Here is a 57,671-nt window from a genome sequence, read left to right as displayed (position 1 = left end):
AACTGCTTTTTTTATATTTGTTAACTTACCATGGGGGATTGCAATTCCATTGCCAATGCCTGTACTACCTAGTCTTTCTCTGCTCATTAAGCTCTCTAAAATATCATTAAATGAATGATCAGGGAGTTGTTCACTGGCTAATAGGGCAATTTTTTCGAGCACTTTCTTTTTACTAGCACAGTCGGTTAATCGTTTTGTGCTTTCTGGTTGAAGAATAAACTTTAAATTCATTTACTTTTTACTACATTTTCTTTTGATGTGTGCTCAAAAGTTAAGGTTAAGAAACACCATCCTTGGTATTTCTATAGTTATAATTTAATTAATGTTTAGTTAATTTTTCTTTATGTTTAATTACTTGTCTGTCTAACTTATCAATTAAGCCGTCTATAGCCGCGTACATATCATTATGTTCCGAGGTCGCAAACAACTCACCACCATTAACGTGTAAAGTTGCTTCGGCTTTTTGAGCTAACTTTTCAACGTCTAAGATCACATGGACGTTGTTAATATGATCGAAATGTCGTTCTAATTTAGAGAATTTTGAATCGACGTATTCTCTCAAAGAGTCTGTAGTTTCAATATGTCTACATGTTAGGTTTATTTGCATAAGTAATTCCTTCTGTATTAACTTTAACTTGGATTTTATACCAAGCGTTTTCTTTGGTTTGAAGGGGGAATATTTAACGATTCCCGGTATTTTGCAATGGTTCTTCTGGCGACTTGTATACCTTGGTCTGCCAGAATCTCTGCAATCTTACTATCACTTAACGGTTTAGCTTGGTTTTCTGCAGCCACCAGTTTTCTAATTAAAGCTCTAATGGCAGTAGAAGAACATTCTCCACCATTTTCAGTGCTTACATGGCTAGAGAAGAAATATTTTAGTTCGAAAATACCTCTAGGGGTATGCATATATTTATGTGTAGTCACCCTAGAAATAGTTGATTCATGCATATCTACCATTTCAGCAACATCGTTAAGTACCATTGGCTTCATCGCTTCTGGACCGTATTCAAAGAATGCTTGTTGCTGTTGTACTATACAATTAGACACTTTTAATAAGGTGTCGTTTCTGCTTTCCAAACTCTTAATAAACCACTTTGCTTCTTGTAAGTGAGAGCGAACAAATTGTGTATCGGTAGAGTTTTTCGATGTTTTACTCAGCGACGCATATTGTTCATTGATCTTAAGTTTAGGCATAGAATTGGGATTTAGCTCAACAATCCAACGACCTTTTTTCTTCACCACACTTACATCAGGAATGACGTAATCAATTTCGTCTTTAATAACAATGCTGGCAGGGTTTGGATTAAGTTGCTGGATAAGCTCTAGGATGTCTTTTAATTCTGGTTCTTTTAATTTGGCTTTACGTAATAAGGTGCGATAGTCGCGATTTGCCAGCAGGTCGATGTAATTGTCGATGACATCAATGGCTTCATTTTTCCAAGGAGTTTCATCTGAGAAACGTTTCAATTGAATTGATAAACACTCTTGTAAGTTACGAGCTGCGACACCAACAGGGTCAAAATGCTGAATGCGTTTTAATACGGCTTCAACTTCTTCAATCTCGACTTCTTCGTTATCTATACTTTCAACTATATCTTCAGCCGATATGGTTAAGAAGCCTTTTTCATCAACCGCATCAATAATAGCAGTTGCTATAGCTAAATCTTCGTCGGTAAATGGAGATAAATTAAGTTGCCATAATAAATGGTCTTGGATGTTTTCGGTGGTTTCACCTTGATAGACTGTATCTTCACCTTCATAAGCGGGACCTGAGCTAGCTGGCGCTGCACTCATGTAGTCATCCCATGTGGTGTCGGTAGCTAGTTCATCAGAAATAGTGTTGCTTTCAAGTGCTTCGTTGGACGCTACTTCTTCTTGAGACCACTCAGTGTCGTCGTCAGAAGATAGCTCTAAAGTCCCTTCTTGCAGAGATTTTAAATCACCATCATATTCAGCATCAAGCTCTTGTGATTGCTGTTCATCTTCGCCATCTAACAATGGATTACTATCAAGAGCTTCTTGAATTTCTTGTTGTAATTCCAATGAGGATAACTGCAATAAACGAATCGCTTGTTGCAATTGAGGGGTCATTGTTAATTGCTGACCCATTCTGAGTTGTAATGTAGGTCTCATTTAATTCCGATACTTAAACGCGTTTAACTGATTACTCATAAGTGACAGTTACTATAACTTGAACTGATCGCCTAGGTACACTTGTTTTACAATTTCACTTGCTAAAACTTGTTCTGGAGTTCCCTCAGCAATGAGTTCTCCATGACTTACGATATACGCTTTTTCACAGACATCAAGTGTTTCTCGCACATTATGATCGGTTATTAGTACTCCGATGCCTTTTGCGGTAAGTTGTTGAATTATCTTTTTAATGTCTATAACTGAAATAGGGTCGACGCCAGCAAATGGTTCATCTAATAAAATAATTTTTGGATCAGCGGCTAATGCACGCGCTATCTCTACTCTGCGGCGCTCTCCACCGGATAAAGCCATGCCATCGCTATCTCTTATATGCTCAATATGAAACTCGGAAATAAGATCATCTAACTTATCTGCTTTTTCATGCGCACTAAGATCTTTACGCATTTCTAAAACGGCCATAATATTTTGTGACACAGATAATTTACGAAAAATTGAGGTTTCTTGTGGTAAATAACCAATACCTTGTCTAGCTCTGACATGCATAGGTTCATGACTTAGGTCGACGCCATTTAAGGTGATACTGCCTTTATCATTTGGCACTAAGCCAACGATCATATAAAAAGTAGTGGTTTTCCCCGCGCCATTTGGCCCTAACAAACCAACAACTTCTCCAGCATTTACAGTTAAACTAACATCTTTTACAACTTTACGTTTGCTGTACGACTTAGCTAAATTTTTGGCGACTAAACTTGACATAAAATTACTCTAATTTGCTGATGTTAATATCAATCTTTTTTGGTTTTTAAACGAGTGGTTACTCGTCCATTATTACTTTCATCACCTTCAGCTTTTACTCGCTGGGCTTTTAAATCAAATTCAATTTTGGCACTTTCAACCACTGAGCCGCCTTGTTGGAATTTGGCATTACCTGAAAGTTGTAGTACTTGAGTTTCAACTAAATAGATAATTTCCATAGATTGTGCTGATAATTCATCTTTCCCTTCTTCTTGTTGGGAAAATACGGCTGGCTTTCCTGTGGCAATTAGTTTTTCGCTGTTTCCATCTTTGGTGATCACAAATAATTCATCTGCTTTAATAGTGACATTACTCTGTTGAACCACCACATTACCTGAAAAGTGTAATGTATTATTTTTATAGTCCAAGTCTTGATTGTCAGCATTAATAATTAAATCATCAGACGCTGAGGCTAATGTAGAAAATAAGATGAAAATAGTAGAGATAACTGCAAATGTTTTATTTAAGTTCATGATCATGAGCCTTTAATTATTGTTTGAACGTGGTTAACTAAAGATAGTGTCTTGCGTTCTAAGTCTGCCGTTAGGCCTTTACCTACAATGGTCGTGTTTTTACCTTGAATCGTAATTTCGTTATCGGTACTAACTATATTAGTGTTTAAGTTTATTTCTAAATACTCAGTAGTAACTGAATTAACTAATACGTTGTCGGATATTTGTAACATAGATACAGAGTCCTCTAATAACAATAGTCCGTCTTGCATATTACCTATCTGAGCTGAAATACGCCAAAAGGGCTCACCGTCTTGATAAATTGTGAACTCTGGCTGTTTAAAGTGAGTTAGCGACAAATCAGCGTAGTGTTCCATTTTATGTGAGAATACTTGTTGCTCTAAATTACCATCACTGTCGAATAATTCTTGGTGTAAAAATTTAGCGGTAAATTCAGGTATTAAATCGCTTACTGTTTCACTGTCGGTTGATTGCTCAGAGTCTAACGTTGGTAACCACCAAAGAAAACTTATAACCAAAAAGGCTAAAAATATGAACAGTTTAATATTCATTAAGCGCTAGTTCCCTCAAAATAATTAAGTAGGTATTCTTCACCTTTTTGCATCATAATGATGAAATCAGTGAGCTCTCGCACTGCACCGCGACCGCCATTTGTTACTGTTACTAAATCGGCGATACTTTTTACATACGGGTGACCGTCATTAACTGAAACCGCTAAATTAACTAATTTCATAACAGGCACATCAGGAACATCATCACCAATATATGCCACTTGCTCATGGGTTAAATTAAGATTTTTAAGTAATTCGTTATAACCGATGATTTTATTTTCCATGCCTTGATAGATATGATTAACACCTAGGCCTTTCATGCGGTTTTCTAATAAAGTGGATTTTCGACCTGTTATTACAGCTACTTCAATACCTGCAGCCATTAACGCTTTTATACCGAAGCCATCTTTGGTGTTAAAGGCTTTCATTTCTTCACCACTATTACCTAGAATGACAGAGCCGTCTGAAAATACACCATCGATATCACAAATTAATAATTTAATGGCTTTTGCTTTTTGTTGAACTACAGATTCAACTGTTTGATACCATTGACTATATAAATCCATTAAATCACACCAGCTCTTAATAAGTCGTGCATGTTTAATGCCCCGATAGGTTTGTTTGCATCATCTAGTACAAATAAGCTATTAATTTTTTTCGCTTCCATAATATTTAACGTCTGTGCTGCTAATATGTTTGCTTGTGTGGTTACTGAGTTTTTAGTCATCATATCAGTAATGTTAATTTCATTAATTGGTTTGTCTTGATCAAGACAACGGCGTAAATCACCGTCGGTAAATATTCCGGTTAGCTGACCTTCATTATTTATTATTCCAGTCATGCCTAAGCCTTTTTTAGACATTTCTAAAATAGCTTGTTTGAGCGAGGCTTCCTCGGTTACCAAAGGAATTCGCTCACCTGTATGCATAATATCTTTAGTGGTTAGTAATAATTTGCGACCTAATGAACCGCCTGGGTGACTTAACGCAAAATCTTCAGCGGTAAAGCCTCTGGCTTCTAATAAAGTAACTGCAAGCGCATCACCTAAAACTAAAGCTGCTGTCGTTGATGCTGTCGGTGCTAGTCCTAAAGGGCAGGCTTCTTCATTTACCGCAGCATTTAAATGAAAATCACTATTTACAGCAAGTGTCGATTTAGCATTGCCTGTCATCGCAATAATAATACAACCTAACCGCTTAAGCAGTGGTAATAAAGATAATATTTCTGCAGTTTCACCACTGTTTGATAAAGCTAGTACAATATCGCCTTTAGTGAACATGCCTAAGTCACCATGATTGGCTTCACCTGGATGTACATAAAATGAAGGCGTGCCTGTGCTAGCTAAAGTTGCGGCTATTTTATTAGCTATATGGCCAGACTTGCCCATTCCTGTGACTATTACTCTACCCGAACCTGATAGAATAGTTTGGCAGGCTAGCTCAAATTGTTCATCGATTGAGTGTGTTAGGTTTGTTACTGCTTGCAGTTCAATATTGATGACTTGTAAAGCAGACTTTGAAAATTGAGAAATACTCATACCTAGAGATTTACCTTTATATATTTTAAATAAACAGAGCTATTTGATAAACCAAGAAACCAGTGAGTAATATTCCACCGTCTATCCTGTTTATTTTTCTGATTTTACCAAAACTCATTGCCATAAATAATAATGCTAAAGTAGCACCAATCATAACCATAGTGTCACGTGTCGCCGCTTGCGGATCAATAACGCTAGGATTGATTAATGCCCCAACGCCTAATACTGCCAATATATTGAATATGTTCGAACCTATAATATTGCCAATAGCTAAATCATCCTCACCTTTTAACACACCTGAAACACTCGCGGCGAGTTCAGGCAAGCTAGTGCCAAGAGCTATGATGGTTAAACCAATAACTAGCTCACTTAATCCAAAGTAGGTTGCTATTGTTACTGCCGATTCGACTAAAAAATGAGAGCTTAAAGGTAATAAGATTAAACCAAATACCACCCAGCCTAATGCAATAGGTGTAGGTAAGTCACTTGGAATTTCATCTTGGGTTTCCATAAGTAACGGATCATTTGCATCATTTGATGATTTAGCTAAGTAAATTAAAAAGCCAATAAAACCAAAAAAACTAGCGGTTAAAAATAAACCTTCATTAAATGATAAATAATTATCATGCAATATCCACCAAGCCAGTAAGGTGAAGCCTAACAAAATAGGCATTTCTCTATATATAGTTGTGGACGATACAATAAGCGGTCGAACAAGTGTTGTTACACCTAATACCAGTAAAATATTGGTAATGTTTGAACCAATCGCATTTCCTACGGATGTGTCAGTCGCACCTGCAAGTGCGGCATTAGCTGAAACCATAATCTCGGGTGCAGAGGAGCCCATAGCAACGATTGTTAATCCTATGATCATTGGAGATATACCTAAGTTTTTGGCAAAACCAGATGCACCATAAACAAATTTATCGGCACTCCAAACTAATGCAGCAAAAGAAAGTATTAAAATAATAATTGCACTTAACATGTAATAAAGATCGTCTTATCAATAAATAGTGGCTTATTGTGGCTATACTCGTTTGATAAATCAAAATATAAATAACGAAACCGCCAGATAATAGTAAATCTTTACCTATTTATATATTATTCTGCTTCTGTTTACATTTATTAACGTTTTAGTCGTAGCAATGATTAGCTTAAATCAATACAATAGTTGAACTATTAGGGAAGTCATCAGCCATAGGGTTTTTGGTAAAAATATAAAAACTATTATGAATATAAATAAAACTGATTTTGAATCACCACATGTTGAATTAAAAAACGTCACATTTTCACGCGGTGAACGTGTTATTTATGATGATATCTCAATGGTTTTTCCAAAAGGCAAAATCACTGCGATTATGGGGCCTAGTGGGATTGGTAAAACAACTTTACTACGCTTGATTGGCGGGCAATTATATCCTGACTCTGGTGATATTATTGTTTCAGGTCAAAATATTCCTAAATTAAGTCGTAAAGAATTATATGCCGTGCGTGAAAAAATGAGCATGTTATTTCAAAGTGGCGCACTTTTCACTGAAATGAATGTATTCGACAATGTAGCATTTCCAATTAGAGAACATACTAAATTACCAGAAGATATTATTCGAACTATGGTTCTAATGAAATTAGAAGCTGTTGGTTTACGTGGTGCTTATGAACTTATGCCAAATGAATTATCTGGAGGTATGGCAAGAAGAGCTGCATTAGCTCGTTCTATTGCTTTAGATCCAGAACTAATCATGTATGACGAACCGTTTGTTGGTCAAGACCCTATTTCTATGGGAGTATTGGTTCGATTGATCAGAAATCTAAACACATCATTGAACTTAACAAGTATTGTGGTATCTCATGATGTGAAAGAAGTAATGGGCATTGCTGATTATATTTACATAATGGCCGATAAACGTGTAATCGGCTATGGAACAAAAGAACAGTTACTCGAAAGTGATTCGCCGTTAGTGCAGCAGTTTTTGAAAGGGTTAGCCGATGGTCCTGTACCATTTCATTATCCTGCACCATCAATATCTCAAGATTTAATGCAGGGCTAATATGGATTGGATTCAAAATTTAGGTAAAAACACAATAGAGCGCTTTTCGGCCATTGGTCGTGCCTCTTTTATGCTATTTGGTGCTATTGTTGCAAAACCAAACTTGGCAAAAGGTTTTCCGCTATTTGTTAAACAAGTTTATGTAATAGGCGTTTTATCTCTTGTTATTATTTTAGTATCTGGCTTATTTATAGGCATGGTATTAGCTTTGCAAGGTTATACAGTTCTTGTTGATTATGGTGCAGAAGATAGTTTAGGACAAATGGTCTCTTTATCTTTATTAAGAGAGTTGGGCCCAGTTGTTACTGCATTGTTGTTTGCTGGTCGTGCTGGATCTGCTTTAACGGCTGAAATTGGTCTAATGAAAGCAACGGAGCAATTAACTAGTCTCGAAATGATGGCTGTCGATCCATTGAGACGAGTAATAGCTCCTCGATTTTGGGCTGGCGTATTTAGTATGCCTATATTAGCTATGTTGTTTTCATCTGTTGGTATAATAGGTGGACATTTAGTTGGTGTTGAATGGTTAGGCGTTGACCAAGGAAGTTTTTGGTCAATTATGCAGGCAAGTGTGCAATTTGAGGGTGACATACTCAACGGTATTATTAAAAGTATTGTATTTGCAATCGTAGTGACATGGATTGCGATATTTAGAGGATATGATGCGATACCAACTTCAGAAGGTATTAGTCGGGCAACAACACAAACTGTGGTTCAATCATCATTAGCCGTTTTAGGATTAGATTTTGTACTAACCGCCCTTATGTTTGGCAGTTAGGTAGGAGAGAAAATGATATCAAAAAAAATAGAATTACTTGTAGGTTTCTTTGTCGCATTAGGTATTGCGGCTCTTATGTTTTTAGCTCTGAATATTGCTAGTTCAGGTATGTCAGGATCAGGAGAAACGTATAACCTATACGCAAAATTTGACAATATTGGAGGACTAAAAGTTCGTTCTTCCATTAAAGTTGGTGGCGTTGTAGTGGGCCGTGTTGAAGAAATTAAACTAGACACCGAAGACTATGCACCAGTAGCAAAATTAGCCATTGATACTAGATATAATAACTTTCCTGATACGAGTTCTTTATCGATCTTAACTTCAGGCTTACTTGGTGAGCAGTATTTAGGATTAGAACCTGGTTTTATTGATGAAACCGTTGGTATTTTGGGTGAAGGTGATTTTATCGAAGATACTAAATCTGCGTTAGTATTAGAGGAATTGATTGGTCAGTTTTTATTTAGTCAGGGAAGTGAATAATAAAATGTTGAAATTTGGATTGTTAATAGTAACGCTAATATTAAGTACTAATGCAATTAGTGCAGAAGCTGGAAAAAAAGACCCATTTAAGCTCGTTCAAGTTGTCGCTCAAGATCTTTTTGATCGTATAGCTAAAGAGCAAGAGACTATTCAAAAAGATCCTGAACAACTAAGAGTTGTTGTTGAAGAAGAGCTAGCTCCATCTATAAATCATAAATATGCAGCTGCTATGGTATTGGGTCCTTATTATAAAAAGTCGACTAAAGCACAAAGAGAGTTGTTTTATGCTGCATTTCGTCAATACCTAATTGCGACATACGCTGGTATTTTAACCTTATATAAAGATCAACAAGTTGTATTTGAACCCGCGGTTAACATTGAAGGCAAACGTCGTGTTCAAGTTAAAGTTCGAGTGTTAGACGAAGGTAAGCCTGATATTAGAATTGAATTTATTTTAAGAAAAAATAAAGCTGGTGAATGGGCTGCTTACGATATGGTTGCTGAAGGTATTAGTGTATTAAGTAGTAAAACTAAAGAACTGCAAGGTTTAATTCGCCAACAGGGTATTGAGTCAGTGACTGAGTTGTTATTAGAAAAATCAACTAAACCTATCGTAACTAAGTCTATCGGTTAATTGATTATGAAGTTAAAATTAGCTAATAATATAATAGATATCATTGGTGATGTTGATAGATTTAATCTCAATGATAATAAAGTTTTTGATTTCCCAACGAGAACAACGGATGTATTCATTGAGTTAGCAAATATGACCTCTGTAGATACAGCGGGCCTTGCCTTTCTATTAAAAATGATCGCTTTTTATCAAAATAAAAGTTTAACTGTGACCTTACTGAGTCCATCAAAGCAATTAATAGCTTTGGCTGAGATCAGCAATGTGCTAGGATTATTGCCCTTAAAAGAATAGTAATTAGTAATCATTGGGTAAATAATGGAACTAAAAGACATTGAAGAAAGACTCGCATCTGAGCTTCAACTTGATGAGGTCTCTGTTAAATCAGACGGCTCTCATTTTCAAATAATTGCTGTTGGGACTTGTTTTGAAGAGCTATCTCGCGTAAAACAACAGCAACTTGTGTTAAAACCACTTTCGGGTTACATCGCCGATGGCAGCATGCATGCTGTCAGTATTAAGGCGTATACCCCGAAAGCTTGGGCTAGAGACAAAAAACTACAACAACTTTCTTAAAGAAAAAATAATAAATTATGGAAAAATTGCTCATAGAAGGCGGCCAAGCATTATCTGGCTCGGTTACTATATCTGGCGCTAAAAATGCGGCGCTACCTATTTTAATTAGTTCGATTCTAACTGCAGAACAATGTACTTATACTAATGTTCCTAAATTACAAGATATTGGTATTACGTGCCAACTTCTTGAGCAATTTGGTACTAAAGTTTCCGTTAATGGAAATGAAGTCGTTATTAATGCTGGAACAATTAATTCTACCGTTGCACCGTACGAGCTAGTTAATCGTATGCGAGCGTCTATTTTAGTATTAGGCGCTTTATTAGCTCGCTTTGGTCATGCAGAAGTGTCCTTGCCTGGTGGTTGTGCTATTGGGGCTCGTCCTGTTGATTTACATATCGAAGGTTTGAAAAAACTTGGCGCAGAAATTACTGTAGAAGCTGGATATGTTAATGCAAAAGTTGATGGGCGCTTAAAAGGTAATCGTATTTATATGAGCACCGTAAGTGTTGGTGCTACCGAAAACTTAATGATGGCTGCAGCATTAGCTGACGGTATAACTGTTATTGAAAATGCGGCTCGTGAACCTGAAATTGTTGATTTAGCAAACTGTTTGAATAAAATGGGTGCAAAAGTCACTGGAGCTGGTAGTAACAATATTGAAATTGAAGGTGTTGAAACGTTACACGGTTGTGAACATTCAATTATGCCTGACCGTATTGAAACTGGAACTTTCTTAGTCGCAGCTGCGGTAACGGGTGGAGAAATTACCTGTTTGAATACGGATTATCATTTAGTTGAACCAGTTGTTGAAAAATTACGTGATGCTAATGCATTAGTGACATGGGATGAAAATTCTATCCACTTAGATATGCGCGGTAGAGAGTTAAAAGCTGTCAATATCAAAACATTACCTCATCCTGGTTTTCCTACTGATATGCAAGCCCAGTTTACTATGCTAAATGTAGTTGCTGAAGGTGTTGGCACAATTACAGAAACTATTTTTGAAAATCGTTTTATGCATGTCCCTGAACTTCGTCGTATGGGTGCAACTATACAGCTTGAAGGTAATACAGCTATTTGTCCTACTAAGAATAAATTGATGGGAGCTCAGGTTGTCTCAACAGACCTTAGAGCATCAGCTAGCTTAGTTATTGCTGGATTAGTTGCCGAAGGTACAACGCAACTTGATGAGGTATATCATATTGATCGTGGATATGAAGATATCGAACAAAAATTTACTGGCCTTGGTGCTAAAATCACAAGAATAAAAGATTAGACATTTTTAAGTTTCTAATCTTATTTAAGAAATCGGCAATCTAATTGCCGATTTCTAATTTTCCTACCTGAACATCTTTATTAAGCATCTCTCTGTTTCTTGATAAACTGATCTGAATGTAATTACCTGGTTTTGTATTTTCTATTATATTTAATAATTCTTGAAAACTGACTAATTGCTTACCGTTAATAGCTAACATAATATCACCCGATCGTAACCCACCTTTCCATGCAGGTCCAAATGGGTCGACATTGGTGATTTTAATCCCTGCAATTGATTCTACTGAGCTTCTAACTGCGACTCCTGCTTGATTAATTGCAAACCCGTCAAGCCCTAAGTAACCACGAGTAACTTCGCCATCAGCTAGCAAAAGGTCTGTGATGTGTTTTGCTAACTTGTAAGGGATAGCAAAAAATATTCCCTGAACATCTCTTTGGGCTTTTGCGGTATTGATACCAACCAGCATACCTCTTGAATTAACAAGCGCACCGCCAGAACTACCTAAATTAATAGCCGCATCCATTTGAATGTAATCAGTATGACTTGACTGGTTATTAGCCAGACCTTTTTTCTCAGTGGCACTAATAATGCCTTGCGTGATCGTTTGTCCTAAATTTAGCGGATTACCGATTGCTAGGACAATATCACCAACTTGTGCTTCTAAATCAGGCTCTTGTGGAATAGCAGGTAAATTACTGGCATCTATCTTTAATAACGCGAGGTCTGTAACTTCATCCAAACCTATAACTTCTGCACTGAATTGTCGGCCATCTTGCAGTAATACCATTATAAGTTCGGCATTATCTACGACATGATAATTTGTTAAAATATGGCCATTACTGGTCATTAGTACACCAGAGCCTAGATCATTTAATTCTTGCTGTTGGCCTAATGTATTTCTAGTGTTTACTACAGAGTAAACATTGACCACAGAAGGAGCTGCTTGCTGTACGGCAAAAGCAAAAGACATGGCTTCCGGTTGGATAACGTTTTCAGTAAATTTAGTTAGTCCCATCTTTTCGCGTAATGACGGTGTTAGTATAATTACTAATAACGCGACAGCTAGACCGTAAGCTATGGCATTAAATATATGTTTAATATTAAAATTCACTCAGTATCCAAAATAAATAATTGACTCAATATTAAGTGCTTATGCTAAATATAATAAAGTCATAAAAAAACCTACAATATTATCTATTGTAGGTTCTTATTGCTTCAATTTCTATTTATCTTATTAATATATAAAGAGAACTATCACCTCTGACAACATTAAACGCTAATACATCTTTGGTTTTAGGTAATATATCGCGTAATTCTGCAACACTAGTTAATCGGCTGCGGTTGACCGCAATAATAACATCACCTTTTTTAAAGCCTCTCAAAGCAGCAGGAGAGCGCTCATCTAGCTCAGTGATCTCTACACCTTCATCACCTCGTACCGTTTTACCGTTAGCTAGTTTGGCACCTTTTAGCGATGGATGAATTATTTCTGCTGTAATAGCTTGTTTATCGGCTGAGCCTAATGTGACAGTAAGAGTTACTTCGTCGCCATCTCGTAAAGCGGTTAATTCGACTTCTTTGCCGGCACCTTTAGTGGCAACTTTACTTTTTAGTTCGTCAAAGGATTTGATTTTATTACCATTCACATGAGTAATAATATCACCTATTTTCAAACCACCTTTATCAGCTGATGAGTCGGGAACGACTTCTGCAACAAATGCTCCCTGAGCTACATCAACACCAAAAGATTTGGCCATTGCAGCATCAAAATTTGAGCCTGAAATACCTAACACACCACGTTTGACTTCACCAAATTCTATGATTTGGCTCATTAAGTTGTTCATCATTTCTGATGGTATGGCAAAACCAATGCCCACATTACCGCCACTTGGGGCAATAATTGCGGTGTTTATGCCAACAAGTTCACCTTTTAAATTAACAAGTGCACCGCCTGAATTACCGCTATTTATGGCTGCATCAGTTTGTATAAAGTCTTCTAAACCTTGATTTTGTCCCATTAAGCCTGAGCGACCTTTAGCACTAATTATTCCTGAAGTAACGGTTTGACCTAAACCAAATGGATTACCTATTGCTACAACATAATCACCAACTCTAGCGTTATCTGAATTTGCTATTTTTATTTCTTCAAGGTTAATTGGATCAATTTTTAATACAGCAATATCACTTTCTTTATCGCCACCTAATTTTGTTGCTTCAAATTCACGACCATCTTTCAATTTGATCATGATTTTGTCTGCATCATTTATGACATGATAGTTGGTAACGATATAACCTTTGTCTTTATCAATAATGACACCGGAGCCCATACCTTTAAATGGTCTCTCTTGAGTTCTGGGGGTTCCGTTACGATTGCCAAAAAAGTATTGAAAGGGATCAACATTTGCTTTTATTTCTTTGCTGCCTTCAACAGCTACTGTGACAACAGCTGGTGTGACTTTCTCTAACATGGGAGCAAGGGATGGTATTTCCTGCTTAGTTGTTGAGAAAGGGAATGCGGCGTTCGCATTTGGTGATATTGCCAGAGTTGCAATAACAAATGCAGAGATAGTGGTTAATTTTATGATTTGAGATTTAACAGAAGCTGTCATTTATTTCGTACTCCTTAAAGTGTTATTTGTACAGACAGGTTGAATTAAACTTAGTTCAGCAAATTTACATTTTGTTACTTTTTATGTTGAGGCAATGAGTTGTGGATACTCACTGCCATGATAATGAGTTAGATTAGTCGTCATTTTTTTGAATATTGTTTGAGCCTTTAAATACACCTGAGGCTGAGCCTGAGTAATCCAATGGTTGATTATCGCTATTAAGTTCTTCTTTCGGCTTTCTATAAGAATTAGATAAAATGCTAGTCGCTTCTTTTGAGAAAAATGGAAATGCAGGCGGTTGCTTTTTATCCTCAAGAATATATTCAGCATCTTCAATCTGACTATCTATATGTTTTGACATTTCATGTAAATTTGTTGCAACTGAACGAAACGCAGCTAAGTTATCTTGCCAATTTTGTTTTAGTTGCGCATTTTCTTGCTGGCAATTACTTAGTGCTTCTTTAGTTTGCAATGAACCCGTTGTCATTCGTGTTCTTAAGATCATAATGCCAATACCGGCAATCAGCCCTAAAGCAAAAACCATAATACCAATTACTGTTTCCATAAATATTCCTTAAAAATGAAGCCTTAAAAGACACGTGGATTTTATTTGCTTCCACTTAGCTTAAGCATAAATGATTATTGGCTTGTTACCCAATAACAAATTAATTTAATTGATAATAAAATTATTTAAATATCAATTGGTAATTGGGCGCTTAGCTTGCTCATGTTATTATTTGTTTATTGGGACTTATTTTAAAATTTAAATAGTAAACTTATGCCAAACAATATAAATCCATTAACACCGTGGCAACAATATCAAAAAGACTTGCTTAAATCAGAGTTTCAGTATGATGAAGATCAAGAAAATGCGGTAAAGAACTTACAGCGTTTGTACGATGATTTCATTCAAGCGTCAAATAATAAGCCGTCTTTTATAAGTAAGTTATTTAACAAAAATATAAATGCAACTGCACAAGTACAAGGTATTTATTTTTGGGGCGGCGTTGGCCGTGGTAAAACATATTTAGTTGATACTTTTTTTGACTGTTTGCCTACTGAAAAGAAATTGAGAATTCATTTTCACCGCTTTATGCATAAAGTGCATGATGAAATGAATAAACTTAACGGTGTTGAAGACCCATTAAAACAAGTAGCAAAGATATTTGCAGCAGAGACTTCAATTATTTGTTTTGACGAGTTTTTTGTATCAGATATTACCGATGCTATGATTTTGGGCACCTTATTAGAAGAGTTGTTTAAATTAGGTGTGGTGTTTGTCACTACCTCAAATATAGTACCGGATGATTTATATAAAAATGGTTTGCAACGCGCTCGTTTTTTACCAGCTATTGCTTTACTAAAGAAACATTGTGACATCGTAAATGTCGACTCAGGTATTGATTATCGATTAAGAACCTTAGAAAAAGCTGAGATTTATCACTATCCGTGCGATGAACAGGCGGACCTTAATATCCAATCTTATTTTCAGCAACTATCGCCAGAAGAGAGTGTACAGAATTCAAATATAGAAATAGAAGGGCGCTCTATAGCCACCAGAGAAGTTGCTGACGGAGTGGTTTGGTTTGACTTTAATGCTATCTGTGAAAGTGCTCGTTCACAATTAGATTATATGGAGATAAGTCGAATTTATCATTCTGTATTATTGTCTAACGTCAAACAAATGAGCCGAGCCAATGATGATGCGGCAAGACGTTTTATTGCTATGGTTGATGAGTTTTATGAACGTAAGGTAAAACTTATTATTACCGCACAAGCTGAATTGGAACAACTATATACCGATGGTACGTTAGTTTTTGAATTTAAACGCTGCATTAGTCGCTTACAAGAAATGCAAAGCAAAGAATACTTGGCAGAGCCGCATATACCTTAGACTTAGTCGTAATTGTGTATTTATTTAATTAGATTGTTTTAAGCCTTTTGTTGACCAATTTCTAGTGTGCTTTACTTTTCTTTTAGCTTTATTTTCTATTTGTACAATTTTTAGATGATCTTTCATTTTAAGTCTGTATAATGCCGCGCCTACCCACCGTTACTAACCTTTGCATTAGCCTGCAAATGGTTAAGCACTCGAAGGGGTGCGAATGAATTGGGGTGGTTTGATATCAACTGATGCAAACTACTGGCTTAAACTTATTTTATTGTTAGGTTCATATAATGAAAACCTTTACTGCAACACCATCAACAATCACTCGTGATTGGTACGTTGTGGACGCTGAGGGCAAAACCCTTGGTCGTATCGCAACAGAAATTGCTCTACGTTTACGTGGCAAGCATAAACCTGAGTACACTCCGCACATGGATACAGGTGACTACATCATCGTTATCAATGCTGAGAAAGTAACTGTTACTGGCAACAAAGGCCAAGGCAAAATTTACTACTCTCACTCTGGTTACCCAGGTGGTATTAAAGACATAAACTTTGATGACTTACAGGCTAAAAAACCTGAAATGATCATCGAAAAAGCAGTTAAAGGCATGTTGCCGCGTGGTCCATTAGGACGTGCAATGTTCCGTAAGCTTAAAGTATACAAAGGCGCAGAGCATTCACATGCTGCTCAGCAACCTCAAGTATTAGATATTTAAGGAACATAAGACATGGCTGATACTCAATATTATGGAACTGGTCGTCGTAAGAGCTCTACTGCTCGTGTATTTTTACGTCCAGGTACAGGCAACATCGTAATTAACAAACGTACAATTGAAGACTTCTTTAGTCGTGAAACTGCTCGCATGGTTGTTCGTCAACCTTTAGAGTTAGTTGAAGTTCTAGAGAAATTTGACCTTTACATCACTGTTACAGGTGGTGGTACTACTGGTCAAGCTGGCGCAATTCGTCACGGAATTACTCGTGCATTAATGCAATTTGACGAATCACTTCGTCCGGCTCTACGTAAAGCGGGTTATGTAACTCGTGATGCTCGTAAAGTTGAACGTAAGAAAGTTGGTCTACATAAAGCACGTAAACGTCCTCAGTTCTCAAAACGTTAATATTTGTTTTACAAACTGTTTCGAAAAAGTCCGCTATGCGGACTTTTTTTTGCTTTTTAAAAAGTAAATTAAGCATAAAAATTGAGCTACTTAGTGATGATATTTACTAATTCGCACTTTTTTATTTCTTAATGACTATATTGCCTTGTTTTGTATAGGGCTTTTTCGGTAGAATCCTCTACAATAACAAAAATGTAAGAGTTCGTTATCTAGTCTTAAGTAATTCTTACATGCTTATTAATCCTAATCGCGGAGAATATTGGATGAGCAATGTGCCTGTAGACAATAGTCGTCGTCGTTTCCTTACTGCAGCAACCACAGTGGTTGGTGGTGCAGGAGCGGTAGCGGTGGCAGTACCCTTCATTGCTTCATGGAACCCAAGTGCCAGAGCAAAATCGGCAGGGGCCCCAGTTGAAGTAGATATTACCAAACTTGAACTTGGTCAATTGATCAGAGTTGAGTGGCGCGGCAAACCTGTTTGGGTTGTATACCGTACTCCAAAGATGCTTGAACAACTTGGTCAGATTGGGGATAAATTATTAGACCCTGAATCGACTGAAGAAAAGCAACAACCAAGCTATGCTAAAAATATGACTCGATCTTCACGAGAAGAGATTTTAGTTGCTGTTGGTATTTGTACGCATTTAGGTTGTTCTCCAACATATATCTCTGAAGGTTATGAGGAAATTGTTGAAGGAGTTAACTCAGGCTTCTTCTGTCCATGTCACGGTTCTAAATTTGACTTAGCCGGTCGTGTGTTTAAAGGTGTTCCTGCAGGGTTAAACTTACAGATCCCTCCTTATTATTATATTGACGACACCACTATCTTAATTGGTAAAGATAAAGAAGGAGCTGCGTAATGTTTAAAACTATTGTTGATTGGATTGATGCTCGCATCCCAATGACGCGTGTGTATAACATGCATATGGCGCAATATCCTGCACCAAAGAATATGAACTTTTGGTATGTATTTGGCTTTTTAGCCACAATCGTACTTGTAAACCAAATCCTAACCGGTGTTTGGTTAACTATGAGTTATGTACCATCTGCCGAAGGCGCTTTTGCTTCAGTAGAATACATCATGCGTGATGTAGAATACGGTTGGGTTATTCGCTATATGCACTCAACTGGCGCATCTGCTTTCTTTGTTGTTGTTTACCTTCATATGTTCCGTGGAATGATGTACGGCTCTTATCAAAAACCTAGAGAACTATTGTGGTTGTTTGGTATGTTTATCTACCTTGCACTAATGGCTGAAGCTTTCATGGGATATTTATTACCATGGGGACAAATGTCTTATTGGGGTGCTCAGGTTATTATCTCATTATTTGGTGCTATTCCTTTTGTTGGTGATGATTTAGCTCTTTGGATACGTGGTGACTATGTTGTATCTGGTGCTACATTAAACCGCTTCTTTGCGTTACATGTAATCGCATTACCTTTAGTAATTGTTATTTTAGTATTCCTTCATATTGTTGCGTTACACGAAGTTGGGTCAAATAATCCTGATGGCGTTGATGTTAAACGTAAAAAAGGAACGGTTTCAGATGAAGATAAAACTAAGTTTGAATTCCACGAATACTACACATCTAAAAAAGATATTTTGGATGATGTTGTGCCTTTCTTCCCGCATATGGTTTTAAAAGACTTAATGGCATTTGGTGTGTTCATTTTCTTATTCTGTTATGTCATGTTCTTTAATCCAGATTTTTATGGCAAGTTTATAGAACACCCAAATTTTGAAACTGCTAACCCGTTAAAAACGCCTGAACATGTTTTCCCTGTTTGGTACTTCACGCCTTTCTATGCAATCTTGAAAGCAGTGCCGCATAAGTTAATGGGTGTTATTGCTATGTTTGGTGCAATCATTTTATTAGCTCTTTTACCTTGGATAGACCGTGGTAAAGTTCGCTCGGTTCGCTATCGTTGTGGTTTACATAAATTAAACTTATGGGTATTTGCAATATCGTTTATTGCATTAGGATATTTTGGTGGCACACCAGCAACTTCAGTATCAGATATACTAGCCCCTACATTTACTGTTTTATATTTTGCTTTCTTTGCCGCTTTGTGGATATACAGCAAGAATGAAAATACTAAACCATTGCCAGATAGGATCACTAAATAATGAAAAAGTTACTTTATACATTTGGATTATTTGTTGGTTTAGTTTCATCTACAGCGTTTGCATCTAGCGGTGGCGGTTTACCGTATCATGCAGATGTTGATCTTACTGATAAAGCCTCCTTACAACGTGGTGCTAAGTTATTCATGAATTACTGCTCTGGTTGTCATCAGATGCAGTACCAACGTTATGAACGTACATTCAATGACTTAGGTATTCCAGTAGATGTAGGTTTAGAAAATCTAATATTTACTAAAGATACTAAAGTCGGCTCTCATATAAAAAATGCGATGCCTGAAAAAGCTTCAGCTAAATGGTTTGGTGCAACGCCACCTGATTTAACATTAGAAGCTCGATTACGTGGTCCAGACTGGATTTACAGCTACTTGAAGTCTTTCTATGTGGATCCTTCTCGTCCATTTGGCGTGAACAACACTGTATTTAAAGATGTTGGTATGCCTCATGTTCTACAAGAATTACAAGGTGTTCCTCACAAAGAAGAACACTTTGAAGAGCAGTTAATTGACGGTGAACTTCAACGTGTTTCTTTAGGTGAAAGAATTGTTGTGGATGGTTCTGGTGAATTGAGTGAAGGCGAATATGACCGTGCAGCGTTAGATATTACTAACTTCATGGTTTATGTTGGCGAACCAATGATCTTAGAGCGTGAAAGTTTAGGCTGGAAAGCTTTATTATACTGTTTCATATTTTTTGTTTTAGCGGTACTTCTTAAGAAAGAATTCTGGAAAGACGTAAAATAGAATAAAACAATATTTCAGTTAACAGAGGTAATCCTAGCTTGATGTTTCTGTTGACTGTATACTGCACATATTAAAGAAAGGGGTATTTAGCCCCTTTTTTGATTCAAGATTTCGGAGAGTTAAATGGCAGTTTCGGCAAACAAAAGAGCGGTAATGACCTTATTTTCAGGTGCTAACGATATGTATAGCCACCAAGTACGTATTGTATTGGCGGAAAAAGGAGTAAACGTTGATATTAATTACGTAACGCCTGACAACATGCCTGAAGACCTATATGAAGTTAATCCTTACGGTAACGTGCCTACGTTAATAGATCGTGAGTTAGGTTTGTATAGAGCAAATATAATTAATGAATATTTAGATGAGCGTTTCCCTCATCCGCCACTAATGCCTGTTTATCCAGTTGCTCGTGGCCGTTGTCGTCTAATGATGGATCGTATCGAAAACGATTGGTATTCTTTAACTCGTAAAATTGAAGATGGTGATGAAGAAGCACGTCAAGAGTTAAAAGAAAGCATACTTTCTATTTCTCCTGTTTTTGCTGAACAACCATATTTCATGAGCGATGAGTTCAGTTTAGTTGATTGTTATTTAGCTCCATTATTATGGCGTTTACCTTCTTGGGGAATTGAACTTGAAGGCGCTGCAGCTAAAGAAATTAAAACATATATGCTACGTGTATTTGAACGTGAATCATTCCAAGCGTCTTTAACAGACCTTGAGAAAGACATCCACGCTACTTATTAAGCTTATATTATGTCAGAGACAATAAACATGAGCTCAAATCGCCCTTATTTATTAAAGGCGTTTTATGATTGGATTTTAGATAACGAATGTACACCTTACATAGTTGTTGAAGCCGACTTGCCTCATGTTACTGTGCCACAGCAAACGGTAAAAGATGGACAAGTCGTATTAAATATAAGTCCATCAGCAGTGCAATTATTCAATATGGATAAACAGCAAATTACTTTTTCTGCAAGATTTGGTGGTGTTCCTTTTGAAGTATATATCCCTATTTATGCAATAAGTGCTATATACGCTCAAGAGAATGGTGCTGGTACTATGTTTCCGCCAGAGGAATTTGAATTAGAAGATATTGACTACGAGTTGGATGACGATCACTCTTCTCATATATCAGTAGTTGAGTCTAGTTCTGAAGAATTATCCTCTGAGCACGACAAACAACAAACAAAAGCTAAAAAAGGTTCACATCTTTCTATCGTGAAATAAATGTGAATAAGATTAGTTAAAAATCCGCCATCAGTTTTGTTGGCGGATTTTTTTATTTTATATCCTCAAAAAATCACACCTTTTGTTAAATCTTTTTTAATTAAATAATTCCTATTTTATGTACAAATTTACACAAAAAAGGAAATTAACTACTATGATTAAGCAAGTACATAAAGCTGTAAAATATGATAGTGACCAAAGATAGTCCAATAATGTAAAAGAACCCTTTTTTACCTTGCTCTATGGACCAGTTGTTTTGGTGTAAATATAACCACCAACAAATACACAATAGTGTAGGGATAAGGAAGAAAAACTTAATCATACAAACTCAAATTGATTTATAGGTCGCTTAATCATATCGAAGACTTGACGTATTCGCCATGATAAAAGCAAATTCGTTTAGCAGGGTAAGTAATCACTTACGTGTAGTCTGCTATATAGCTCTTTACCATCTTATGTTAAAAAGTTGTAATAATTAATAGTTAACTTATAGGAGTTATATTTTGGGAGTATCTACTATGATGGGAAAATCAGTCTCATCGGATGAAAATAGTGTTTTAATGGCTTGGTTGAAAGCAAAACGTAAAGAGAAAGGTCATACAATGAGAACTCTTTCTTTAATTGTTGGAACACCTCATTCATTTATTGGTAAGGTTGAAAATCAAGAGCGTCGTCTGGATATAGTAGAGTATTTACGCTATTGCAAAGCGTTAGAAGTAGATCCAATTGAAGGTTTAAAGTTGATTTTAGATTGATCGACAATGAACTAAAATATTAAATGGCACGCCTTAAGCGTGCCATTTTTGTTTCATTAAGTACAATATAGCAATGATGGTTGGTAGACCTAAAATAGCTGTCATTGAGAAAAAGTAAGTATAGCCTAGCGACTCTAACCAAACGCCCGAAAACCCCCCTAAAAATTTAGGGAACAACAGCATAGCTGAACTTAGAAACGCGTATTGCGTTGCGGTAAATTCTTTGGACGCTAAAGATGATAAAAACGCAATAAATGCCGTTGTTGCTAAACCAGCACTCAAGTTATCCACTGATATTACTGTGTATAGTAAAGTTAAGTTGTAGTCAGATTGTGATAAAAATATAAACAGTATATTGGTCAATGCTGACAATATTGAACCTATAAGAAGTATTTTTAAAACGCCATATTTATTTACTAGGCTTCCCGCTAATAAAGCACCTGTAAGCGTCATTATTAGGCCGTAAGTTTTTGAAGCCAAAGCAATGTCAGATTTGGTGTAACCCATGTCAACGTAGAACACATTTGCCATTACGCCCATCACAATATCGGATATTCGGTAAGTTGCTATTAATATAATAAGTACAACCGCATGCCATTTATAACGCGATATTATCTCTAATAAAGGCGTAACATACGCTCCTCTTAACATAAGTATAAAACCAATGGGACTTGAGGAACTCGATTGTGTATCGGGCTTAGCAGGCAGGCTAACATCAGAAGTCGGCTCTGGTGATAATAAGGTAGTGAGCAAACCAATTCCCATTAACAAAGCCATTATTAAATAAGCTTTTTGCCATGCAAGGTAATCATAGTTTGTATTTGTTTCAAAAGTGGCGGCCAATAATAAAACACCTGCCGAGGCAACAATCATCGCAAAGCGATAACCTATCTGATAGGTTGCAGCCATAGCCGCTTGTTGTTTATCATCACCTGATTCTATTCTAAAAGCATCTATAACAATATCTTGTGTTGCAGAAAAGAAAGCGACTGCGATAGCTGCAAAAGGTACATAATAGAGGTTTATCTGTGGGTTAATAAGAGCCATAGAGCAAATGCTAATGATTAAGCAAACTTGCGTAAGTAATAGCCAACTACGTCTGCGACCTAATAAGCCACTAATAAGTGGCAAAGTGATTTTATCTACTGCGGGTGACCATATCCATTTAAAACCATAAGCCAGAGCTACCCAGCTCATATAACCGATAGTTGAGCGATCCACATCAGCTTCTCTCAGCCAAAAAGATAAACTAGAAAAAACTAAGAGAATTGGTAAACCCGCTGAAAAGCCTAGAAAAAATAAACGAATGACATTTCGTTCTAAATAAACAGCGAAGGTGGATGAAATTGCAGTTTTAATGGAAAGTAATGACAAAAAAAATCAGCCTATTAGAAAACTAAAGGCTGATTGTTTATAACATTTCATCAGAGGTCAAGTAATTAAGGACGAATACCTGAACAAAAATCAGGGTAAATTCCATCGCCCCTTAGAAAATCGATACAGGAGTCGACTTCTGACTTCAGAACCGGACATGTTCTGATCTCTTTAGGATTCCAAAAAGTGATCTGGTACAACAAATACCAAAATGCACTTTCCATTGGTGATACTTTAAGGGTCACTGGTGTAAATTGTGACCACTCTTCAATAGTATCCCAACAATACAAATCCACTTCTGTTGATGGAATAATCCCATCAACTAAAGCTGCCGCATAATTAGTTAACTGAAACGCTTTTTTATTAATGAACCGCTGAGTATCTACCACACTCCCTCCCTAGCGTTATTATAGTTAAAGGGAAAAACACTTCTGTATGTTGGTTGTAACCATACATACGTTAAGACTCATTATAGTCAGATATTACTATTCGGCCAATATTTGTACTTTAATAAGTACTATTTTTTTAGTGGGAAAGCTTGGCCAACCTAGCTCTGGAGAGATATCTGTTTCAATTCCCTCAAGTTTTTCCAATACATCTTCACCTGCAACTATGTTACCAAAAACAGTATATCCCCAGTTTCTGCCTGGATTTAAACTATCATTATCAGCCAAATTAAAGAAAAATTGGCTTGTGGCTGAATGAGGAGTGTATTGTCGAGCCATTGATATAGTGTACTGATCGTTTTTAATACCATTACCAGACTCGTTAACAATAGTGGGAAATGCTTTGATACTTTCCATTTTTGTAGTGTAACCACCACCTTGGAGAACAAAGTTATGCTCTAACCTATGAAATATCGTGTCTTCATATCGTTTAGCCGCTACATAACTTAAAAAGTTATTTACAGTAATTGCTGCTTTCATTCTATCTAATTCAACGGTTATATCCCCTAAAGAGGTTACAAACATAACTTTAGGAAATAAGTTGTCAGGTTGAATGTATTCACCTGTAGGTTGCACAGCTGCTTGGCTGTTAGCTACGAAGAGGCTAAGTATTAAAGTAAATAACAAATGTTTCATATCAATTAACCAAAAGTTAAGTAGAGCTAGATTAAGTATTTAAAAGCTATTTAAAAATAGCTTGATTAAATTCAGGATCATTTAAACTTTTTTCTAGTAATACCGCTGCTAGCTTATTTAAATGACGCTCTACTATTGTATTGTCGGCTGATAAAGGGCCTTCTTCTGCCATAGTTGTTTGATATGACTTAGTCCAAGTACCTTTTTTTGATTCTAACTTAAGCTCCCACTCCAACACTGATTCCATGCTGAATGAAACGGTTTCTTGTTTTATGAAACTTCCGAAAGAAAGTAAGTTGACTGTTAATACTTTATTGCCGTTTTGATTAGTTTCCATTGAATTAGATAACCAATCTTGCATAACACTAACTAAATCTTTAGTTAGTGGTAAGCTTTCACCATTAATAACCGCTAACGCTTTGTTAGTTCTTAGATCATTAAACTGGATGCTTTTAACACTCATAAATTGTTTATTTATGGTTTGCTCAGGCGCAATTACCACAGGGGTTGCTTTGTTCGCACAAGCGTAAACATTAGATATAAGAGCAAGTATAAGTAATTTTTTTAACATGGTTATTTAGGCTCCAAGTGGTTAGTACATTTATAAATGGTAAATTTAGTGTTTTTTCTATGAACTTTAAATCCACCAAAGATATTTTTTAAATGGTAAGAATAATGTAGATGATTATTCGCTACTACAAATATTTTCCCACCATTTTTAAGCATTTCTCTCGCTTGAGTGAACATTTGCAGCGCAATATGTTCAGTAATAGTGTTGTGCTGATGGAAAGGAGGGTTACACAAGATTAAATCTAATGACTGAGGCTCTTCACCGGTCAAGCAATCAGTTGCAGTGAATTCACACTGCTCAAGTTGTGTTTCAAATTGCTCAGCAACATTTAATTTTGCTGAATCTACAGCCATAAATGACTCATCAAGAAACTTCACATTAATGTCAATGTTACGTTCCTTTGCCTGATGTAGAGCAGAAAGGCCAATTAAGCCATTACCACAGCCTAAGTCGACTATTATCTGGTTTCTTGTTAACTCAGGTAAGTTTTCAGCTAGAAAGCGACCACCAATATCTATTTGCTCTTTACTGTATACGTTTGCGTGTGACTTAACATCGAGAGATTTCTCTGGCCAAGCAACCGTTACTGGGTATTTACTTTCAGGTACTTGTATTGAGTTATCGTGCTCAGCAAATATAAGACGACTTTTCTTCTTAGCCAAACTCGTTGTTACATTTTTTAAGTACTTTTCAAATAAAGCTAAAACACCTTTAGTAACTAACGTTGTTTTACCCGTTGCAATAATTTGGCAAGGTTCAGCTAGTTGGCTGATTTGACCAAGTTGATATTCTAGAAAACCCATATTCTTAGTTAGTCTAAGGATAACTGTTTTAGACTCAGGTAATTTTTCTAAGCTATCTAACATCTGTGGTGCTGAAAGTTGATTAGCTTCACAGTTTTGTAAAATGGCTTGCTGACTTACATAAGAGTCAGTAACAATAGTTGGTGATAAATGATTAAGGGCGACAGCTAATGCGCCAAAGTTATCATTTAAAATAAGTAAATTTTCAGTGTTTATTTCGCCACTAGCGAGTAAATGTTCTACCACTAACTCATCAGCACTATCCCAAGCCTGTAAAGATTTGTCATGTTGCCCTTTAGGGAAACGAAACAAGTCATATTGCTTGTCGATTATTTGCCATTGTACGTTCATATTTTACTCGCCGTTTAGTGAAGAACTAATTATCATTGCCTTATTGTCCCATTCCCAAGCAGCGATGTAAATTTTGCAATTCGATTTATTTGAATTAGATGACGAAATAACGGATAAAACCTTAGATTTACCTTCAGGTTTTAGATATGTACCTAATTTCGTCAAAGAAAAAGCAGCGGATGATGCATTTGAGTACTTATTTTATAATCTCACTTGGCAACAGCCTCGGGTTGAAGTTTATGGAAAACTACATTTAGTACCTCGATTACAATGTTGGATGGGTAATATTGGAATGCATTATCAATATAGTGGAAAATTGTTTAAAGCAGTTGATTGGGATCCTTATGTCTTAGACGTTAAAACTCAAGTGGAAAAGCTTGTTGGGAAAGAATTTAATTCTGCGCTGGTCAATTTATACCGAGACGGTAACGATAAAATGGGATGGCATGCTGACGATGAAAAAGAACTTGGTCCTTCGCCTGCCGTGGTAACGGTTAGTTTTGGTGCTCAAAGAAATTTTCAAGTTAAGCATAATGATTTGGCAGAAACTATTAATATAGAGTTAGGGCATGGTAGCTTATTGTTAATGCAACCTGGTGTACAGGCCAGTTATAAACATGCAGTTCCGGCAAGAAAAAAAGTAACGCAAGGTCGAATTAGTTTAACCTTTCGTAATATATTACAAAGTGATTAATGTAATCTTTGTTATTCATAGAGTGCTTAATTGGTTACCATAAACAAAGATCAACAAGATAAGATTTAATATGAAAATTCAAACACAAATTACAGATAAACTAAATGCTCAGTTTTCACCTACACATTTAACGGTAGAAAATGAAAGTTCAAAACATAATGTACCAAAAGGTAGTGAATCACATTTTAAAGTAGTTGTAGTATCGAATGAATTTGCAGGGAAGCGATTGATCCAACGACATAGATTAGTCAATGGGTGTTTAGCGGATGAATTAGCAAACCATATTCATGCTTTAGCGATTCATACTTATACGGTTGAAGAGTGGAACTTACAATTTGCAGCACCTGATTCCCCCAATTGTTTAGGGGGAAGCAAAGGTGATGAAACTATGAAATCTAAACTTAACTAATTAGTAATTAAGTTATACAAAAATGTAGCTTTTAAGAAGTCGCATTTTTGTTTGTAGCTATGAATTAAGAGTTACTAAATCTACGTGCGAATGATTCAATACGCATACCATTACAAGTAATTAATTTAGCTGACAATCCACCTAAGTTAATTGCTTGCTTCATGCCGTCTTTAGCTGCAACTGCACAAATTTGACTTTCTTCTGAGTTATCAACTGTTTTGAATTTATAAGAAACAGTTTGAGTTGCTTCTTCAGTAACTGCAGTATTTGCCATTTCTGTATATTTTTTAGCAAATTGACGGATAGATAATCCATTACATTTTGTAGTAATGAATTCAACTTCATTAAACCATGCCGCACGTCTTGCTATTTTTTTAGTTTCAAAATAACCAACTGTAGCTGCTGATACACATAAATCTGTTGCAGTTGTTTCATCAAGTGCTACAAATTTATAATCTGATTGAGTTGCTAATGCTTGTGAACTGACAAATGTTAAAAGTAATGCTGTAAATACGTTTTTCATAATAAATCACCTTGTTTATATATTAAGTTTGTAAATTGGTTAACTAGAGTAAATATTCTAATGTAGAGTAATTATACTAATTAAATTTGTATTGTAAATACAATTATGTAATTAAATTACATAAATTGAGGCGGATTTCATGGGTTTTGTTTGTTTTTGTAATTAAGTTACAAATTTATGACAGGGTTAATTCATGATTTTATTAGTAATTTGCTTTAATTAGCGCTCTTGGGTATAAAAATAAAGTAGATTAAAAATAATTTTATTTAATCTGTTTTAGTGGCTTTTTTACCTATAAAAGAGTGATTGATAGGTAATTACTAGCTTTAAATGCCCATTTTACATTTGAAGGATTGTTTTACATTGTTGATAATAGCGGCGTTCAGTACGTATTACATATAAATGCAGATATATATTTAGGAAGTCTGATCTGTTTTTCTGCAGAACAGTAGTAGACTCACCACAAATTATTTATTTAACGTTTTTTTTAGACAGGATTTAATCATGGTTATTAAACCAAAAGTTCGTGGATTTATTTGTACTAATGCACATCCAACAGGTTGTGCCGAAAGTGTTAATCGCCAGATTGCATATGTAAAACAAAATGACTTTTCAGAAAATGGTCCCAAAAATGTGTTAGTTATTGGAGCTTCTACTGGTTATGGTTTAGCTTCTCGTATTGTTTCTACATTCGGACACGGGGCTAATACATTAGGTATTTTCTTTGAAAAGCCAGGTACAGAAAAGAAAACCGGGTCAGCTGGTTGGTACAATACAGTGGCTTTTCAAAACGCAGCGGATGAAGCTGGCGTATATTCCAAGAATATAAATGGTGATGCATTTTCAAATGAAATAAAACAACAAACAATTGATACCATTAAAGCTGATATGGGAAAAATTGATTTAGTTATATATTCGTTAGCATCACCAAGAAGAACAGATCCAGAAACGGGTGAAGTTTACTCTTCCACGTTAAAACCAATTGGTAATTCAGTTACTACTAAAAATCTAAATACGTCAAAACGTACTATTGATGAAATATCAGTAGAAGCGGCCAACCAAGATGAAATTGATAACACAATTAAAGTGATGGGCGGCGAAGATTGGGAGTTGTGGATCAATGCACTTAAAGATGCAGATGTACTAGCTCAAGATTTTAAAACCACAGCTTATACATATATAGGTAAAAAATTGACTTGGCCTATTTACGGTCATGCAACTATCGGTAAAGCGAAAGAAGACTTAGACCGTGCCGTGACAGCAATAAAGCAATCAACATCAAATCTAAATGGTTCTGCTTATGTTTCTTCATTAAATGCCGTGGTGACGCAAGCAAGTTCAGCCATCCCAATTATGCCTCTTTATATATCAGCATTATTTAAAGTAATGAAAAAAGACGGTACTTATGAAGGTGTTATTGAACAAATTACCGCTTTATTTAAAGAGAACTTGTTTAACGACAGCCCAAGATTGGATGCTGGCGGCCACTTATTCCAAAACTATAAAGAACTTGAAGATGATATTCAATCACGTGTTCAAGCGGTTTGGGATGCAGTAGATACCGATACAATTGACGAACTAACAGATTATAAAGGCTACCATCAGGAATTTTTACGCTTGTTTGGCTTTGATTACGACAATGTTGATTATGATGCCGATGCAAATCCAGATGTTGCTCTAAATAATTTAGTTTAAATGCAGGGGCTGTTTATCTTTTATTTTACGAAATCTTGAGTGGAAAATTATTCCCAAGCGCGGCATAAACATCGAGGTTTAGTGGATTAAATAAGTATGTTTATAACAAAGAGTGGGGATAATTTGACCTCAACCCGAAGGGCTGGGTCTATTTGTCACCCCGACTTCGTTATCAGACACTTAAATAGAACCACTATTCGCGAGTCTTCTGCCTCGCTGGATGCAACAAATAGCCGCCAGCGTTACGTAAAATAAAAGGCAAACAGCCCCTAATCTAATGATAATAAACCGAATGATTCCACTGTTTCATTCGGTTTTTGTGTTTCTAGGGGATAAATTAATTAGTCTTTTTGAATAAAATATCTCCAATAATTAGAGTCTTGGCTAAAATTTTTGAAATTTAGGTTGGTCAGAAAGGGGCGTTAAGTGCTACACTTTGGGGCTAACGTGGAAGTAACATTTTTTTACGAATTAATTTTTACGGGTGTTTGCGAGACTGTGATCTCGTGGATGTTTTAAAATCAGTATCTTTCAACTTAAACAGTGCATATGCGTATGATCAACATAAAAAAAGGATTGGACCTTCCTATTGAGGGAGCTCCACAACAAGCCATCCATGATGGCCCAACAGTTAAAACTGTTGCTACGCTTGGTGAAGAATACCACGGCATGCGTCCGACGATGTATGTTAAGGTAGGAGACAGCGTTAAAAAAGGTCAGGTTATTTTTGAAGATAAAAAGAACCCTGGCGTTAAATACTCTGCTTCCGCTTCTGGCGTAATCAAAGAAGTTAATCGTGGTGAAAAACGTGTACTTCAATCTGTCGTGATTGAAGTGGCAGGTGATGAGCAAATTACATTTGCAAAACACCAAGCCAATGCGATTTCATCTCTCTCTCGTGAAGCAGTTGCTGAGCAACTTGTTGAATCTGGACAATGGGTTGCATTACGCACTCGTCCATTCGATAAAGTACCAGCGGTTGGTTCTACTCCAGTATCAATTTTTGTTAATGCTATGGATACCAATCCATTAGCTGCTGATCCTGCCGTAATTATAGCAGAGCAACAAGACGCGTTTAACGCAGGTCTTGCTGTTTTAGCACAATTAACTGACGGAAAAGTAAATGTAGCAAAAGCGGCTGGTTCTTCTGTTCAAGCTTCTGGCGATAAAGTTGCTGTCCATGAATTTGCGGGTAAACATCCTGCCGGTTTAGTTGGTACACATATCCACTTTATTGATCCTGTATCTGCGACTAAGAAAGTTTGGCACATTAATTACCAAGAAGTTATTGCTTACGGGCAATTATTCTTAACTGGTGAAGTTTATAACGAACGCGTTATTTCTCTAGCCGGTCCTGTAGTTAAAAATCCTCGCTTAATTCGTACTGTTTTAGGTGCATCTACTGCCGATTTAACATCTGGTGAGTTAGAAGATGGTGAAAACCGTATCGTTTCTGGTTCAGTATTAGCTGGCACAGTTGCAATGGGTGTTCATGGTTACTTACATCGTTATAGTCTACAAATTTCTGTATTAGCCGAAGGCCGTGAAAAAGAATTTTTAGGTTGGGCTGTGCCTGGGTCTAAAAAATTCTCAATTACACGTACTTTCTTAGGTCACTTATCTCCTAAAAAGTTATTCAACATGACGACAACAACCAATGGTTCAGATCGTTCTATGGTGCCAATTGGCAACTACGAACGCATTATGCCATTAGATGTTCTGCCTACTTTATTACTAAGAGATATTATCTCTGGTGATACAGACTCTGCGCAAACATTAGGTTGTTTGGAATTAGGTGAAGAAGATTTAGCACTTTGTTCATTTGTTTGCCCAGGCAAATATGAATACGGTTCAATTCTTCGTGATTGCCTAACGACGATTGAAAAAGAGGGTTAGTCATGGGTCTTAAGAGTTATTTAGAAAAAATAGAACCTAATTTTGAACCAGGTGGAAAATACGAAAAATGGTATGCACTGTATGAAGCAGCAGCAACTATTTTTTATACTCCAGGTTTAGTAAATAAAGGCCAAACACACGTACGTGATAGTGTTGATTTAAAACGCATCATGATCATGGTTTGGTTAGCATTATTTCCTGCAATGTTTTTTGGTATGTTTAACGTTGGTCATCAAGCTGTAGATGCTTTGATAGCTGGTTACTCAGTTCCAGATACATGGCAAGTGAGCTTGTTTAGCTTATTTGGTAGCGAACTAACCGCAGAAGCTGGTTGGGCTACTAAAATTTGGTACGGCGCATGTTTCTTCTTACCTATCTACCTAACAGTATTTCTTGTTGGTGGATTCTGGGAAGTTATTTTTGCTTCTGTACGTAAACATGAAGTTAACGAAGGCTTCTTTGTTACCTCAATCTTGTTTGCATTAATTCTTCCTTCAACAATTCCATTATGGCAAGCCGCTTTAGGTATTACATTTGGTGTTGTTATCGCTAAAGAAATCTTTGGTGGTACGGGTCGTAACTTCTTAAATCCAGCCCTTGCTGGTCGTGCTTTCCTATTCTTTGCTTATCCTGCTGAAATTTCAGGTGATGCGGTTTGGGTTGCTGCGGATGCTTTCTCTGGTGCGACTATGTTAAGTCAAGGCGTTGCTGGATCAATTGATTACAACAATGTGGCATTATGGACAGAAGCGTTCTACGGTTTCATTGCTGGTTCAGTTGGTGAAGTATCATCATTAGCATTATTAATTGGTGGTTTGTTCATTATCTATCTTCGTATAGCGTCGTGGAGAATTGTTGCTGGTGTATTCGCCGGTACAATAATCACTTCTACTATATTCAACATGATTGGCAGTGACACTAATGCAATGTTTCAAATGCCTTGGTTCTGGCATGTAGTGCTTGGTGGTTGGGCAATTGGCGCCTTCTTTATGGCGACTGACCCAGTATCAGCATCATTTACTAACAAAGGTAAATTCTACTACGGCTTATTAATCGGCTTGATGGTTGTGTTAGTTCGTGTTGTTAACCCTGCTTTCCCAGAAGGTATGATGTTAGCTATATTATTTGCTAATTTATTTGCTCCTTTGTTCGACTATTTTGTTGTGCAAGGCAATATTAAACGGAGGCTTGCTCGTAATGTCTGATTCTTCTGATAAAAACAAAGAAACATTTGGTAAAACGGTTGGTTTCGTATTTATCGTTTGTGTTGTTTGTGCAATTTTAGTTTCGTTTTCTGCAGTGCAATTAAAGCCATTGCAAGTTGCGAATAAACTATTAGACCAACAAACTAAAATCTTAGAAGCGTCTAACTTATTAGAAGCTTCAGGTAAAGATCCTAAAAGCATCGTTGCTACGTTTAATAAATACGTAGAAGCTAAAATGATTGATTTGGCCTCTGGTGAGTTTATTGAAGGTGACCCGGTTTTATTTGATGAACGTCGTAATGCACGTGACTCAGAAAAATCAGAGAAACTAGAAAATGATCCTGCTGGTATCAGTCGTCAATCAAATGATGCGGTTGTTTACTTAGTACGTAATGATGCTGGCGCTGTTGAAACGGTTGTTTTACCTATCGTTGGTTCTGGTTTATGGGACTTAATGTACGGGTACGTTGGCCTTGAAGCTGATCTAAATACAATTCGCAGTGTGGTTTACTCTGATCATAGAGAAACTCCAGGACTGGGCGCAGAAGTTATGAACCCAAAATGGAAAGCTTTATGGCCAGGTAAAAAAATCTATAACGACTCTGGTGAACCTGTTATTAAACTTGTAAAAGGTGGTGCTAAAGCTGGTGATGTTCACGGTGTGGATGCATTATCTGGTGCAACATTAACAAGTAATGGGGTAACTCGTACACTTCAGTTCTGGTTTAGCAAACAAGGTTACGGTCCTTTCATTGAAAAGTACCTTGCAGCAAACTCTAATGGAGGGATGAAATAATGTCTTCAGATGCTAAAAAAGTATTAACGAGCCCTATCGTTGACAATAACCCGATTGCATTACAAGTATTAGGTATTTGTTCTGCACTTGCGGTAACCAGCTCAATGGCTAACGCTATTGTTATGAGTTTAGCTGTTATTTTAGTAACGGCATTCTCTAACTTGTTCATCTCTATGATCCGCAACTTTATACCATCAAGTGTACGTATTATTGTGCAAATGGCGATTATCGCGTCATTGGTTATTGTTGTTGACCAAGTATTAAAAGCTTTCTCTTACCAGTTATCTAAAGAACTATCGGTATTTGTTGGTTTGATTATCACCAACTGTATCGTAATGGGACGTGCCGAAGCTTTTGCTATGAAAGAAAAGCCGGTTGTTAGTTTCCTTGATGGTATAGGTAACGGCTTAGGTTATGGCGCTATCTTAATTACAGTTGCGTTTTTCCGTGAACTATTTGGTTTTGGTACCTTGTTTGGTATTGAGATCCTTCCGTTAATTCAAAACGACGGTTGGTATCAAGCAAACGGTTTATTGGTATTGCCATTTAGCTCTTTCTTCATCATTGGTTTGATCATCTGGGCTATCCGTCAGTGGAAACCAGAGCAAGTAGAGAAGGACTAAATTAGATGGAACATTATTTAAGTTTATTAATTAAAACGATTTTCATTGAGAATATCGCCTTATCATTTTTCCTAGGTATGTGTACTTTCTTAGCGGTGTCTAAGAAAGTAAGCACAGCTATTGGTCTTGGTGTTGCCGTTATTGCGGTACTTGGTCTTGCAGTTCCTGCTAACCAAATCATCTACCAAAGCATATTAGCGCCAGGTGCGTTAGATGACATTATGGGAATTACAGATCCAGCCAAGTCAATTGACTTAAGCTTCTTATCATTCATTACATTTATCGGTGTTATTGCAGCATTGGTTCAAATACTTGAAATGATTTTAGATAAGTACTTTCCACCTTTATACAATGCGTTAGGTATCTTCCTTCCATTAATAACAGTTAACTGTGCAATATTTGGTGCGGTTTCTTTTATGGTTGCGAAAAACTTAACACTTGGTGAAAGTGTGGTTTACGGTATCGGTTCTGGTATCGGCTGGGCGCTTGCTATCGTATTGCTAGCAGGTATTCGTGAGAAGATGAAATATTCAGATGTGCCAGCTGGTTTAAAAGGCTTGGGTATTACGTTTATTACTGCAGGATTGATGGCGTTTGGCTTTCTTTCTTTCGGTGGTATCTCTCTGTAAGGTTAATGTCGGTTTTAAGAGTCATTAATGAGTCTTAAAACCCTTAGATAGAATTAAAGGAAAAGTCGATGGAAATCATTCTCGGCGTATCGATGTTTACCGCAATAGTATTAGCTTTGGTATTAGTGATCTTATTCGCTAAGTCGAAGTTAGTATCTTCAGGTGATGTCACAATTTCAATCAACGGTGAAGCTGATAAAACAGTAGTTGCTTCAGCCGGTGGTAAATTATTAAATGTGTTGGCTGATAAAGGTATCTTCATTCCTTCAGCTTGTGGCGGCGGTGGTACTTGTGGCCAATGTCGTGTACATGTTCATTCTGGTGGTGGAGATATTCTACCTACCGAAGAAGGACACATTACGAAAAAAGAAGCGAAAGAAGGTTGTCGTTTATCTTGTCAGGTTGCTGTTAAGCAAGACATGGATATCGAATTAGAGCCTGAAATTTTTGGTGTTAAGCAGTGGGAATGTGAAGTTATCTCTAACGATAACAAAGCAACCTTCATCAAAGAACTTAAGCTTCAAATACCAAATGGCGAGTCTGTTCCATTCCGTGCCGGTGGTTATATTCAAATTGAAGCGCCTGCTTATGAACTTAAGTATTCAGATTTTGATATTGATGAGCAATACCGTGGCGACTGGAATCACTTTGGTTTCTTTGATGTTGAAGCGAAAGTTGATGAACCAACTATTCGTGCATACTCAATGGCTAACTATCCAGAAGAAGAAGGCATTATTATGCTGAACGTGCGTATCGCTACGCCGCCTCCTGGAAGATTACATTTACCTGCTGGTAAAATGTCATCGTATATCTTTAACCTTAAAAAGGGTGACAAGGTAACGATTTCTGGTCCATTTGGTGAATTCTTTGCTAAAGATACTGATGCTGAAATGGTATTTGTTGGTGGTGGTGCTGGTATGGCTCCAATGCGTTCTCATATCTTTGACCAATTAAAACGTTTGAAAACAAAACGTAAAATGAGCTTCTGGTATGGTGCTCGTTCATTACGTGAAATGTTTTATGAAGATGATTACAACATGTTGGCTGCTGAAAATGACAACTTTGAATGGCATGTAGCACTTTCTGATCCTCAACCAGAGGATAACTGGGAAGGTTACACTGGCTTTATTCATAACGTGTTATTTGAGAACTACTTACGTGATCATGAAGCGCCGGAAGATTGTGAGTTCTACATGTGTGGTCCTCCAATGATGAATGCTGCCGTCGTTAACATGCTAAAAGACTTAGGTGTTGAAGACGAGAATATCTTACTAGATGACTTTGGTGGATAATCAAAGTTATGCCTAAGAAGATATTAGGACAAATCTGGCTGGCCCTTATGGGGCTGGCCTTTTTAGTTTCTTGTACTCAAGAAACTAAAGTCGAACCTATTTTGCTGCAAGGCAAAACAATGGGCACAACCTATAATATTAAAATAGTCACCACTGACTCTTTTGACCCAGCCCAATTAAAATCTCAAATAGACGCTCTATTGGTACAAGTTAACCAAGAAATGTCGACTTATATTCCAGACTCTGAACTTTCTTTGTTTAATTCATCTAAGTCATTAGATGGAATTGAAATTTCTGATGGACTTAAGCGAGTTGTCAAAGAAGCTATTCGCTTGGGACAACTTAGTAACGGAAAACTAGATGTAACCGTTGGACCTTTGGTTAATCTATGGGGTTTTGGACCAGAACACCGTCCAGACGTTATTCCGACAGACAAAGTTCTTAATGCGACTAAACAGCGTATTGGCTTAGATAAACTATCACTTAAAGGTAACCTGTTATCTAAATCAATTCCTGACTTGTATGTAGACTTATCTACTATCGCAAAAGGTTATGGTGTTGATGTGGTTGCAGATCACATTGAAAGCCAAGGCTTTGCTAATTACTTAGTTGAGATTGGTGGCGAGATGAGATTAAAAGGTACTAAGGTCGGTGGAGAAGCTTGGCATGTTGCGATTGAAAAACCAATCTCAAATGAGAGAGTGATACAACAAATTATTGCTCCTCAAGATAATGCAGTGGCAACTTCTGGCGATTATCGAATTTACTTTGAAGATAATGGTGTGCGCTATTCGCATATTATTGACCCTCATACAGGTAAACCGATTGCTCATAAGTTAGTGTCTGTTACCGTTATTCACCCTTCATCTATGACCGCAGATGGCTTATCAACTGCGATGATGGTGATGGGAACAGAGAAAGCTTTTGAATTTGCTAAGGAACATAATTTAGCGGTTTATTTAATTTCAAAAACTGATGATGGCTTTAAAGAACAAGCAACGGTACAATTTAAACAGTATTTAGAGAAAAAATAGTAGACCAAAAGTAGAGGTTATTGATGCAAATATTTTTATTAACATTGATCATGTTGTTAGTGGTTTTCGCTGCAATGTCGATTGGCTACTTAGTAAAGAAAAAATCTATCGCGGGAAGTTGCGGTGGATTAGGTGCATTAGGGATTGAGAAAGCTTGTAATTGTGACAATCCTTGTGACAAACGTTTAGAGCGTGAAAGACAAGCTCGCATCGATAAAGAACAAGCTTGGAAACAAAATAAAATTATTTGATTTGTACCAATTTCATAAATAGATCAAAGCACCAGTACTACTAAGTCTGGTGCTTTTTTATTACCAATTTGTTACTTTTCATGCAGCTTGATTTCATATATAGTTCGCCCCATAGATTTCCCTAGAGCAATTGCTCTACTATTATACCAATTGAACTAATCAATTCATTAATACAATTGGTATTAGACCTTGAGAGGTTTTATGTTGGAATACTCCCTTATCTTTATTGCTTTGTTAGCATTGTTATCCATCGTGTTTGAAGAAATTACTCATATTAATAAAGCAAAAACTACTTTGCTTCTGGGATGCTTGTCTTGGATTATCTTATTCATTAGTGCTGAACCTAGCCAACAAGAATTTATAAATCATAGCCTTGAGGAAAATTTATTAGAAATTGCTGTGTTGTGGCTCTTCTTAATGTCCACTATGACTTTTGTTGCTTACCTTAACAGCAAAGGCGTTATCCAAATGGCCGTGCAAAGACTATTTCCAGCCAAGGCATCAATAACTATTATTATGTTTTTAGTGGCTCTATTTTCATTATTACTTTCAGCCATTTGTGACAATATTACCGCTACATTAGTTTCTCTTACGTTATTACAGTCGTTTAATGTCGATGCTAGAACCAAACTTAGGATGGCTGTTTTAGTTGTCTTTGCGGTTAACTCTGGTGGTGTTGCGTTAATTACCGGTGATGTAACTACCCTGATGATCTATCTTGAAGGGCATTTACAGATATCTCAGCTATTTATGCTACTTTTACCTTCATTGGTTAGTGTGTTGTTTTTAGCTGGTATTTTTTCGATAGGTTTGAAAGGCCAAGTGATGACCACACCAGCGAAAAAAGGATATGAAACCGTTGATGTGCTTATTGCTATTATATTCTTTAGTACAATTTTAAGTACGATGCTGTTTAACGTATTTTTTGCCATTCCCCCGGTACTGACTTTTTTGACTGGTTTGTCAATTATGTTCCTAGTCGGTCAAATGTACAAAAACGATAAGCAAGAACGTGAAGTCTTGGAATATATACGTCAAATAGAGTTTGATACCTTGTTGTTTTTCTTAGGAATATTATTGTTAGTTGGTATGTTAAAAGAGATAGGTGTTTTACAAATGGTCACTCAGCTATATGCTCAGTTTGACCCTATGTATTCTAATTATGTCGCTGGGATAGGTTCATCTTTACTAGATAATGTGCCACTTACCGCAGCATTGTTAAAAGCAGAGCCTGTACTTAATTCAGCTCAATGGCTCGGTTTAACCTACGCTGTTGGAGTTGGTGGCTCGTTATTAGTTATCGGCTCAGCGTCGGGTATTATTGCGATGAGTAAAATAAAAGAAATTACATTCTTTTCATACTGCCGCTATATCCCTGCATTGTTAGTTGCTTATACAATTGGCTATGCGTTAACTATTTATCTTGGCCATTATTTTTATTAAATTTAGACTTACAGAGCAGTTTTATTACTTCAGTAAAGGGACTAATTAAACTGCTTTAACTTCTTATACCTGCTAAATGTAGCAATAGTTATTGTTATATAACTATCAATTGTTTAACGTAAGACTTAATTTAAATCGCAAATTAAGAGCTTAGTATGAAGTTAAATATAATTAAAATTATTCGAACAAGCCTGTTACTTACTTTAACTGTTATTTCCACTGCCACTTTATCGCAAGCAACTTTAATTTATAATGTTAAAGGTTATACCTATTTGAACAGTAGCGAGTTAACTAAATTTTCAGCCCTAGTATTTGAAGATGGCAAAGTTATAGCAATAGGTGATAATTTACAAAAATCTTATCCAGATTCCATCGTAATTGATGGAGAAGGTAAAACCATGTTGCCAGGCTTAGTGGATGGTCATGGTCACTATTTAGGTTTAGGATTTAATCTACTGCAAGTAGATGTTCGTGATATCCCATCAAAGCAAAAAACCGCATTTAAAGTAGCTGAATACGCAAAAGAAAATCCAGAGCTAACTTGGATTAAAGGTCGAGGCTGGAATCAAGTACTATGGCCAAGTAAAAAATTCCCAACAGCAAAAGATTTAGATGAATATATCGTTGATAAACCAGTAGTACTTGGCCGAGTAGATGGTCATGCTGTTTGGTTAAATTCAAAGGCTATGTCACTCGCTGGCATAACTCGGAATACTATTTCCCCTGATGGTGGAGAAATAGTCAAAGATAAAACCGGTGAGCCCACAGGTGTGTTAATTGATAACGCTGAAAACCTAGTGTGGGAAAAAGTACCAAAACAAACAGACACAGAACGTTTAGCTGCGTTTAATAAAGTGAATCAACACTTATTAGAGTTAGGTATAACTAGTGTTCATGATGCTGGTATCGATCACGACAGCTACCATTTTTTACAAGATCAAATCAAGGCTGACAACTTTAAAGTACGTGTTTATGCCATGTTAGCCGCAACAGATGACAAACTAGAAGAAATGCTGAAGCATGGATATATAGAAGATGATAACGACATGCTGTCTATTCGTAGTGTTAAAATTTATGGTGACGGAGCTCTAGGTAGCCGTGGCGCAGCTATGTTGGCGCCTTACCATGATGATCCTGAAAATAGAGGTTTATTGCTAACAAAACCTGAGCGCTTAAGAGAGCTTTATAAAATTATTTTTAATTATGACTTTCAAGTTAATATTCACGCAATTGGTGACAGAGCAAATAAAATTGCGTTAGATGAATTTGAATTCTCATTTAAAAACAAACCTTCTTCAAAAAAATTACGTAATCGTATTGAGCATGCTCAGGTTATTGATGTAGAGGATATTCCACGCTTTAAAACGTTAGACGTATTACCTTCTATGCAACCAACTCATGCAACATCAGACAAAAATATGGCACAAGACCGTATCGGGGAAAAAAGATTAAAAGGTGCTTACGCTTGGCAAACATTCTTAAAACAAGGCAGTAAAGTTATAGCTGGTTCTGACTTTCCAGTTGAACTTGCCAATCCATTTTTTGGATTACATGCCGCTGTAACAAGACAAGACAGAGACAACCAGCCTGAGCAAGGCTGGATAAAACAAGAATCATTAACAATAGAGCAAGCTTTTAAAGCGTTTACGTTAGACGCAGCTTTCGGTGCACATCAAGACAAAGTACTCGGTGGATTAGAAAAAGGTAAATGGGCAGACTTTATTTTAATAGACCAAGATATCTTTGATATTGAACCAAAAGATATTTGGAAAACAAAAGTCCTACAAACTTGGGTTGCTGGTAGTAAACAACACCAAATGTAATTATATGGATTAAGAAGGACGTGAGAGCGTCCTTTTTTTACTGCGAACTATTCCTGTATAAAATCATGCTCTGCTAAAGATTCTTCTAATGCCTTACTAAGTTTAGGGATTAAGTGGCTAAAGCGCTTATGGATAATATGGAAGCCTTCTACTTGATCTAGGTGGTAAGTATTTAACTCAGGTGATGGAATACCTTGAGTATGTAAGTCGAATACCATGATCATAGCATCTAACTTTTTTTGCTGAAACATTTTCTCCATGCGTTGATAATCAACTACTTCGTACGTATTGATAGTTTTCTCATTTAATAATTCTTGATAATACTCATCCTGTCCCACCAAACCTAAAATTTTACTGCTATTGTCAAGCAGACTTTTGTTACATAACAACTTTGGTTGACAAATTAATCTTATATCTGCCGCTCCTAACATTGGTGGGACAGTTATGAAGCTAGGGTGCTGAAGCATAGTTTTTTGACCGCGGATAACTAACCCATCTAATTTTGCTTCGCTAAGCATTTTTATAGATCGTCTATCACTTACAGGAATGAAATCTGGATTTATTCCAATTTTTGCATAGGCTTTTTTGACAATGCTTAAGTAGTTTTTGACGACCGCTGGGTGAGAGGCAAAGCCAATTGCAGTTATAGAACTCTCTTGCTTAGCGATAGCGCAATTACAAAGTAAGCAAAAAACAAGTAAGCATAATTGAGACTTCATTCCGTACCTTAATAAATATTTATAGAATAAGTATAAACTATAGTAATTTTTTTATGAGGAAATAATGTTGTAATTAAAAATAAATTAATTGCCAAGTTAACTGTTTTTTTATACAGTCAACTAATGAGGAAAATTATTCACATAGATATGGATTGTTATTACGCCGCAGTGGAAATGCGAGAAAATCCAGCATTAAAAAATGTGCCTATAGCGGTAGGTGGCGATACAGAACGTGGGGTATTGTGTACCAGTAATTATTTAGCTCGTCAGTATGGTGTTCGGTCTGCCATGTCATCCAGAAAGGCTAAATTACTATGCCCAGAACTGCAAATTATTCCTATGCAAATGGCTTTGTATAAGTCCATATCAAATCAAATTCGTGAAATTTTCCAACAATACACTGATTTAATAGAGCCTTTATCTCTGGATGAAGCTTATTTAGACGTAACCGAGTGCACTTTATTTAACGGAAGCGCGACCTTAATTGCACAAGATATTTTAACTGAAATTTTTAAACAAACGGGATTAACAGCTTCTGCAGGCGTCTCGGTGAATAAATTTATTGCCAAGGTCGCATCTGATTTTAATAAGCCTAATGGGATGTGTGTTGTTCCTCCGCATAAAGTAATTGAGTTTGTACAAAAGTTACCAGTTAAAGCGATACCTGGAGTGGGCAAGGTGATGCAACAAAAGCTTAAAGACTTTGGCATTGAAAACTGTATTGATTTAGAACCCTTTACTCTCCTCGAATTAGAGCAGAAGTTTGGAAAAATGGGAGTGAGTTTATTTAATCGGGTAAGAGGGATTGATGAACGCGAAGTATGTAATCACCGAGAGTCTAAATCTACCTCAGTAGAAACCACCTTTGAGCATGATATTAAAATTGAGCAAGTTAATGCTGAGCTGTTAGATAAACTATCAATAAGGCTACACACCAGACTTGCGAAAGAAAATAAACCTATCACTAAATTACAGGTAAAGTTGAAATTTGATGACTTTGTCAGTAAAACCAAAGAAACTCAGCATGGTCATTTTAACTTAGACTTGTGCCATGAAATGTTGGTGGAACTAGCCAAGCAACGTCCTATCCATAAAATTAGATTAATTGGTATAGGTGTTGGTTATGGCAAAGAAGCGATACAACAACTGCAATTATTTGAGCAGGCCTGAGCTAGTATAATTAACCATAACCTTTTAAGCCTCGATAAAACCCTTTAAAATAACATCATTATTTTACAATCTTCGACACACTTAAAGAATCACTTACAAAGAGAGTATCTATGTCTTACCCAACACCTATGATCATTTCTAATTTAACTACGGCGTTAGCTGATAAATCTTGGGATGCACTCGTTGTTATAGGCGAAAGCTTTATAAATGTCCTACCAGAGCCATTTAACGAAATTATTACCAAACAAGCAGAGTTTGACTCACGTATTAATAAAGAATTAACCAGTTTTATATCGGAAGATGTAAATCAAACTCGAGTGATCCTTGCTCCCATTGGCCAAACAAATCGATATTTTGATGATGTGCGTAGTTATTATGATGCTGCAAAAAAAGCCGCATCATTAGTATTAACTATGGGGGCAAAAAAACCATTACTTCTTGTATTAGGTAATGACAAATCTGAATATCAAAATGCGGATATGGTTTCTTATTTGGGCTTTTCTCAAGCATTGTGGCAGCCGTTAGAAGCGCGCGAGGCATTTGGTGACTCGATAGAACCTATTTCTTTAGTTGGTGTAGTAAGTAATACCTTAAATGGGGGCGATGCTGCTGCTTTAGAGAGTGGCCGATATGTAGCCCGTGATTTATGCGGCACAGAGCCTGAACGTATGTCGCCACCACAATTTGCTGAATATTGTGTAGAGGCATTTGATAAAACAGACGTGCAGGTAACCATTACCGACGATATGGCTGAGATACAAACTGAATATCCTTTAATGTGGGCTGTTGCTAGAGCATCAATTGAAGTAAAACGCCATCAGCCAAGAGTGATACGTTTGGAATACACACCAGAAGGTGAGATTAATAAAACATTAATGCTAGTTGGTAAAGGCATTGTTTATGACACTGGTGGTGCCGATTTAAAAACAGGCGGACACATGGCTGGTATGAGCCGTGATAAAGGTGGTGCCGCAGCGGTTGCTGGATTTATGAAAACAGTGGCAGAGTTAGCGCCACTTGGTATTAAAGTGGTAGCTGAAATTGCAGCGGTAAGAAACAGTATTGGTGCAGAGGCATTTGTATCAGACGAGATCATCACAGGTCATTCAGGCATACGCGTAAGAATTGGTAATACAGATGCTGAAGGGCGTTTGGTAATGGCTGACTTATTATCAAAACTGCGTGAAGAAGCACTTGATGAAGTTAACCCTGTGTTATTTACCGTAGCAACATTAACGGGACATGCAGCTCGTTCGGTTGGACCTTATACCGCATTAGTAGAAAATGGCGTATCTAAAGCTAATGGTTATGGCGAATTGCTTGTTGAACAAGGTGATTTATTAGCTGATCCTTGTGAAACATCGCGTTCACGTCGTGAAGATTATGAATTTGTGCAACCGCGTACCAAAGCAGATGACTTATTATCATCAAATAATGGACCGTCAGCGGTTACTGCCAGAGGACATCAATTCCCAATGGCATTCTTATCTATTGTTTCTGGATTAGATAAACACGATGTGAATGATGCCGACCCATTACCGTATATCCATATCGACATTGCTGGCAGTGGTGTTGAAGGTGGCGATTGGCAGCACGGTAAACCATCGGCGGCACCAATAAGTGCCTTGTTTGGTGCGTTTATTAATCCAGTACTTTAATTATTCTCATTTTATATTTCTAAGGCCATACATTTGTATGGCTTTTTTTGTGCGTCTTATTTTTAATGTAATGGTTATAATAATTGGTAGTTAGTTCTAAAACATCTATAGTAGTAAAACGATTACTTTCAATAAGATGTGGGTTGTTATGAAAATCACTTGTTTATATGTTTTGTTATTTATTCTTTTTAGCTCGACTACTTTTGCCGATGACAGATTTAAAGACGTGAAAATTGAAGCCAAACAGGTGAATGACAATGTGTACGTGCTATATGGTGCTGGTGGCAATATCGGTGTATTAGTTGGAGATGACGGTACATTGATGATTGATGATCAGTTTGAGCCTTTAGCACCAAAAATAGAGTCAGCACTGCTAGAAGTTACCAAAGCCAAAAATACCAAAATCACATATTTAGTAAATACTCACTATCATGGTGATCATACTGGTTCTAATAATTATTTTGCAAAGTCGGCAAGCGTTTTAGCACATGAAAATGTTAGAAAACGTATGTCCGTTAATAACAAAGGGATAGGTTTACCAGTTGTTACTTATGAACAAGGCATTAAGCTTCATTTAAATGGAGAGCGCATTCACGTTAAACATTTAGCAGCAGGGCATACCGATGGTGATTCTGTGATCTTTTTTGAGAAGGCCAATGTGTGGCACTTAGGTGATTTATTTTTTGAATCACGTTTTCCTTACATAGATGTTAAAAGTGGCGGTAGTGTTGCGGGTTATATTAACAATCTAGATTCGTTAGTTAGTCAAATTAATGATGATGCTCAAATTATTCCAGGCCATGGCAAATTAACGGATAAAAAAGCCTTCAAACGGTTTGTTGATATGATAAAAGCCACAAAAGGTATTGTAAAAAGACAAAAACAAGCTGGTGTATCAAAACAACAATTAATCGATGCTGGCTTAGGCGAAAAGTGGAAAGTTTGGGATTGGAGTTTTATAACCGAAAAACGTTGGATAGAAACCCTATATGACAATATTTAAAGCTAATAACATTAGTTGCCGATAGATTTGACTGCTAGGCAGCAATCAACATAATTATCTATATGTTTATCAATGAATAAATAGGTACATAATAAGGAATTTGCATTTAACAATGCGGTTACAACAAAAAATACTTTTAATAATTTTACCTTTGATATTAATACCTATAATTGTATTGGGTGTTTTTGCTTATAAGTATTCTTTGAATGCGCAAGATAAGTTGGAAGACATTAAATTAAAATCAGATATTAAGTACAGAGTTAATCAGGTCAATTTATATATAAATGATATTGAATCTGCCGTTAAATTTCTGGCGAGTAATAAACAATTTTCAGATACCTTATCTAATCAAATTACTGATGATGCGGTTAACGATGTTAAAGCTGAATTTCGTAAGTTTGCACAAGTTTACCCAGAGACTAGCCAACTAACCTTAATAAATGATAAGGGTGAAGAGCTACCTCAATGTCTTGTTAAAGATTCTACACCTGTGTTAAATAACAAATTACCGTTACTAAAAAAGCTGCAATGGCAGCTTATAACGCCATTAAATGGTGGAAGCCCTCTTATTGGGATCCAACAACCAATATTAAGATTGGATAATAATAACAAAACTCATATTTTAGGTTTTGTTAATGTTATTTTTACTCCGCGCTGGGAAGATAAGTTAAAACTAATTAAGGATAATGGCGATAAATTTATGATCAGTGACTTAGCTGGGAATTTATTGTTTAGTTACCCTGAAGGTGAAATGGGCTCAAAAATACCTCGTGATATCTTTAGAAAGTTACATGACGTTACTCGATATAATCAATCAGCTACGTTTAAGCTTGGTTCAAATCAAATCTTTTTTTCTGGACAAAAAATGTCAGAAAAGTATTTGTTTTTATACGGGCAAGATAAAAAATATGTAATAGAGAGTAAAACAGAAATAAGTTTAATTACTTTTGTAATTGTGTTGTTTTCAATCGTTATTACTTCATCTTTAGTTTATTACAGTACTCAACGGTTAGTGATCTCACAGATAAAAAAATTAGCCGATGCCAAGAAAAAAGTAGCACAAGGCAAATTTGATATAAAACTTACAACAGAAAGTGAAGATGAATTTAGTGAATTATTTTCAGCATTTAACGTTATGGTTCGTCAACTTGTGGTTTATCGAGAAAAAGAGCGCGACGGACGTTTACGATTAGAATATAAAGTTAAAGAAAGAACAGAAGAGTTACAAGCTACCAATAAAGCGCTTGAAAAATCAAATATAGAATTAGAAAAAGCCAAAGTAACATCTGAGCAATCAAGTGAATTAAAGAGCGCGTTTGTGGCTAATATGAGCCATGAAATAAGAACGCCCCTAACGGCTATTTTAGGTTTTACCGAGCAAGTTATTGCTGACTCACCAAGAGGCTCAGATCAATTAGATTTATTAGGACGTGTTTTAATTAGTGGTAAACATTTGTTAGCACTTATTAACAACGTATTGGACGTGTCAAAAATTGAAGCTGATAAATTAGAGGTTGAAGTAAATCAAGTTGATTTATTTGAACTGTTTAACGACGTAGTAAGCTTATTGTCGACTCAAGCGTGGGATAAACATTTAGATTTCAAATTCAATTATATTTATCCAATCCCTCGTTATATAAGAACAGACAGTACACGGTTAAAACAAATTTTATTGAATTTAGCCAGTAATGCAATCAAGTTTACTAAAGTTGGGAGCATTGATATAGATGTTAAATATTTGGCTGATAAATCACAATTAGAAGTTACCGTTACCGATACTGGCATAGGTATGACTGAAGAAATAGCCCAATCATTATTTCAGCCATTTATGCAAGCCGATGTGAGTATTTCTAGACGTTTTGGGGGGACTGGATTAGGGTTGGTTATTTCGAAAAACCTAGCCAAGTTATTAGGTGGAGGTATTACTGTCACCAGCGAGGTTGGTAAGGGTAGTCAATTTGTTTTAAATATTAATATAGCCGCCGATGATAATGAGCTAGAACTAGTGTTAATTAATTCACTAATGGACTTGGCTCAAGACCAAGGGCAAGTTTTTGGCTTTATTGCTGATAAAGAAAAAGAAAGTATTATAGCCAATGAAGTGACAGGTCGCGTACTTGTAGCTGAAGATGTCGAAGACAATCAATATTTATTTAAATTATTATTAGACTCGTTATCGGTCGAGTACGAAATTGTAAGTAACGGTGAAGAAGCGGTAGAAAAAGCCTTAACAGATGAATTTGACTTAATTCTTATGGATATGCAAATGCCAATAATGGGCGGTGTTGAAGCAACTAGTCTATTGCGTCAAGCGGGGATAGATGTGCCAATTTATGCATTAACCGCAAATGTTATGAAAGAAGACTTACAGCGACACTTAGAAGCGGGATGTACCGGAACCATTGCAAAACCAATAGACCGAAAAGAGTTTATCGCTATTATTCACACAGCCTTGAGAGGCGTTAAAGAAATTGATTACGGTATATTACCGAAGGGGAAATTAGAACAACTTAGGCAAGAGTATGTATTACAATTACCGGAACAAGGAACCCTTATTTCAACTCACCTGGCAGGGATGAACTTACTTGGCCTTAGAGCTGAATTGCATAAAATAAAAGGTACGGCTGGTAGTTATGGTTTCATGACCCTCACTAATTTGGCGGAAGAAGTTGAAATATTTTGTGCAGAGGATAAAGGCTCTGATTTATTTTGGTCAGATCTGAACTCACATGTTTTCACTTTATTACAGCTAATGAGAAATATTATTGATGCCGAATCAAAAAAATAAACTATCAGGGGATTTAGCCACACAAGATGTTTGGTTAGAAAACGTGACAAGATGCGAAACCACCCACTGTGATGACAGAGAAGGTGAGGCTAGTAATAATATTGACCTATTAGTTATTCACAATATCAGCTTGCCACCGGCAGAAACTGAAGATGACTTTAATAATAACAATGTTGAGCAGTTTTTTACTGGGCAATTAGACTCAAGCCAGCACCCGTATTTCGCATCTATTGCGCAATTAAGAGTGTCAGCTCATTTATATATAAAAAGAACAGGGCAAGTCATTCAGTTTGTTCCATTAAATAAACGCGCTTGGCATGCAGGTGTTAGTGAATTTAATGGCAAACAACGTTGTAATGACTTTTCTATTGGTATTGAGTTACAAGGTACGGATGTATTACCTTATACAGACTTACAATATGCAGCGTTACAGCAAGTTTCAATACAAATTCAAGCACTCTACCCAGATATTGTGGTTGATAATATAGTCGGACATTGTGATATAGCCCCTGGGCGTAAAACAGATCCTGGGTTTAGTTTTGATTGGACTCGATATAAAGGTCGACTCTAACTTCACCTAAATTATAAATGTAAAATTATTTAATAGCCGTTAATTATTTTTGGAAATATTATGACACTTATTGTTTTGTTGTTAGTTCTAATCACTGAACGAGTCGGTTTAAGAGCTCCTCATTGGCAAGTTCAAACCTACCTTAACTATTACATATCTATAGCTTTGACTAAGTACTCAAAGACCAAAGCTAGTAAAATTTCGTTATTGTTGTTTATCGCAACGCCTGCTGTGATCGTTTATTTAGTCTTATATTTATTAAACAGTGGTTTAATTACTTTTATTGTCAGTTTATTAGGTTTAGCTATTTGTATCGGTAACCCACAATCAAGAGCGTTATACCGCCAATATCTTAATGCTGTAGGACGAGGTGATCGTGAAGCTCAGTTTGTATTACATAGCCAATTAGCTCAAGAGCCAACGATTATTGAAGAGTCTGATGTTAATCAATCAGTAGACTTAGATGACGAAACTCAATCTAATATTGTAAAACCGGAAACATTAGGTGAAACGTTGATTTGGATTAACTTTAGATATTATGCGGTTCCTATTTTCTATTTTGTTGTATTGGGAATAGCTGGTGTCGTTTTCTATTCAACCTTACTGTATTTAGTTGAGTTTAAAGGAATTAAACAAGGCGAAGCATTAAAAAAATGTGATGCTCATAATAAAAAAGACTTAGAGCTTTGGTTGGAGTGGTCATATTGGCTGCCTTCTCGCTTGGTTAGTTTAGGATTTATGGTAGTAGGTAACTTTACCAATGGACTGGAAACTTGGTTGAAATACGCCGCTAATTTTTCTAAGTCATCAAAAGAAATGTTATGTCAGGTTGCAATGGCGTCGGAAAAGAACACCGATTTTTCAGAAGGAAACAATGCAGAACATATGGTGCGTTTAACTAAGCGAAATATGGGACTGTTTTTGGTTGTGGTTGCCTTATTAACTTTATATGGTCAGGTAATTTAATTATTAAAATAAAGTTATCACTACACTCAGGCACAAAAAATAATCTATAAGATACTCTAAATCATTGTTTTCTCAGTGGTCTAGCCAGTTATCTTGATATTTACAAATTGCTTTTTGCTTGCTACTCTCGCTCTCGATTAATGGTAAGACCAATTTACCATTGTGTAAGGAATAGTTAAATTACTGTGAAAGTCACTACTCAGAAAGTATCAGACCAAGTTGCCGAGCGACTTGAAAAATTGATCTTGGACGGCTCTTTGCCTGCTGGTGGAAAGCTCGCGTCAGAGCGTGACTTGGCATTAGATTATGGTGTATCACGTCCGTCAGTTCGTGATGCTATTAAAAAGCTAGAAGCACAAGGTTTGGTAACTCGTAAGCAAGGTGATGGTACTTTTGTAACTAAAAAGTTAAATGACCCGTTTGCAGAGCCTTTGTTTGAACTATTGGCAAATAGCCCAGACTCTCACTATGATTTGTTGGAGTTTAGGTTTGCATTAGAAGGTGTAACTTCTTATTACGCAGCATTAAGAGGAACACTGTCTGAATTTGACGATATTCGTCATGCATTTTTGTCTATAGAGCAGTTAGCGGATTCAGATGATTTGGATCTAGTTGCAGCGGCGGTTGTTAAGTTTTACTTAGCTATTGCCGACGCATCCCATAATGTAATGTTGTTGCATTTATTAAGAGGTCTTAAAGACTTATTAATACACAATGTAAAAGAAAATTTAGTTGTATTTCAAAGCCACAATGATATTCGTCAGCAGTTAAATTTGCATAGAACGGAATTAATGGAAACTATAGTAAATGGTGAACCAGAACAAGCGAGACAAGCCAATAGACGACATTTAGCTTACATTGAAAAGTCGTTGTTGGCGTTAGATCAAGATAACAATAAATTACAAGGGTCAGTACGCCGTTTATTAAGTAGCCCAAAACGCTAGCTTTAATAATTACTGACTATAATGATGTTCACTGAAATAATTTCAGTTGAGCAATACACTCTTTTAATAATAAATAGTAGGAACCTGAAACATGTCAGAGAACCTAAATCAAAATCAGGACATTGATCCACAAGAAACTCAAGAATGGCTTGAGTCTCTGGAAGCTGTCCTTGAAAGTGATGGTGTTGAACGTGCTCATAGTATTCTTGAAGCACTCATTGATAAGGCTCGTCGTAATGGCGCGCACTTACCGTATACCGCAACAACGGCATACTTAAACACCATCCCAGCAGGACAAGAACCTCAAATGCCTGGCGATCGTACCATTGAAGCTAAAATACGTTCAGCGATTCGCTGGAATGCATTAGCTATGGTAGTACGTGGCTCTAAAAAAGATTTAGAACTTGGTGGACATATTTCATCATTCGCTTCTTCTGCCATGTTATACGATGTAGGCTTTAACCACTTCTTTAAAGCAGATAAAGACAACAAGGGCGGCGACTTTTTATATATTCAAGGTCACGTATCTCCAGGGATTTATTCTCGTGCATTTGTTGAAGGTCGTTTAACTGAAGAGCAGTTAGATAATTTCCGTCAAGAATCTGATTCTGACGGTTTATCATCTTACCCACATCCTAAATTGATGCCTGACTTTTGGCAGTTCCCAACAGTATCTATGGGCTTAGGTCCAATTGCTGCAATTTACCAAGCTCGTTTCTTAAAATACTTAACAGACCGTGGTATTAAAGATTGTTCAGACCAACGCGTATATTGCTTTATGGGGGATGGCGAGTGTGATGAGCCAGAATCATTAGGTGCTATTGGTTTAGCAGCACGTGAAGGTTTAGATAATTTAACCTTCATCATCAACTGTAACTTGCAACGTCTTGACGGCCCGGTTCGTGGTAATGGCAGTATTATTCAAGAACTAGAAGGCACATTCCGTGGCGCTGGTTGGGAAGTAATTAAAGTTATTTGGGGTTCTTACTGGGATCCATTAATTTCTCGCGATAAAGATGGCAAGTTATTAGAGATCATGGAAAGCACGGTTGACGGCGAATACCAGAACTATAAAGCCAAAGGTGGCAAGTTCACTCGTGAGAACTTCTTTGGTAAAACACCTGAAACGGCAGCTATGGTTTCAAATATGTCAGATGCAGACATTTGGCGTTTAAACCGTGGTGGTCATGATCCAGTTAAAGTTTATGCTGCATACGAACGTGCTAAAAATACCAAAGGTCGTCCACAAGTTATCTTAGCTAAAACAGTTAAAGGTTACGGTATGGGTGACGCTGGTGAAGGTAAGAATATTGCTCACGGCGTTAAAAAGATGGACTTGGATGCACTAAAAGCATACCGCGACCGTCATCATATACAAATTTCTGATGAAGACTTACCAAATGTACCTTATGTTACTTTCCCTGAGGGAAGTGATGAATATAACTACATGCATGGTCGTCGTGAAGCATTAGGTGGTTATTTACCAGCTCGTCGTCGCAACTCAGACGTAGAAATGGAAATGCCAGACCTGAAAGCATTTGAAGCAATCACTAAAGGTTCAAATGGTCGTGAAATATCTACCACTATGGCGTTTGGTCGTATTTTATCTGCAGTTATTAAAGATAAAAAAATAGGTAAACGTATTGTTCCTATTATTCCTGATGAAGCCCGTACATTTGGTCTTGAAGGTTTATTCCGTCAAGTGGGTATTTACGCTCACGGTGGCCAAAAATACACACCTCAAGATGCAGATCAAGTAGCTTATTATCGTGAAGATACTAAAGGTCAGGTTTTACAGGAAGGCATTAACGAACTAGGTGCTATGTCTGATTGGCTTGCTGCGGCAACGTCATATTCAAACAACAACGAACCTATGATCCCATTCTACATCTACTACTCAATGTTTGGTTTCCAACGTGTAGGTGACATGGTTTGGGCTGCTGGTGACTCACAAGCACGTGGTTTCCTAGTTGGCGGTACTGCTGGTCGTACAACGCTTAATGGTGAAGGTTTACAACACCAAGATGGTCATTCACATTCTCATTTTGGTACGGTACCAAACTGTGTAACTTATGACCCAACGTATGGTTATGAACTTGCAGTAATCGTTCAAGACGGCATGCGTCGTATGTACGGTGACAATGAAAATGTATTTTATTACCTAACCGTAATGAACGAAAACTACGTTCAACCTGCAATGCCTGAAGGCGTTGAGGAAGGCATCATCAGAGGTATTTATAAACTTGATGAAATAAAAGCCAAAAAAGGTAAAGCGAACGTACGTCTTTTAGGTTCAGGTACTATTTTATTACAAGTACGTAAAGCGGCTGAAATATTAGCTGAAAAATATGGTGTAACGGCTGAAGTATTCAGTGCACCATCGTTTAACGAACTTGCACGTGAAGGCCAAGATGTTGATCGTTTCAACATGTTAAACCCTGAAGCGCCAGTACAAAAAGCGTATGTAACTGAGTTGTTAGAACAAGGTTCAGGCCCTGTTATTGCTGCGACGGATTACATTAAGAGCTATGCCGATCAAATTCGTGCGTATGTTCCAGCGCCTTACCGTGTACTTGGTACAGATGGTTTTGGTCGTTCGGACAGCCGTGAAAATTTACGTCGTCACTTTGAAGTTGACCACAACTACGTCGTTATTGCTGCTCTTAGCGAGTTAGCACGTAGCGGTGATATCAAAGCATCTGTCGTTACTCAAGCAATTGCCGATTTAGGTATTGATGCTGAGAAACTTAACCCACTTTACGCATAATCAGCGGTTTAGGAGAATAACAAGATGGCTGAATTAAAAGACATCCTAGTCCCAGACGTTGGCGGCGACGAAGTAGAAGTAATTGAAGTTTGTGTTGCCGTCGGCGACACAATTTCGGAAGAAGATTCTATTGTCACAGTTGAAAGTGATAAAGCATCAATGGATATTCCAGCACCATACTCAGGCACAGTTAAAGAAATTAAAGTTGCTCTAGGCGATAAAATTTCTGAAGGCAGTTTATTAATTGTGATTGAAGCCGCAGGTTCAGCTACTGAAGCTGCGCCTGTAGTTGAAAGCGCTCCAGCACCTGCACCAGTTGCGGAAGCTAAAGTTGAGGCAGCTCCGGCTGCACCAGTAGCTTCTGGTGCAGTATCTATTATCGAAGTTACAGTGCCAGATATTGGTACTGACGATGAAGTTGATATTATCGACATCTTAGTTGCCGTTGGTGATTCTGTTTCTAAAGAAGATGGTTTAATTACCTTAGAAACAGACAAAGCAACCATGGATGTACCATGTCCAGAAGATGGTGTTGTTAAAGAAATTAAAGTAGCGGTTGGTGGTAAAGTTGGACAAGGTTCACTTGTTTTATTACTTGAAACTGGCGCAGCGCAAGCTGATACTCCAGTTGCAAGTGCCGCGCCTGCACCAGCGGTTGAAGCTGCTCCTGCAGCGACTCCAGCTCCAGTAGCGGCAACATCAGAAGTTAAAGATGTTGAAGTTCCAGATATCGGCACTGATGATGAAGTTGATGTTATTGATATTCTGGTTGCTGTTGGCGACACGGTTGAAGCTGAACAAGGCTTGATCACATTAGAAACTGACAAAGCAACTATGGATGTTCCGGCACCATTTGCTGGTGTAGTTAAATCATTAAAAATTGAAAATGGCGGTAAAGTTGCAACCGGTTCTATTATTGCGACAATTGAGACTGTCTCTAGCGCTCCAGCTTCTGTCGCAGCGCCTACTGCTGCTCCGGCAACAGTTGCAGCTCCTGTTGCTTCAGCGCCAGCTAAAAAAGCACCACCAGTAGTGCAAGCTCACCCATCTCAAGCTGGTGGCTCCGCATCAGGTAAGAATATTCACGCGACTCCGTCAGTCCGACGTTTAGCAAGTGAGTTTGGTGTGGATTTAACTAAGGTTACTGGTTCAGGTCGTAAAGGTCGTATTTTAGCTGAAGACGTTAAGTCATTTGTTAAGTACGAATTATCACGTCCTAAAGCAAACGCTAATTCAAGTGTTGCAGCTGGTGAAGGTGGTTTACAAGTTCTTGCACAACCTAAAGTAGATTTCTCTAAATTTGGTGAAATTGAAGAAGTGCCGTTAACGCGTATTCAAAAGATCTCTGGTCCAAATCTTCACCGTAACTGGGTAACGATCCCACATGTAACTCAATTTGATGAAGCAGATATCACGTCTTTAGAAGCGTTCCGTAAAGAACAAAATGCGACGTTAGCTAAGCAAAAATCAGATCTGAAGATAACGCCATTGGTTTTCATTATGAAAGCAGCGGCATCTGCTCTTGCTGCGTACCCACAATTTAGTTCGTCTTTAAGCTTGGATGGTGAAAGCCTGATAATGAAGAAGTATATCCACATAGGTATCGCAGTCGACACGCCAAACGGTCTTGTTGTTCCTGTTGTACGTGATGTTGATAAAAAAGGCGTTAACGAAATTTCACGTGAATTGATGGAAATATCTAAAAAAGCCCGTGATGGCAAATTAACAGCAAGAGACATGCAAGGTGGTTGTTTTACTATCTCTAGTCTTGGTGGTATTGGCGGAACAGCATTTACCCCTATTGTTAATTCTCCAGAAGTTGGTATTTTAGGTGTGTCTAAATCAGAAATGAAACCTAAATGGAACGGTTCTGATTTTGAGCCTAAACTGATGTTACCACTGTCATTGTCATACGATCACAGAGTAATCGACGGCGCACTAGCGGCTCGCTTTACTGTGCATTTGGCAAGTGTGTTATCAGATATACGTAAATTGGTTTTATAAAGCAGTTATAAAGTTTTTATAAAATCATAAGAAAGTCTTGCAGTTGCAGGACTTTCTATTTTTTGAGTGATAAACTCAACAAAATTTCGAGCAAACGAATATTCGTTTGTTTACCTTATTAGAAATGGAATGAAAGGCCTTCATTCCGTCACCATACAAGTGAATAGAGGTTAATTATGAGCAACGATATCAAAACTCAAGTTGTGGTTCTTGGTGCTGGTCCGGGTGGTTACTCTGCTGCATACCGTGCAGCTGATTTAGGATTAGACGTAGTATTAGTTGAGAAGCGCGCAACATTAGGCGGCGTTTGTCTAAATGTTGGTTGTATCCCATCTAAAGCATTATTACATGTAGCAAAAGTTATTGATGATGCAAAAGACATGGCATCTCACGGTGTAACATTTGGTGCACCAAAAATTGATCTTGATAAGATCCGCTCTTGGAAAGATAGCGTTGTTGCACAACTAACTAACGGCTTAGACGGAATGTCTAAAATGCGTAAAGTTAAAGTTGTTAACGGTTTCGGTAAATTTACTGGTAGCAACACTATGGTTGTTACGGGTGAAAAAGGCGATACAACAATTACCTTTGATAATGCAATTATCGCAGCGGGTTCTGAGCCTGTAAATCTTCCATTTATTCCTGAAGATGACCGTGTAATTGACTCAACTGGTGCGTTAGAGCTTAAAGATATTCCTGGTGAAATGTTAGTGCTAGGTGGTGGTATCATCGGTCTTGAGATGGGAACTGTTTATGCTGCATTAGGCTCTAAAGTTTCTGTTGTTGAATTCTTAGACCAACTTGTACCTGCGGCTGACAAAGACCTTGTTCAAGTTTATTCTAAATATAACAAAGACCGTTTCAACATCATGTTATCAACGAAAGTTGTAGCAGTTGAAGCTAAAAAAGACGGTTTATATGTAACGTTTGAAGGTAAAAAAGCACCTGCTGAACCTGTTCGTTATGACAAAATATTAGTTGCTGTTGGCCGTAAGCCAAACGGTAACTTAATGGACGCAACTAAAGCGGGCGTTACAGTTGATGAACGTGGTTTCATTAATGTTGATAATCAATTACGTACTAACGTAAATCACATTTTTGCAATCGGTGACGTTGTTGGTCAACCTATGTTGGCTCATAAAGCAGTTCATGAAGCACATGTTGCGGCTGAAGTTATCTCTGGTCAAAAACACTTCTTTGAACCTCAAGCTATTCCTTCAATTGCTTATACTGATCCAGAAATGGCTTGGGTTGGTATTACTGAGAAAGAAGCAAAAGAACAAGGCTTAAAAGTTGAGTCTGCCAAGTTCCCTTGGGCTGCTTCTGGCCGTGCAATTGCTTCTGCTCGTACTGAAGGTTTCACAAAGTTAATCTTTGATAAAGAAACGCACCGTATCTTAGGTGGCGCTATTGTAGGTATCAATGCTGGTGAGATGCTAGGTGAAATCGGTTTAGCTATTGAGATGGGCGCAGATGCGGAAGATATCGCATTAACTATCCATGCTCACCCAACGCTTAACGAGTCAATTGGTCTTGCTGCAGAAATGTATGAAGGTTCAATTACGGATTTACCAAATCCTAAAGCGAAAAAGAAAAAGTAATTTCATATTTGAATTGAATCAAAGGAGTTACATCCTTGTACCTTTGACATTAATTCATCCTTGAATTGAATCAAAGGGATTACATCCATGTACCTTTGATATTAATTCATCCTTGAATTAAAAAATGCCGACGCTGTGTCGGCATTTTTGTATCTGCTATTTATTGAAATCGTGATTTTTATAGTTTTAACGTAATTGAAGTAATGAATTTATTTAACTGAAAAGCTTGAAAGTCGCCACTTTGGCTCATATTAGATAAATAAGTTAATAAATTTATTAACTTATTTTTGCTCAATAATTAAATAGAAATAGAGTACGCAAGTTTTTAATTCTATTGCTATTATTGAACTAAGACGGATAGGAACAGTCCTATAAAGTGTTACAGTTATGCGATTAAAGTAAATGCAAAAATTGTAAGATGCTTTGAGTCTAGGTAGAATGTTTACCTTCGACTTAGTCGAAAATGGAGCTTTTTATTAAGCTAACTATAAGCAAGTGGCATAAAAGGAGCTAATAATGCTTATACTAACTCGTCGTGTTGGTGAAACGTTAATGGTAGGTGATGAAGTTACAGTTACAGTTTTAGGTGTAAAGGGCAACCAAGTAAGAATTGGTGTTAATGCTCCTAAAGAAGTAGCAGTTCATCGTGAAGAGATATACATGCGTATTCAAGCGGAAAAGGGCGGTCAACCCTCTGAAGCGGAATAAGCAATAAACCGGCGTTAAGCCGGTTTTTTCTTTTTAAGTTCTATAATAGTTATTTATCTAAGCTTAAAAGTGACAAATATTAGACGATAACTTGATAATTGCTCATTTTCGAATCAATCAGTAATTTAATTAACAATTTTATTTGACTTATATTCTTAGATCATTACTATACACGCCACATTGAGTGGAGAGGTGGCCGAGTGGCTGAAGGCGCTCCCCTGCTAAGGGAGTATAGGGTTTGTAGCCCTATCGGGGGTTCGAATCCCCCCCTCTCCGCCATTCAATGTTTTTGTGATTAAAGTGCGCTCGTAGCTCAGCTGGATAGAGTACTTGGCTACGAACCAGGCGGTCGGAGGTTCGAATCCTCCCGAGCGCACCATCATCACAGAAAAGAAGACTTATTGTGCGCTCGTAGCTCAGCTGGATAGAGTACTTGGCTACGAACCAGGCGGTCGGAGGTTCGAATCCTCCCGAGCGCAC

General features: G+C 37.0%; 59 protein-coding genes and 3 tRNA genes (1 of these 62 running past the window's edge). 43 read left to right on the top strand and 19 right to left on the bottom strand.

All coding sequences use genetic code 11. From position 1 onward, the window contains the following. From Q0940_RS05005 to Q0940_RS04965, 9 genes are all read right to left on the bottom strand, one after another. Positions 1–231, bottom strand: partial view of a PTS sugar transporter subunit IIA gene (locus Q0940_RS05005; protein WP_299264959.1) — the 5' portion only. It extends 219 nt beyond the left edge of the window; only the first 231 of its 450 coding nucleotides appear in the window; it begins with the start codon at positions 229–231; its stop codon lies off the left edge, out of view. A gap of 88 nt (positions 232–319) precedes the next feature. Continuing rightward, positions 320–607 carry a ribosome hibernation promoting factor gene (gene hpf / locus Q0940_RS05000; protein WP_299264956.1) on the bottom strand — a complete coding sequence of 96 codons (288 nt, stop codon included), beginning with the start codon at positions 605–607 and terminating at the stop codon, positions 320–322. 35 nt (positions 608–642) lie between these two features. Continuing rightward, positions 643–2,136 carry an RNA polymerase factor sigma-54 gene (locus tag Q0940_RS04995; protein WP_299264952.1) on the bottom strand — a complete coding sequence of 498 codons (1,494 nt, stop codon included), beginning with the start codon at positions 2,134–2,136 and terminating at the stop codon, positions 643–645. 51 nt (positions 2,137–2,187) lie between these two features. Further along, positions 2,188–2,913, bottom strand: coding sequence for an LPS export ABC transporter ATP-binding protein (lptB, locus tag Q0940_RS04990; protein ID WP_299264949.1), 726 nt, complete (start codon positions 2,911–2,913; stop codon positions 2,188–2,190). Between the two features lie 29 nt (positions 2,914–2,942). Then, positions 2,943–3,425 (bottom strand): lipopolysaccharide transport periplasmic protein LptA, encoded by a 483-nt coding sequence (gene lptA, locus Q0940_RS04985; RefSeq protein ID WP_299264946.1) that lies wholly within the window; start codon positions 3,423–3,425, stop codon positions 2,943–2,945. A 2-nt stretch (positions 3,426–3,427) separates the two neighbouring features. Beyond that, positions 3,428–3,976: an LPS export ABC transporter periplasmic protein LptC gene (gene lptC, locus Q0940_RS04980; RefSeq protein WP_299264944.1), complete on the bottom strand. Its 549-nt coding sequence runs from the start codon at positions 3,974–3,976 to the stop codon at positions 3,428–3,430. Beyond that, positions 3,976–4,542, bottom strand: a complete 567-nt coding sequence (kdsC, locus tag Q0940_RS04975; protein ID WP_299264940.1) for a 3-deoxy-manno-octulosonate-8-phosphatase KdsC — start codon at positions 4,540–4,542, stop codon at positions 3,976–3,978. Before kdsC ends, lptC begins: the two co-directional genes overlap by 1 nt. After that, on the bottom strand, positions 4,542–5,513 hold the full coding sequence (locus Q0940_RS04970) for a KpsF/GutQ family sugar-phosphate isomerase (RefSeq protein ID WP_299264938.1): 972 nt from the start codon (positions 5,511–5,513) through the stop codon (positions 4,542–4,544). Before Q0940_RS04970 ends, kdsC begins: the two co-directional genes overlap by 1 nt. Positions 5,514–5,538: 25 nt before the next feature. Next, positions 5,539–6,498 (bottom strand): calcium/sodium antiporter, encoded by a 960-nt coding sequence (locus tag Q0940_RS04965; protein ID WP_299264936.1) that lies wholly within the window; start codon positions 6,496–6,498, stop codon positions 5,539–5,541. A gap of 244 nt (positions 6,499–6,742) precedes the next feature. Here Q0940_RS04965 and mlaF point away from each other — a divergent pair, with 244 nt between their 5' ends. The 7 genes from mlaF to murA are packed head-to-tail and all read left to right on the top strand — an operon-like array spanning position 6,743 to position 11,303. Next, the gene (gene mlaF / locus Q0940_RS04960; RefSeq protein WP_299264933.1) at positions 6,743–7,561 is read left to right on the top strand and encodes a phospholipid ABC transporter ATP-binding protein MlaF; all 819 of its coding nucleotides are present in this window, start codon (positions 6,743–6,745) and stop codon (positions 7,559–7,561) included. Between the two features lies 1 nt (position 7,562). Then, on the top strand, positions 7,563–8,339 hold the full coding sequence (gene mlaE, locus Q0940_RS04955; protein WP_299264930.1) for a lipid asymmetry maintenance ABC transporter permease subunit MlaE: 777 nt from the start codon (positions 7,563–7,565) through the stop codon (positions 8,337–8,339). A gap of 12 nt (positions 8,340–8,351) precedes the next feature. Then, positions 8,352–8,819: an outer membrane lipid asymmetry maintenance protein MlaD gene (gene mlaD, locus Q0940_RS04950; protein ID WP_299264927.1), complete on the top strand. Its 468-nt coding sequence runs from the start codon at positions 8,352–8,354 to the stop codon at positions 8,817–8,819. Positions 8,820–8,823: 4 nt separating this feature from the next. Continuing rightward, positions 8,824–9,453: an ABC transporter substrate-binding protein gene (locus Q0940_RS04945; RefSeq protein ID WP_299264923.1), complete on the top strand. Its 630-nt coding sequence runs from the start codon at positions 8,824–8,826 to the stop codon at positions 9,451–9,453. 6 nt (positions 9,454–9,459) lie between these two features. Continuing rightward, positions 9,460–9,744: an STAS domain-containing protein gene (locus tag Q0940_RS04940; RefSeq protein ID WP_299264920.1), complete on the top strand. Its 285-nt coding sequence runs from the start codon at positions 9,460–9,462 to the stop codon at positions 9,742–9,744. Positions 9,745–9,768: 24 nt separating this feature from the next. Next, positions 9,769–10,026, top strand: coding sequence for a BolA family protein (locus Q0940_RS04935; RefSeq protein WP_299264918.1), 258 nt, complete (start codon positions 9,769–9,771; stop codon positions 10,024–10,026). Between the two features lie 17 nt (positions 10,027–10,043). Continuing rightward, entirely contained in the window at positions 10,044–11,303 is a 1,260-nt protein-coding gene (gene murA / locus Q0940_RS04930; RefSeq protein ID WP_299264915.1) for a UDP-N-acetylglucosamine 1-carboxyvinyltransferase, read from the top strand. A 40-nt stretch (positions 11,304–11,343) separates the two neighbouring features. On the opposite strand, the gene Q0940_RS04925 is transcribed toward murA, so the two are convergent. From Q0940_RS04925 to Q0940_RS04915, 3 genes are all read right to left on the bottom strand, one after another. Then, on the bottom strand, positions 11,344–12,414 hold the full coding sequence (locus tag Q0940_RS04925; protein ID WP_299264912.1) for a trypsin-like peptidase domain-containing protein: 1,071 nt from the start codon (positions 12,412–12,414) through the stop codon (positions 11,344–11,346). Positions 12,415–12,529: 115 nt separating this feature from the next. Further along, complete coding sequence (locus Q0940_RS04920) at positions 12,530–13,912, bottom strand: Do family serine endopeptidase (protein WP_299264909.1); 1,383 nt, start codon at positions 13,910–13,912, stop codon at positions 12,530–12,532. 133 nt (positions 13,913–14,045) lie between these two features. Further along, positions 14,046–14,477 carry a DUF1043 family protein gene (locus Q0940_RS04915; RefSeq protein WP_299264907.1) on the bottom strand — a complete coding sequence of 144 codons (432 nt, stop codon included), beginning with the start codon at positions 14,475–14,477 and terminating at the stop codon, positions 14,046–14,048. Positions 14,478–14,690: 213 nt separating this feature from the next. Between Q0940_RS04915 and zapE the strand changes: the two genes are divergently transcribed. From zapE to Q0940_RS04870, 9 genes are all read left to right on the top strand, one after another. After that, entirely contained in the window at positions 14,691–15,806 is a 1,116-nt protein-coding gene (gene zapE, locus Q0940_RS04910) for a cell division protein ZapE (RefSeq protein WP_299264903.1), read from the top strand. 284 nt (positions 15,807–16,090) lie between these two features. Next, on the top strand, positions 16,091–16,519 hold the full coding sequence (rplM, locus tag Q0940_RS04905; protein ID WP_105051709.1) for a 50S ribosomal protein L13: 429 nt from the start codon (positions 16,091–16,093) through the stop codon (positions 16,517–16,519). Positions 16,520–16,531: 12 nt separating this feature from the next. Next, the gene (gene rpsI, locus Q0940_RS04900) at positions 16,532–16,924 is read left to right on the top strand and encodes a 30S ribosomal protein S9 (RefSeq protein ID WP_105051710.1); all 393 of its coding nucleotides are present in this window, start codon (positions 16,532–16,534) and stop codon (positions 16,922–16,924) included. 263 nt (positions 16,925–17,187) lie between these two features. Next, the gene (petA, locus tag Q0940_RS04895) at positions 17,188–17,784 is read left to right on the top strand and encodes a ubiquinol-cytochrome c reductase iron-sulfur subunit (RefSeq protein WP_299264895.1); all 597 of its coding nucleotides are present in this window, start codon (positions 17,188–17,190) and stop codon (positions 17,782–17,784) included. Further along, positions 17,784–19,052 (top strand): cytochrome bc complex cytochrome b subunit, encoded by a 1,269-nt coding sequence (locus Q0940_RS04890; RefSeq protein ID WP_299264892.1) that lies wholly within the window; start codon positions 17,784–17,786, stop codon positions 19,050–19,052. The genes petA and Q0940_RS04890 overlap by 1 nt, the downstream gene beginning before the upstream one ends. Next, positions 19,052–19,810, top strand: coding sequence for a cytochrome c1 (locus tag Q0940_RS04885; RefSeq protein ID WP_299264889.1), 759 nt, complete (start codon positions 19,052–19,054; stop codon positions 19,808–19,810). The genes Q0940_RS04890 and Q0940_RS04885 overlap by 1 nt, the downstream gene beginning before the upstream one ends. Before the next feature lie 123 nt (positions 19,811–19,933). Beyond that, complete coding sequence (gene sspA, locus Q0940_RS04880) at positions 19,934–20,557, top strand: stringent starvation protein SspA (protein ID WP_299264885.1); 624 nt, start codon at positions 19,934–19,936, stop codon at positions 20,555–20,557. A 27-nt stretch (positions 20,558–20,584) separates the two neighbouring features. Beyond that, positions 20,585–21,043 carry a ClpXP protease specificity-enhancing factor gene (locus Q0940_RS04875; RefSeq protein ID WP_299265464.1) on the top strand — a complete coding sequence of 153 codons (459 nt, stop codon included), beginning with the start codon at positions 20,585–20,587 and terminating at the stop codon, positions 21,041–21,043. A 518-nt stretch (positions 21,044–21,561) separates the two neighbouring features. After that, entirely contained in the window at positions 21,562–21,798 is a 237-nt protein-coding gene (locus Q0940_RS04870; protein WP_299265461.1) for a helix-turn-helix transcriptional regulator, read from the top strand. A 33-nt stretch (positions 21,799–21,831) separates the two neighbouring features. On the opposite strand, the gene Q0940_RS04865 is transcribed toward Q0940_RS04870, so the two are convergent. The 5 genes from Q0940_RS04865 to Q0940_RS04845 form a co-directional block, all read right to left on the bottom strand. Then, the gene (locus Q0940_RS04865; RefSeq protein WP_299264882.1) at positions 21,832–23,172 is read right to left on the bottom strand and encodes an MFS transporter; all 1,341 of its coding nucleotides are present in this window, start codon (positions 23,170–23,172) and stop codon (positions 21,832–21,834) included. A 65-nt stretch (positions 23,173–23,237) separates the two neighbouring features. Then, positions 23,238–23,561, bottom strand: coding sequence for a hypothetical protein (locus Q0940_RS04860; RefSeq protein ID WP_299264878.1), 324 nt, complete (start codon positions 23,559–23,561; stop codon positions 23,238–23,240). Positions 23,562–23,657: 96 nt separating this feature from the next. Beyond that, positions 23,658–24,254, bottom strand: coding sequence for a peptidylprolyl isomerase (locus Q0940_RS04855; protein ID WP_299264875.1), 597 nt, complete (start codon positions 24,252–24,254; stop codon positions 23,658–23,660). A 46-nt stretch (positions 24,255–24,300) separates the two neighbouring features. Beyond that, positions 24,301–24,825, bottom strand: coding sequence for a YajG family lipoprotein (locus Q0940_RS04850; protein ID WP_299264872.1), 525 nt, complete (start codon positions 24,823–24,825; stop codon positions 24,301–24,303). Between the two features lie 2 nt (positions 24,826–24,827). Beyond that, complete coding sequence (locus Q0940_RS04845; protein ID WP_299264870.1) at positions 24,828–25,979, bottom strand: methyltransferase; 1,152 nt, start codon at positions 25,977–25,979, stop codon at positions 24,828–24,830. Between the two features lie 73 nt (positions 25,980–26,052). On the opposite strand from Q0940_RS04845, the gene Q0940_RS04840 reads away from it, so the two are divergent. Both Q0940_RS04840 and Q0940_RS04835 read left to right on the top strand, forming a co-directional pair. Further along, positions 26,053–26,673 (top strand): alpha-ketoglutarate-dependent dioxygenase AlkB, encoded by a 621-nt coding sequence (locus tag Q0940_RS04840; protein ID WP_299264866.1) that lies wholly within the window; start codon positions 26,053–26,055, stop codon positions 26,671–26,673. A 70-nt stretch (positions 26,674–26,743) separates the two neighbouring features. Beyond that, positions 26,744–27,082 carry a BolA/IbaG family iron-sulfur metabolism protein gene (locus tag Q0940_RS04835; protein WP_299264863.1) on the top strand — a complete coding sequence of 113 codons (339 nt, stop codon included), beginning with the start codon at positions 26,744–26,746 and terminating at the stop codon, positions 27,080–27,082. 64 nt (positions 27,083–27,146) lie between these two features. Here Q0940_RS04835 and Q0940_RS04830 read toward each other — a convergent pair whose 3' ends face one another. Then, positions 27,147–27,605 (bottom strand): hypothetical protein, encoded by a 459-nt coding sequence (locus tag Q0940_RS04830; protein WP_299264859.1) that lies wholly within the window; start codon positions 27,603–27,605, stop codon positions 27,147–27,149. A 504-nt stretch (positions 27,606–28,109) separates the two neighbouring features. Here Q0940_RS04830 and fabV point away from each other — a divergent pair. The 11 genes from fabV to Q0940_RS04775 all read left to right on the top strand — a co-directional run bounded on the left by fabV (position 28,110) and on the right by Q0940_RS04775 (position 40,292). Then, a complete protein-coding gene (gene fabV / locus Q0940_RS04825; protein ID WP_299264856.1) occupies positions 28,110–29,300 on the top strand; it encodes an enoyl-ACP reductase FabV in 1,191 nt (396 codons plus the stop codon). Between the two features lie 555 nt (positions 29,301–29,855). Next, the gene (locus Q0940_RS04820; RefSeq protein WP_299264853.1) at positions 29,856–31,196 is read left to right on the top strand and encodes a Na(+)-translocating NADH-quinone reductase subunit A; all 1,341 of its coding nucleotides are present in this window, start codon (positions 29,856–29,858) and stop codon (positions 31,194–31,196) included. A 2-nt stretch (positions 31,197–31,198) separates the two neighbouring features. Then, positions 31,199–32,401: an NADH:ubiquinone reductase (Na(+)-transporting) subunit B gene (locus Q0940_RS04815; protein ID WP_299264850.1), complete on the top strand. Its 1,203-nt coding sequence runs from the start codon at positions 31,199–31,201 to the stop codon at positions 32,399–32,401. Continuing rightward, on the top strand, positions 32,394–33,197 hold the full coding sequence (locus tag Q0940_RS04810; protein WP_299264848.1) for a Na(+)-translocating NADH-quinone reductase subunit C: 804 nt from the start codon (positions 32,394–32,396) through the stop codon (positions 33,195–33,197). The genes Q0940_RS04815 and Q0940_RS04810 overlap by 8 nt, the downstream gene beginning before the upstream one ends. After that, a complete protein-coding gene (locus Q0940_RS04805) occupies positions 33,197–33,820 on the top strand; it encodes an NADH:ubiquinone reductase (Na(+)-transporting) subunit D (RefSeq protein ID WP_299264804.1) in 624 nt (207 codons plus the stop codon). The genes Q0940_RS04810 and Q0940_RS04805 overlap by 1 nt, the downstream gene beginning before the upstream one ends. 5 nt (positions 33,821–33,825) lie before the next feature. Then, the gene (gene nqrE, locus Q0940_RS04800; protein WP_299264800.1) at positions 33,826–34,449 is read left to right on the top strand and encodes an NADH:ubiquinone reductase (Na(+)-transporting) subunit E; all 624 of its coding nucleotides are present in this window, start codon (positions 33,826–33,828) and stop codon (positions 34,447–34,449) included. 68 nt (positions 34,450–34,517) lie between these two features. Further along, positions 34,518–35,741, top strand: a complete 1,224-nt coding sequence (gene nqrF / locus Q0940_RS04795) for an NADH:ubiquinone reductase (Na(+)-transporting) subunit F (protein WP_299264797.1) — start codon at positions 34,518–34,520, stop codon at positions 35,739–35,741. An 8-nt stretch (positions 35,742–35,749) separates the two neighbouring features. Continuing rightward, entirely contained in the window at positions 35,750–36,775 is a 1,026-nt protein-coding gene (locus Q0940_RS04790) for an FAD:protein FMN transferase (RefSeq protein ID WP_299264795.1), read from the top strand. A gap of 23 nt (positions 36,776–36,798) precedes the next feature. After that, positions 36,799–37,026 carry a (Na+)-NQR maturation NqrM gene (nqrM, locus tag Q0940_RS04785; RefSeq protein ID WP_299264794.1) on the top strand — a complete coding sequence of 76 codons (228 nt, stop codon included), beginning with the start codon at positions 36,799–36,801 and terminating at the stop codon, positions 37,024–37,026. Between the two features lie 201 nt (positions 37,027–37,227). Further along, positions 37,228–38,469 carry a sodium:proton antiporter NhaD gene (gene nhaD, locus Q0940_RS04780; protein ID WP_299264791.1) on the top strand — a complete coding sequence of 414 codons (1,242 nt, stop codon included), beginning with the start codon at positions 37,228–37,230 and terminating at the stop codon, positions 38,467–38,469. Positions 38,470–38,624: 155 nt separating this feature from the next. Next, positions 38,625–40,292 (top strand): amidohydrolase, encoded by a 1,668-nt coding sequence (locus Q0940_RS04775; protein WP_299264787.1) that lies wholly within the window; start codon positions 38,625–38,627, stop codon positions 40,290–40,292. 47 nt (positions 40,293–40,339) lie between these two features. On the opposite strand, the gene Q0940_RS04770 is transcribed toward Q0940_RS04775, so the two are convergent. Next, entirely contained in the window at positions 40,340–41,011 is a 672-nt protein-coding gene (locus Q0940_RS04770; RefSeq protein ID WP_299264780.1) for a hypothetical protein, read from the bottom strand. Between the two features lie 123 nt (positions 41,012–41,134). On the opposite strand from Q0940_RS04770, the gene dinB reads away from it, so the two are divergent. The 14 genes from dinB (at position 41,135) to Q0940_RS04700 (ending at position 57,670) form a co-directional block, all read left to right on the top strand. Beyond that, positions 41,135–42,181 (top strand): DNA polymerase IV, encoded by a 1,047-nt coding sequence (gene dinB / locus Q0940_RS04765; protein ID WP_299264778.1) that lies wholly within the window; start codon positions 41,135–41,137, stop codon positions 42,179–42,181. 110 nt (positions 42,182–42,291) lie between these two features. After that, positions 42,292–43,839 (top strand): leucyl aminopeptidase family protein, encoded by a 1,548-nt coding sequence (locus Q0940_RS04760; RefSeq protein WP_299264775.1) that lies wholly within the window; start codon positions 42,292–42,294, stop codon positions 43,837–43,839. Positions 43,840–43,987: 148 nt separating this feature from the next. Then, the gene (locus Q0940_RS04755) at positions 43,988–44,842 is read left to right on the top strand and encodes an MBL fold metallo-hydrolase (RefSeq protein WP_299264772.1); all 855 of its coding nucleotides are present in this window, start codon (positions 43,988–43,990) and stop codon (positions 44,840–44,842) included. A gap of 112 nt (positions 44,843–44,954) precedes the next feature. Beyond that, on the top strand, positions 44,955–47,630 hold the full coding sequence (locus tag Q0940_RS04750) for an ATP-binding protein (protein WP_299264769.1): 2,676 nt from the start codon (positions 44,955–44,957) through the stop codon (positions 47,628–47,630). Continuing rightward, positions 47,611–48,201 carry a 1,6-anhydro-N-acetylmuramyl-L-alanine amidase AmpD gene (ampD, locus tag Q0940_RS04745; RefSeq protein ID WP_299264767.1) on the top strand — a complete coding sequence of 197 codons (591 nt, stop codon included), beginning with the start codon at positions 47,611–47,613 and terminating at the stop codon, positions 48,199–48,201. The genes Q0940_RS04750 and ampD overlap by 20 nt, the downstream gene beginning before the upstream one ends. Positions 48,202–48,261: 60 nt before the next feature. Next, positions 48,262–49,167 (top strand): regulatory signaling modulator protein AmpE, encoded by a 906-nt coding sequence (gene ampE, locus Q0940_RS04740; protein ID WP_299264764.1) that lies wholly within the window; start codon positions 48,262–48,264, stop codon positions 49,165–49,167. Between the two features lie 185 nt (positions 49,168–49,352). Then, the gene (locus Q0940_RS04735) at positions 49,353–50,111 is read left to right on the top strand and encodes a GntR family transcriptional regulator (protein WP_299264762.1); all 759 of its coding nucleotides are present in this window, start codon (positions 49,353–49,355) and stop codon (positions 50,109–50,111) included. 91 nt (positions 50,112–50,202) lie between these two features. Next, a complete protein-coding gene (gene aceE, locus Q0940_RS04730) occupies positions 50,203–52,878 on the top strand; it encodes a pyruvate dehydrogenase (acetyl-transferring), homodimeric type (RefSeq protein WP_299264759.1) in 2,676 nt (891 codons plus the stop codon). 24 nt (positions 52,879–52,902) lie between these two features. Then, the gene (gene aceF / locus Q0940_RS04725) at positions 52,903–54,882 is read left to right on the top strand and encodes a pyruvate dehydrogenase complex dihydrolipoyllysine-residue acetyltransferase (RefSeq protein WP_299264753.1); all 1,980 of its coding nucleotides are present in this window, start codon (positions 52,903–52,905) and stop codon (positions 54,880–54,882) included. Positions 54,883–55,058: 176 nt separating this feature from the next. Then, positions 55,059–56,483, top strand: a complete 1,425-nt coding sequence (gene lpdA / locus Q0940_RS04720; protein WP_299264750.1) for a dihydrolipoyl dehydrogenase — start codon at positions 55,059–55,061, stop codon at positions 56,481–56,483. Between the two features lie 516 nt (positions 56,484–56,999). Then, a complete protein-coding gene (gene csrA / locus Q0940_RS04715) occupies positions 57,000–57,191 on the top strand; it encodes a carbon storage regulator CsrA (protein WP_105051747.1) in 192 nt (63 codons plus the stop codon). 186 nt (positions 57,192–57,377) lie between these two features. After that, positions 57,378–57,470, top strand: a tRNA-Ser gene (locus tag Q0940_RS04710). Positions 57,471–57,493: 23 nt separating this feature from the next. After that, positions 57,494–57,570 (top strand) — tRNA-Arg (locus Q0940_RS04705). 26 nt (positions 57,571–57,596) lie between these two features. Continuing rightward, positions 57,597–57,670 (top strand) — tRNA-Arg (locus Q0940_RS04700). Position 57,671: the final 1 nt, after the last annotated feature.

Source organism: uncultured Psychrosphaera sp., assembly GCF_947500655.1.
Taxonomy (GTDB): Bacteria; Pseudomonadota; Gammaproteobacteria; order Enterobacterales; family Alteromonadaceae; genus Psychrosphaera.
Note: the sequence above shows the minus strand (reverse complement) of the source record. Positions and strands in the feature narration are given on the sequence as shown.

Bases quoted from the DNA above. Each gene is read 5' to 3' on its own strand.
- Q0940_RS04940 (WP_299264920.1), top strand. From the start codon at position 9,460: ATGAAGTTAAAATTAGCTAATAATATAATAGATATCATTGGTGATGTT.
- zapE (WP_299264903.1), top strand. From the start codon at position 14,691: ATGCCAAACAATATAAATCCATTAACACCGTGGCAACAATATCAAAAA.
- aceF (WP_299264753.1), top strand. From the start codon at position 52,903: ATGGCTGAATTAAAAGACATCCTAGTCCCAGACGTTGGCGGCGACGAA.
- Q0940_RS04875 (WP_299265464.1), top strand. From the start codon at position 20,585: ATGAGCTCAAATCGCCCTTATTTATTAAAGGCGTTTTATGATTGGATT.
- nhaD (WP_299264791.1), top strand. From the start codon at position 37,228: ATGTTGGAATACTCCCTTATCTTTATTGCTTTGTTAGCATTGTTATCC.
- Q0940_RS04890 (WP_299264892.1), top strand. From the start codon at position 17,784: ATGTTTAAAACTATTGTTGATTGGATTGATGCTCGCATCCCAATGACG.
- aceE (WP_299264759.1), top strand. From the start codon at position 50,203: ATGTCAGAGAACCTAAATCAAAATCAGGACATTGATCCACAAGAAACT.
- fabV (WP_299264856.1), top strand. From the start codon at position 28,110: ATGGTTATTAAACCAAAAGTTCGTGGATTTATTTGTACTAATGCACAT.
- lpdA (WP_299264750.1), top strand. From the start codon at position 55,059: ATGAGCAACGATATCAAAACTCAAGTTGTGGTTCTTGGTGCTGGTCCG.
- hpf (WP_299264956.1), bottom strand. From the start codon at position 607: ATGCAAATAAACCTAACATGTAGACATATTGAAACTACAGACTCTTTG.
- Q0940_RS04830 (WP_299264859.1), bottom strand. From the start codon at position 27,605: ATGAAAAACGTATTTACAGCATTACTTTTAACATTTGTCAGTTCACAA.
- petA (WP_299264895.1), top strand. From the start codon at position 17,188: ATGAGCAATGTGCCTGTAGACAATAGTCGTCGTCGTTTCCTTACTGCA.
- mlaD (WP_299264927.1), top strand. From the start codon at position 8,352: ATGATATCAAAAAAAATAGAATTACTTGTAGGTTTCTTTGTCGCATTA.
- kdsC (WP_299264940.1), bottom strand. From the start codon at position 4,542: ATGGATTTATATAGTCAATGGTATCAAACAGTTGAATCTGTAGTTCAA.
- Q0940_RS04775 (WP_299264787.1), top strand. From the start codon at position 38,625: ATGAAGTTAAATATAATTAAAATTATTCGAACAAGCCTGTTACTTACT.
- Q0940_RS04845 (WP_299264870.1), bottom strand. From the start codon at position 25,979: ATGAACGTACAATGGCAAATAATCGACAAGCAATATGACTTGTTTCGT.
- Q0940_RS04820 (WP_299264853.1), top strand. From the start codon at position 29,856: ATGATCAACATAAAAAAAGGATTGGACCTTCCTATTGAGGGAGCTCCA.
- dinB (WP_299264778.1), top strand. From the start codon at position 41,135: ATGAGGAAAATTATTCACATAGATATGGATTGTTATTACGCCGCAGTG.
- Q0940_RS04850 (WP_299264872.1), bottom strand. From the start codon at position 24,825: ATGTTAAAAAAATTACTTATACTTGCTCTTATATCTAATGTTTACGCT.
- mlaE (WP_299264930.1), top strand. From the start codon at position 7,563: ATGGATTGGATTCAAAATTTAGGTAAAAACACAATAGAGCGCTTTTCG.
- lptC (WP_299264944.1), bottom strand. From the start codon at position 3,976: ATGAATATTAAACTGTTCATATTTTTAGCCTTTTTGGTTATAAGTTTT.
- nqrF (WP_299264797.1), top strand. From the start codon at position 34,518: ATGGAAATCATTCTCGGCGTATCGATGTTTACCGCAATAGTATTAGCT.
- rplM (WP_105051709.1), top strand. From the start codon at position 16,091: ATGAAAACCTTTACTGCAACACCATCAACAATCACTCGTGATTGGTAC.
- Q0940_RS04790 (WP_299264795.1), top strand. From the start codon at position 35,750: ATGCCTAAGAAGATATTAGGACAAATCTGGCTGGCCCTTATGGGGCTG.
- Q0940_RS04995 (WP_299264952.1), bottom strand. From the start codon at position 2,136: ATGAGACCTACATTACAACTCAGAATGGGTCAGCAATTAACAATGACC.
- Q0940_RS04945 (WP_299264923.1), top strand. From the start codon at position 8,824: ATGTTGAAATTTGGATTGTTAATAGTAACGCTAATATTAAGTACTAAT.
- Q0940_RS04805 (WP_299264804.1), top strand. From the start codon at position 33,197: ATGTCTTCAGATGCTAAAAAAGTATTAACGAGCCCTATCGTTGACAAT.
- mlaF (WP_299264933.1), top strand. From the start codon at position 6,743: ATGAATATAAATAAAACTGATTTTGAATCACCACATGTTGAATTAAAA.
- rpsI (WP_105051710.1), top strand. From the start codon at position 16,532: ATGGCTGATACTCAATATTATGGAACTGGTCGTCGTAAGAGCTCTACT.
- Q0940_RS04815 (WP_299264850.1), top strand. From the start codon at position 31,199: ATGGGTCTTAAGAGTTATTTAGAAAAAATAGAACCTAATTTTGAACCA.
- Q0940_RS04870 (WP_299265461.1), top strand. From the start codon at position 21,562: ATGATGGGAAAATCAGTCTCATCGGATGAAAATAGTGTTTTAATGGCT.
- nqrM (WP_299264794.1), top strand. From the start codon at position 36,799: ATGCAAATATTTTTATTAACATTGATCATGTTGTTAGTGGTTTTCGCT.
- Q0940_RS04965 (WP_299264936.1), bottom strand. From the start codon at position 6,498: ATGTTAAGTGCAATTATTATTTTAATACTTTCTTTTGCTGCATTAGTT.
- Q0940_RS04915 (WP_299264907.1), bottom strand. From the start codon at position 14,477: ATGGAAACAGTAATTGGTATTATGGTTTTTGCTTTAGGGCTGATTGCC.
- lptA (WP_299264946.1), bottom strand. From the start codon at position 3,425: ATGAACTTAAATAAAACATTTGCAGTTATCTCTACTATTTTCATCTTA.
- ampE (WP_299264764.1), top strand. From the start codon at position 48,262: ATGACACTTATTGTTTTGTTGTTAGTTCTAATCACTGAACGAGTCGGT.
- Q0940_RS04855 (WP_299264875.1), bottom strand. From the start codon at position 24,254: ATGAAACATTTGTTATTTACTTTAATACTTAGCCTCTTCGTAGCTAAC.
- murA (WP_299264915.1), top strand. From the start codon at position 10,044: ATGGAAAAATTGCTCATAGAAGGCGGCCAAGCATTATCTGGCTCGGTT.
- Q0940_RS04885 (WP_299264889.1), top strand. From the start codon at position 19,052: ATGAAAAAGTTACTTTATACATTTGGATTATTTGTTGGTTTAGTTTCA.
- Q0940_RS04970 (WP_299264938.1), bottom strand. From the start codon at position 5,513: ATGAGTATTTCTCAATTTTCAAAGTCTGCTTTACAAGTCATCAATATT.
- lptB (WP_299264949.1), bottom strand. From the start codon at position 2,913: ATGTCAAGTTTAGTCGCCAAAAATTTAGCTAAGTCGTACAGCAAACGT.
- csrA (WP_105051747.1), top strand. From the start codon at position 57,000: ATGCTTATACTAACTCGTCGTGTTGGTGAAACGTTAATGGTAGGTGAT.
- Q0940_RS04920 (WP_299264909.1), bottom strand. From the start codon at position 13,912: ATGACAGCTTCTGTTAAATCTCAAATCATAAAATTAACCACTATCTCT.
- ampD (WP_299264767.1), top strand. From the start codon at position 47,611: ATGCCGAATCAAAAAAATAAACTATCAGGGGATTTAGCCACACAAGAT.
- Q0940_RS04760 (WP_299264775.1), top strand. From the start codon at position 42,292: ATGTCTTACCCAACACCTATGATCATTTCTAATTTAACTACGGCGTTA.
- nqrE (WP_299264800.1), top strand. From the start codon at position 33,826: ATGGAACATTATTTAAGTTTATTAATTAAAACGATTTTCATTGAGAAT.
- Q0940_RS04750 (WP_299264769.1), top strand. From the start codon at position 44,955: ATGCGGTTACAACAAAAAATACTTTTAATAATTTTACCTTTGATATTA.
- Q0940_RS04755 (WP_299264772.1), top strand. From the start codon at position 43,988: ATGAAAATCACTTGTTTATATGTTTTGTTATTTATTCTTTTTAGCTCG.
- Q0940_RS04835 (WP_299264863.1), top strand. From the start codon at position 26,744: ATGAAAATTCAAACACAAATTACAGATAAACTAAATGCTCAGTTTTCA.
- Q0940_RS04770 (WP_299264780.1), bottom strand. From the start codon at position 41,011: ATGAAGTCTCAATTATGCTTACTTGTTTTTTGCTTACTTTGTAATTGC.
- Q0940_RS04935 (WP_299264918.1), top strand. From the start codon at position 9,769: ATGGAACTAAAAGACATTGAAGAAAGACTCGCATCTGAGCTTCAACTT.
- sspA (WP_299264885.1), top strand. From the start codon at position 19,934: ATGGCAGTTTCGGCAAACAAAAGAGCGGTAATGACCTTATTTTCAGGT.
- Q0940_RS04810 (WP_299264848.1), top strand. From the start codon at position 32,394: ATGTCTGATTCTTCTGATAAAAACAAAGAAACATTTGGTAAAACGGTT.